Origin of the sequence: Luteococcus sp. H91, assembly GCF_038433135.1 — a bacterium.
GTDB lineage: Bacteria > Actinomycetota > Actinomycetes > Propionibacteriales > Propionibacteriaceae > Luteococcus.
The window spans coordinates 55,551-112,825 of the sequence record NZ_JBCDMV010000013.1; the positions used below are offsets into that span (position 1 = coordinate 55,551).

At 67.7% G+C, this 57,275-nt stretch carries 53 protein-coding genes (2 of these 53 cut by a window edge); 33 read left to right on the forward strand and 20 right to left on the reverse strand.

Going from position 1 to position 57,275, the window contains the following annotated elements:
• Positions 1-196: the 3' portion of a GntR family transcriptional regulator gene (locus tag AAEX57_RS07750; RefSeq protein WP_342091771.1), read on the forward strand. The gene continues 167 nt to the left of window position 1, outside the view; the window shows 196 of its 363 coding nt (coding positions 168-363); its start codon lies beyond the left edge, outside the window; it ends in the stop codon at positions 194-196.
• 128 nt (positions 197-324) lie between these two features.
• The gene (locus tag AAEX57_RS07755; RefSeq protein WP_342091772.1) at positions 325-1,212 is read left to right on the forward strand and encodes an EamA family transporter; all 888 of its coding nucleotides are present in this window, start codon (positions 325-327) and stop codon (positions 1,210-1,212) included.
• Positions 1,213-1,239: 27 nt separating this feature from the next.
• On the opposite strand, the gene AAEX57_RS07760 is transcribed toward AAEX57_RS07755, so the two are convergent.
• From AAEX57_RS07760 to AAEX57_RS07780, 5 genes are read right to left on the reverse strand one after another with little or no spacing between them, the layout of a single operon-like run.
• Entirely contained in the window at positions 1,240-2,256 is a 1,017-nt protein-coding gene (locus AAEX57_RS07760) for a hypothetical protein (protein ID WP_342091773.1), read from the reverse strand.
• Positions 2,256-3,854, reverse strand: coding sequence for a serine/threonine-protein kinase (locus tag AAEX57_RS07765; protein WP_342091774.1), 1,599 nt, complete (start codon positions 3,852-3,854; stop codon positions 2,256-2,258). Before AAEX57_RS07765 ends, AAEX57_RS07760 begins: the two co-directional genes overlap by 1 nt.
• Positions 3,855-3,894: 40 nt before the next feature.
• Entirely contained in the window at positions 3,895-4,470 is a 576-nt protein-coding gene (locus AAEX57_RS07770; protein WP_342091775.1) for a hypothetical protein, read from the reverse strand.
• A gap of 31 nt (positions 4,471-4,501) precedes the next feature.
• Positions 4,502-6,286 (reverse strand): serine/threonine-protein kinase, encoded by a 1,785-nt coding sequence (locus AAEX57_RS07775; RefSeq protein WP_342091776.1) that lies wholly within the window; start codon positions 6,284-6,286, stop codon positions 4,502-4,504.
• Between the two features lie 27 nt (positions 6,287-6,313).
• Positions 6,314-8,647, reverse strand: a complete 2,334-nt coding sequence (locus AAEX57_RS07780) for an ATP-binding cassette domain-containing protein (protein WP_342091777.1) — start codon at positions 8,645-8,647, stop codon at positions 6,314-6,316.
• A 212-nt stretch (positions 8,648-8,859) separates the two neighbouring features.
• On the opposite strand from AAEX57_RS07780, the gene AAEX57_RS07785 reads away from it, so the two are divergent.
• The 6 genes from AAEX57_RS07785 to AAEX57_RS07810 all read left to right on the forward strand — a co-directional run bounded on the left by AAEX57_RS07785 (position 8,860) and on the right by AAEX57_RS07810 (position 16,907).
• The gene (locus AAEX57_RS07785; RefSeq protein WP_342091778.1) at positions 8,860-10,191 is read left to right on the forward strand and encodes a sodium:proton antiporter; all 1,332 of its coding nucleotides are present in this window, start codon (positions 8,860-8,862) and stop codon (positions 10,189-10,191) included.
• A gap of 194 nt (positions 10,192-10,385) precedes the next feature.
• Positions 10,386-11,807 (forward strand): CCA tRNA nucleotidyltransferase, encoded by a 1,422-nt coding sequence (locus AAEX57_RS07790; RefSeq protein WP_342091833.1) that lies wholly within the window; start codon positions 10,386-10,388, stop codon positions 11,805-11,807.
• A 9-nt stretch (positions 11,808-11,816) separates the two neighbouring features.
• Positions 11,817-13,928: a DUF6049 family protein gene (locus AAEX57_RS07795; protein ID WP_342091779.1), complete on the forward strand. Its 2,112-nt coding sequence runs from the start codon at positions 11,817-11,819 to the stop codon at positions 13,926-13,928.
• Between the two features lie 20 nt (positions 13,929-13,948).
• On the forward strand, positions 13,949-15,910 hold the full coding sequence (locus AAEX57_RS07800) for a protein kinase family protein (protein ID WP_342097772.1): 1,962 nt from the start codon (positions 13,949-13,951) through the stop codon (positions 15,908-15,910).
• Positions 15,907-16,497, forward strand: a complete 591-nt coding sequence (gene sigM / locus AAEX57_RS07805) for an RNA polymerase sigma factor SigM (RefSeq protein ID WP_342091781.1) — start codon at positions 15,907-15,909, stop codon at positions 16,495-16,497. The genes AAEX57_RS07800 and sigM overlap by 4 nt, the downstream gene beginning before the upstream one ends.
• Positions 16,498-16,625: 128 nt before the next feature.
• Positions 16,626-16,907: a hypothetical protein gene (locus AAEX57_RS07810; protein WP_342091782.1), complete on the forward strand. Its 282-nt coding sequence runs from the start codon at positions 16,626-16,628 to the stop codon at positions 16,905-16,907.
• A gap of 65 nt (positions 16,908-16,972) precedes the next feature.
• Here the strand turns inward: AAEX57_RS07810 and AAEX57_RS07815 are convergent, their stop codons facing one another.
• A complete protein-coding gene (locus AAEX57_RS07815) occupies positions 16,973-17,527 on the reverse strand; it encodes a TetR/AcrR family transcriptional regulator (RefSeq protein ID WP_342091783.1) in 555 nt (184 codons plus the stop codon).
• Between the two features lie 357 nt (positions 17,528-17,884).
• The gene (gene glpK / locus AAEX57_RS07820; RefSeq protein WP_342091784.1) at positions 17,885-19,405 is read right to left on the reverse strand and encodes a glycerol kinase GlpK; all 1,521 of its coding nucleotides are present in this window, start codon (positions 19,403-19,405) and stop codon (positions 17,885-17,887) included.
• Positions 19,406-19,624: 219 nt separating this feature from the next.
• Between glpK and AAEX57_RS07825 the strand changes: the two genes are divergently transcribed.
• Positions 19,625-20,575 carry a sugar-binding transcriptional regulator gene (locus tag AAEX57_RS07825; protein ID WP_342091785.1) on the forward strand — a complete coding sequence of 317 codons (951 nt, stop codon included), beginning with the start codon at positions 19,625-19,627 and terminating at the stop codon, positions 20,573-20,575.
• A 110-nt stretch (positions 20,576-20,685) separates the two neighbouring features.
• Positions 20,686-21,426, forward strand: coding sequence for a CPBP family intramembrane glutamic endopeptidase (locus AAEX57_RS07830; protein ID WP_342091834.1), 741 nt, complete (start codon positions 20,686-20,688; stop codon positions 21,424-21,426).
• 99 nt (positions 21,427-21,525) lie between these two features.
• Here AAEX57_RS07830 and AAEX57_RS07835 read toward each other — a convergent pair whose 3' ends face one another.
• Positions 21,526-21,945, reverse strand: coding sequence for an arsenate-mycothiol transferase ArsC (locus AAEX57_RS07835; RefSeq protein ID WP_342091786.1), 420 nt, complete (start codon positions 21,943-21,945; stop codon positions 21,526-21,528).
• Between the two features lie 14 nt (positions 21,946-21,959).
• Positions 21,960-22,292, reverse strand: coding sequence for an ArsR/SmtB family transcription factor (locus tag AAEX57_RS07840; RefSeq protein ID WP_342091787.1), 333 nt, complete (start codon positions 22,290-22,292; stop codon positions 21,960-21,962).
• A gap of 124 nt (positions 22,293-22,416) precedes the next feature.
• On the opposite strand from AAEX57_RS07840, the gene arsD reads away from it, so the two are divergent.
• The 8 genes from arsD to AAEX57_RS07880 all read left to right on the forward strand — a co-directional run bounded on the left by arsD (position 22,417) and on the right by AAEX57_RS07880 (position 28,731).
• Entirely contained in the window at positions 22,417-22,809 is a 393-nt protein-coding gene (gene arsD, locus AAEX57_RS07845; RefSeq protein WP_342091788.1) for an arsenite efflux transporter metallochaperone ArsD, read from the forward strand.
• A gap of 27 nt (positions 22,810-22,836) precedes the next feature.
• Positions 22,837-24,600 (forward strand): arsenical pump-driving ATPase, encoded by a 1,764-nt coding sequence (arsA, locus tag AAEX57_RS07850; RefSeq protein WP_446721115.1) that lies wholly within the window; start codon positions 22,837-22,839, stop codon positions 24,598-24,600.
• Positions 24,601-24,700: 100 nt separating this feature from the next.
• Positions 24,701-25,006, forward strand: a complete 306-nt coding sequence (locus AAEX57_RS07855; RefSeq protein WP_342091789.1) for a hypothetical protein — start codon at positions 24,701-24,703, stop codon at positions 25,004-25,006.
• A 428-nt stretch (positions 25,007-25,434) separates the two neighbouring features.
• Positions 25,435-26,472: a thioredoxin-disulfide reductase gene (gene trxB, locus AAEX57_RS07860; protein WP_342091790.1), complete on the forward strand. Its 1,038-nt coding sequence runs from the start codon at positions 25,435-25,437 to the stop codon at positions 26,470-26,472.
• A gap of 79 nt (positions 26,473-26,551) precedes the next feature.
• A complete protein-coding gene (gene trxA, locus AAEX57_RS07865; RefSeq protein ID WP_342091791.1) occupies positions 26,552-26,875 on the forward strand; it encodes a thioredoxin in 324 nt (107 codons plus the stop codon).
• A 91-nt stretch (positions 26,876-26,966) separates the two neighbouring features.
• Positions 26,967-27,569 carry a hypothetical protein gene (locus AAEX57_RS07870; RefSeq protein ID WP_342091792.1) on the forward strand — a complete coding sequence of 201 codons (603 nt, stop codon included), beginning with the start codon at positions 26,967-26,969 and terminating at the stop codon, positions 27,567-27,569.
• On the forward strand, positions 27,566-28,003 hold the full coding sequence (locus AAEX57_RS07875) for an OsmC family protein (protein ID WP_342091793.1): 438 nt from the start codon (positions 27,566-27,568) through the stop codon (positions 28,001-28,003). The genes AAEX57_RS07870 and AAEX57_RS07875 overlap by 4 nt, the downstream gene beginning before the upstream one ends.
• A gap of 128 nt (positions 28,004-28,131) precedes the next feature.
• Complete coding sequence (locus AAEX57_RS07880; protein ID WP_342091794.1) at positions 28,132-28,731, forward strand: transglycosylase family protein; 600 nt, start codon at positions 28,132-28,134, stop codon at positions 28,729-28,731.
• An 87-nt stretch (positions 28,732-28,818) separates the two neighbouring features.
• Here the strand turns inward: AAEX57_RS07880 and AAEX57_RS07885 are convergent, their stop codons facing one another.
• Entirely contained in the window at positions 28,819-29,442 is a 624-nt protein-coding gene (locus tag AAEX57_RS07885; protein WP_342091795.1) for a hypothetical protein, read from the reverse strand.
• 237 nt (positions 29,443-29,679) lie between these two features.
• Here AAEX57_RS07885 and AAEX57_RS07890 point away from each other — a divergent pair, with 237 nt between their 5' ends.
• The 4 genes from AAEX57_RS07890 (at position 29,680) to AAEX57_RS07905 (ending at position 33,228) form a co-directional block, all read left to right on the forward strand.
• Complete coding sequence (locus AAEX57_RS07890; RefSeq protein WP_446721116.1) at positions 29,680-31,029, forward strand: aminotransferase-like domain-containing protein; 1,350 nt, start codon at positions 29,680-29,682, stop codon at positions 31,027-31,029.
• Positions 31,030-31,083: 54 nt separating this feature from the next.
• A complete protein-coding gene (locus tag AAEX57_RS07895) occupies positions 31,084-32,061 on the forward strand; it encodes a D-alanine--D-alanine ligase family protein (RefSeq protein ID WP_342091797.1) in 978 nt (325 codons plus the stop codon).
• Entirely contained in the window at positions 32,058-32,747 is a 690-nt protein-coding gene (locus AAEX57_RS07900; protein ID WP_342091798.1) for an SURF1 family protein, read from the forward strand. Before AAEX57_RS07895 ends, AAEX57_RS07900 begins: the two co-directional genes overlap by 4 nt.
• 88 nt (positions 32,748-32,835) lie before the next feature.
• On the forward strand, positions 32,836-33,228 hold the full coding sequence (locus tag AAEX57_RS07905; RefSeq protein WP_446721117.1) for a DUF3817 domain-containing protein: 393 nt from the start codon (positions 32,836-32,838) through the stop codon (positions 33,226-33,228).
• A gap of 87 nt (positions 33,229-33,315) precedes the next feature.
• Here AAEX57_RS07905 and AAEX57_RS07910 read toward each other — a convergent pair whose 3' ends face one another.
• From AAEX57_RS07910 to rpmH, 9 genes are all read right to left on the reverse strand, one after another.
• The gene (locus AAEX57_RS07910; protein WP_342091799.1) at positions 33,316-34,248 is read right to left on the reverse strand and encodes a ParB/RepB/Spo0J family partition protein; all 933 of its coding nucleotides are present in this window, start codon (positions 34,246-34,248) and stop codon (positions 33,316-33,318) included.
• On the reverse strand, positions 34,248-35,015 hold the full coding sequence (locus tag AAEX57_RS07915) for a ParA family protein (RefSeq protein ID WP_342091836.1): 768 nt from the start codon (positions 35,013-35,015) through the stop codon (positions 34,248-34,250). The genes AAEX57_RS07910 and AAEX57_RS07915 overlap by 1 nt, the downstream gene beginning before the upstream one ends.
• A gap of 302 nt (positions 35,016-35,317) precedes the next feature.
• Positions 35,318-35,932 carry a 16S rRNA (guanine(527)-N(7))-methyltransferase RsmG gene (gene rsmG / locus AAEX57_RS07920; RefSeq protein WP_342091800.1) on the reverse strand — a complete coding sequence of 205 codons (615 nt, stop codon included), beginning with the start codon at positions 35,930-35,932 and terminating at the stop codon, positions 35,318-35,320.
• Positions 35,933-36,103: 171 nt separating this feature from the next.
• Positions 36,104-36,688, reverse strand: coding sequence for a GNAT family N-acetyltransferase (locus AAEX57_RS07925; protein WP_342091801.1), 585 nt, complete (start codon positions 36,686-36,688; stop codon positions 36,104-36,106).
• 401 nt (positions 36,689-37,089) lie between these two features.
• Positions 37,090-37,620: a Jag family protein gene (locus AAEX57_RS07930; RefSeq protein ID WP_342091837.1), complete on the reverse strand. Its 531-nt coding sequence runs from the start codon at positions 37,618-37,620 to the stop codon at positions 37,090-37,092.
• Positions 37,621-37,833: 213 nt separating this feature from the next.
• On the reverse strand, positions 37,834-38,937 hold the full coding sequence (yidC, locus tag AAEX57_RS07935) for a membrane protein insertase YidC (protein WP_446721119.1): 1,104 nt from the start codon (positions 38,935-38,937) through the stop codon (positions 37,834-37,836).
• Entirely contained in the window at positions 38,937-39,287 is a 351-nt protein-coding gene (gene yidD, locus AAEX57_RS16235; RefSeq protein ID WP_446721120.1) for a membrane protein insertion efficiency factor YidD, read from the reverse strand. Before yidD ends, yidC begins: the two co-directional genes overlap by 1 nt.
• Complete coding sequence (rnpA, locus tag AAEX57_RS07945) at positions 39,284-39,715, reverse strand: ribonuclease P protein component (RefSeq protein ID WP_342091802.1); 432 nt, start codon at positions 39,713-39,715, stop codon at positions 39,284-39,286. The genes yidD and rnpA overlap by 4 nt, the downstream gene beginning before the upstream one ends.
• 8 nt (positions 39,716-39,723) lie before the next feature.
• Complete coding sequence (rpmH, locus tag AAEX57_RS07950) at positions 39,724-39,861, reverse strand: 50S ribosomal protein L34 (protein WP_342091803.1); 138 nt, start codon at positions 39,859-39,861, stop codon at positions 39,724-39,726.
• Positions 39,862-40,316: 455 nt separating this feature from the next.
• Here rpmH and dnaA point away from each other — a divergent pair, with 455 nt between their 5' ends.
• Positions 40,317-41,762 (forward strand): chromosomal replication initiator protein DnaA, encoded by a 1,446-nt coding sequence (gene dnaA / locus AAEX57_RS07955; protein WP_342091804.1) that lies wholly within the window; start codon positions 40,317-40,319, stop codon positions 41,760-41,762.
• An 85-nt stretch (positions 41,763-41,847) separates the two neighbouring features.
• On the opposite strand, the gene AAEX57_RS07960 is transcribed toward dnaA, so the two are convergent.
• A complete protein-coding gene (locus AAEX57_RS07960) occupies positions 41,848-42,486 on the reverse strand; it encodes a TetR/AcrR family transcriptional regulator (RefSeq protein WP_342091805.1) in 639 nt (212 codons plus the stop codon).
• A gap of 506 nt (positions 42,487-42,992) precedes the next feature.
• Between AAEX57_RS07960 and AAEX57_RS07965 the strand changes: the two genes are divergently transcribed.
• The 10 genes from AAEX57_RS07965 to gyrA all read left to right on the forward strand — a co-directional run.
• Entirely contained in the window at positions 42,993-43,934 is a 942-nt protein-coding gene (locus tag AAEX57_RS07965; protein ID WP_342091806.1) for an ABC transporter ATP-binding protein, read from the forward strand.
• A gap of 3 nt (positions 43,935-43,937) precedes the next feature.
• Positions 43,938-46,499 (forward strand): ABC transporter permease, encoded by a 2,562-nt coding sequence (locus AAEX57_RS07970; protein WP_342091807.1) that lies wholly within the window; start codon positions 43,938-43,940, stop codon positions 46,497-46,499.
• Positions 46,500-46,696: 197 nt separating this feature from the next.
• On the forward strand, positions 46,697-47,857 hold the full coding sequence (dnaN, locus tag AAEX57_RS07975; RefSeq protein ID WP_342091808.1) for a DNA polymerase III subunit beta: 1,161 nt from the start codon (positions 46,697-46,699) through the stop codon (positions 47,855-47,857).
• A gap of 170 nt (positions 47,858-48,027) precedes the next feature.
• Entirely contained in the window at positions 48,028-49,551 is a 1,524-nt protein-coding gene (exaC, locus tag AAEX57_RS07980; protein WP_342091809.1) for an acetaldehyde dehydrogenase ExaC, read from the forward strand.
• Positions 49,552-49,561: 10 nt separating this feature from the next.
• A complete protein-coding gene (locus tag AAEX57_RS07985) occupies positions 49,562-50,068 on the forward strand; it encodes a DUF779 domain-containing protein (RefSeq protein WP_342091810.1) in 507 nt (168 codons plus the stop codon).
• A gap of 118 nt (positions 50,069-50,186) precedes the next feature.
• The gene (gene gnd, locus AAEX57_RS07990; RefSeq protein ID WP_342091811.1) at positions 50,187-51,155 is read left to right on the forward strand and encodes a phosphogluconate dehydrogenase (NAD(+)-dependent, decarboxylating); all 969 of its coding nucleotides are present in this window, start codon (positions 50,187-50,189) and stop codon (positions 51,153-51,155) included.
• Positions 51,156-51,303: 148 nt separating this feature from the next.
• The gene (gene recF, locus AAEX57_RS07995) at positions 51,304-52,635 is read left to right on the forward strand and encodes a DNA replication/repair protein RecF (RefSeq protein ID WP_446721121.1); all 1,332 of its coding nucleotides are present in this window, start codon (positions 51,304-51,306) and stop codon (positions 52,633-52,635) included.
• Positions 52,632-53,219, forward strand: coding sequence for a DUF721 domain-containing protein (locus AAEX57_RS08000; RefSeq protein WP_342091812.1), 588 nt, complete (start codon positions 52,632-52,634; stop codon positions 53,217-53,219). The genes recF and AAEX57_RS08000 overlap by 4 nt, the downstream gene beginning before the upstream one ends.
• A gap of 534 nt (positions 53,220-53,753) precedes the next feature.
• The gene (gene gyrB / locus AAEX57_RS08005; protein ID WP_446721122.1) at positions 53,754-55,793 is read left to right on the forward strand and encodes a DNA topoisomerase (ATP-hydrolyzing) subunit B; all 2,040 of its coding nucleotides are present in this window, start codon (positions 53,754-53,756) and stop codon (positions 55,791-55,793) included.
• Between the two features lie 273 nt (positions 55,794-56,066).
• On the forward strand, positions 56,067-57,275 hold the start of the coding sequence (gene gyrA / locus AAEX57_RS08010) for a DNA gyrase subunit A (RefSeq protein WP_342091839.1). The gene runs 1,500 nt beyond the window's last position; only the first 1,209 of its 2,709 coding nucleotides appear in the window; the start codon lies at positions 56,067-56,069; the stop codon falls past the right edge of the window.

The following is a 57,275-nucleotide window of genomic DNA, read 5'->3' on the forward strand; positions in this document are numbered from 1 at the left end:
CCGCGCCTACAAGGAGCTGGAGCAGGCCGGTCTGGTGGCCACTGGCCGGGGCGCCGGCACTCGGGTCACCGGCAGCGCGTCGGCCCCCACCCCGGATCCCTTGCCCGCGTTGGCCCGGGATTTCGTAGCCCGCGCCCGGGCGCTGGGAGTGGATGACGCGACGATCCGTCTGGCCGTGGAGGAGCATCTGGCCTGAGCCATCCGTCACGCTGCCACGAATGGAAGCCCAGACCAAGATCAACTCATCTGATGCACTGTGTGCCCTTACAGCTTCCACTTGTGGCAGTCCCAACCGCTCCTGCGCCCTGTGAGAAGGTGGGCGGCGTGACTTCCCCGACCACTCGACCGACCTCGGGCGCCATCTGGATGGTGCTGGCCGCCATCGCGTCCGTTCAGGTGGGGGCCGCGGTGGCCAAGAACCTCTTTGGGGTGGTGCCGCCGGTGACCATGGCCTGGCTGCGGATTGCCGCGGCCGCCGTCGCCCTGCTGCTGCTCACGGCGCTGGGCCGGGGCCGCACCCGTCGCGAGGCTCGACGCCATCCGGATCAGCAGGCCAAGCCGCTCTCGGCGCGGTCCTGGCCGGCCGGGTTGGCCTATGCCACCTGTCTGGTGGGGATGAATGTCAGCATCTACGAGGCCTTCGCCCGCCTGCCTCTGGGCCTGGCCGTGACACTGGAATTCCTTGGTCCCTTGGGATTGTCGGTGGTGGGCAGCCGTCGGGCACTCGACGTGATGTGGGCGCTACTGGCTCTGGCCGGGGTGGCGCTGCTGGGTTTCACCCCCACCGGGATGGACCCGTGGGGCGTCTTCTTCGCCCTGCTGGCCGGGGCATGCTGGGCGGGATACATCGTCACCGCGGCGCGCGCTGGCAAGACCTGGCCGGGGATGGATGCGCTGACCCTGGCCTGCACCATCGGCGCCGTCGTCCTGGCCGTCCCCGCGATTCACCAGGGCGGCGCCCAGATCGTCCGCCCCGACGTGCTGCTGGCCGGCGCCGGCGTCGGTCTGCTCAGCTCCGTGGTGCCCTACTCGCTGGAGATGGTGGCGCTGAAGTCCATCCCGCCGAGGGTCTTCGGCATCCTGATGAGCATCGAACCCGCCGCCGCGGCCCTGGCGGCGCTGATCCTGCTGGGCGAACGGCTCAGCCCGACGGACCTGCTGGCGATGGCCTGTGTGATCGTCGCCTCGATCGGCGCCACCCGCTCCACCTGATCCTGCGTGGCGCCAAGCCGGAGCAGGTCAGCAGTTGCCGCCCGCCGGGAGCGCCGCCCGATTGGCCTGCAGCCAATCGGTTATCACATTGAGATCCCGCACGCCGGATTCGAATCCTCCGGGCGAGTCCACCATGATCGCGACGCCGAGCTGCCCGCCCTCCACCGGGAGCACGCCCAGCTGGCGCACCAGGTAGCCGGAACCCGACGACGGCCCCCAACCACCCTTGATCGCGGCACCCCCCAGCCGGTACAGCCCCCATTGCTGACCGCCATCCACCTGGCGCATCAATCCCAGCACCTGCGTCCCCGACGCCATGCACGGCAGGTGCGCCGCAAAGCTGGCCTGGTTGGTCAGCGCCCACGACGTCTGCCCGAAGGCGCTGTAGGGCGGGCGCACCACGGCGGGTTGGGTCAGGGTCACGGCATCCCCACCGGCACGAAGCACCTTGTCAACAGCGGAAGCTGCCTGCTGGCCACCCCCGATCCGGTGCCACAACCGGTCGGCCGCCTCGTTGTCGGAGGCGATGATCGCCCGACGCACGTCTCCGCTGCTTGCCGACGCCGCAGAGCCCAACGCGGCAATCGCCAGCGGCACCTTGGCCGTGGACCAGGCCGCCCCGGTCTGCAGCTTCCCCAGAACCACCGGCTTCCCCGCGCCGCCGACGGGAACGATCGCCACCCCCGCCGGCCCGCTCAGCCTTGCCTGCAGAGATGGGAAGGAGCTGACCAGGGCAGCCGGATGATTGCCCGAGGCGGATCCCCTCGGTGCTGACGAGCCGCTGTCACCGGAACCGGATGCGGTGGCGCTGGCACTCGTGGCCGAGGGAATGACCACCACCGGGGTCCCGGAACCCGTCGGCGTCGCAGCCGAAGGCGAGACACCGGTGGTCTGCACCACCGGCGGGGGTGCGCTCGTCGGGGCAGGCGGGCCGCCCGGCTCACCCGGCAGAGCGGTGGAGCCGCCGCACGCGGTCAGGGTGAGCACCGCTGCCGCCAGGGCCAGCACCCCAACGACTCGCCGGATCTGGCTGGGATTCGACATCACCAGATCAACACCACCGCACCGTTGCCACCCGTGCAGGTGACCACGTCGCCGCCGGTGCAGGTCATGGGATAGCGCTGGTCGGTAACAGGGCTGTATGACACGAAGGAAGCGGAACCGCCCTTGCCGCCATTGCTGCGGTAGTCAGTGAGCACCTGAACGGCAAAGGGGCAGGTGGTCCTCGCATTTCCCGACGCCACATTGGTGTACGGCTCGGCGGTGCCGGATTGCTGGCACGTGGTGGCACCGGCCGGCAGCTGGATGACCCGTTGGGTCGTGACCGGGGCGGCCGCAGTCGTGGTGTTCTGCTGCGCGGCCTGCGTCTGGCTGGTGGCCTGGGTGGTGGCCCCCTGCGGGGTCTGGGCGGCGGCCGGCGCGGTGCTCACTGGGGACTTCGCGGCCTCGTCGGAGCCCAGTACCCGGGTGGCACCGAAGGCAGCCAGCGCAATGGCCACCAGCCCCGCCAGGATCAGGGGCAGCGACGACTTCTTCTGGGGCGGGGCGGGCGGCAGGGCGCCCCCAGCACCGGCCCCATTCCAGCGCTGCTGCCCACCGGGCATTGCGGTGGTCCGCTGCACGCCGGGGTCACCGACGTAGGCCGTGGCCGGCGGCACATTGGGTGCCTGACCCGTCGGCGCCCGACCGACGGGCGGGATGGAGGATCCGGGGCTGGCCAGCACCGTGTCGCTGCGTGGTGGCGTGGCCGCTCCCAGGAAGGTGGTGCCCTGGCGCGCTTGCGGCACCCCGGGCGGCGGCGAACTCAAGGCCGGGGCCGGCGGGCGACCCACCAGCTGCGGGGAAACCCCGTCGAGGGCCGCGGCCACCTGCCCGGCACCCTGCGGCCGACCGGTGGGATCCCTGCGCAGCAGCCAGGCAATCACGTCCCACAACTCGTCAGGGAGGCCGGCCGGCCGGCCCGGGACGAGCGTCGCGTGCGCCTGCATCACCGCCAGCGGGTTGCCCTGGAAGGGCGTCACCCCGCAGCACAGCTCGTAGAGCAGGATGCCCAGCGCATAGAGGTCGCTGTGCGGGCTGGGCGCGGCGCCGTCGGCCAGCTCCGGCGCCATGTAGTTGGGAGTTCCTACGAGGGCGGTGGCCTGGCGCGTCGACGCGTCGTTGATCCGGGCAATGCCGAAGTCGGTCAGCCTCGGCTCCCAGTCGCCGGATTCACCGGCCAGCAGGACATTCTCCGGTTTGATGTCGCGGTGCACCACGCTGTGGCCGTGCAGTTCGTGCAGGCCGCGGGCCACGTTGGCACCCAGCCGGGACACCTCCCGGGGCGCCATGCTTCCCACCCGTCCCAGGTGGGTGCGCAGGTCCGGCCCGTCGACGTAGTCCATCACGATCCCCATGGCGTCGCCCTCCACCACCATGTCCCGGATCTGCACCACATAGGGAGAACGGATCCCGGTCAGTACGGAGCGTTCCTGGACGAAGCGGGCGATCATCGCCGGGTCCTGAGACCACTGCGGCAGCAACAGTTTCACGGCCACCGTCGCCCCGTTCTGGTCGACGCCGCGCCACACCTCCCCCATGGCGCCCCGGCCGACCATCTCCTGCAAGCGGTAGCGACTGCCCAACCGGCGTTCCTCGGTCATGACGTCGTCCCTCGCTCGATGGTGGTTGTGCTGAAGATGGTCAGCATGCGTGGGTCACCTCGGTCTGGCTCAACCCGTCGGCCTCCAGGAAGATGTTGGCCACATAGGCGCCCTCCAGGGTGCGGGTCCAGACATTGCTGCTGCCGTAGACCGACGACTTCACGGTGCTGCCGTAGACCTGGCAGACGATGGAGACGTGCCCACCCTCAGGCACCCGGCCCAGCTCTGCGCTGGTGCTGCTTGGCTGGGCGCGCAGCGAGATGTAGCAGTCGCCCTTGCCGTTGGCGCCGCAGGTGCCACGCACCCCCGCCCGCCCAACATGGTTGGGGATCTGGGTGGTCTGCGGGGCCTGCGCCGTGACGGTCACGACGCTGGGCGCCGGAGCCGCGGCAGAGACGGTGGTGACGACCGTCGCGGGGGCCGCAGCCTGGGTCGGCTGGTTCCCTGTTGGTGCCGTGGTTCCGACGGTGGTTGCCGGGCTGGCAGCCACCGGATCGTCCGCCTTCCCGAACAGCTCGCGAATCTGCGTGGGGAAGGCGACCATCACCGCACCCGCCGCCATCACCACCAGCAGCAGACCCAGCAGCAGATTGCGCGACCCGTTGTTCTGGTTCATCGTTGAAGCCTCTCCCCTGTCCGTTGGTCCACTACCCCACAAGTCGCGGGTAACACCGGTCGCCCACCGGACGGCCCACCTGCTCGCACATCGCCACCGCCTGGTCCCGAGTGTCGAAGGACTGCACGGTCAGGGCCCAGTACCCGCCGTGCAGCCCGGGCGTCGAGTCGCTGTCCGTGACGTGCACCGTGGCGCCCGACGAGGACAGGGCCCCGGCCTTGGCCACGGCGTCGCCGTAGGAGTACTTCTCCTTCTCCAAAGACTCCAGCACCAGCAGCCACCTGCCGACGGGTGCCGGCTGGGTGATTGGCACCTGCTCCTGAGTGGTCTGCTGCACGGTGACGGTGGACTGCGCCGTGACGGTGGACTGGGCAGTCACCGTCGCGGCTGGTTGGGTCTGGGCGTTGGCGGTCTGGGTGGGCGCCGCGGCCTGCGTGGTGGCCTGGGTGGTGGGACTGGGTGCCGCTGGCGTGGCCGCCTTCTCCTGGCCCGCGGTCAGGTACCAGATCCCGCCCGCGGCGAGGGCCACCAGGGGCAGCAGCGCCAACGCCACCAGCCCGCCACGCTTCTTCTCCGGGGCCGGGGCCGCCGTGGCACCCGTCGGGCCATAGTTCCAGCCAATGCCGGACCCACCCGGTCCCTGCGGATAGCCGGTCTGGGGCCCCATCGGGAAGCCGGACTGCCCGGACATTCCCGGCTGCGACATGCCCGGCTGACCCGTCTGGTAACCGAACTGTCCGCCGCTCATGGCGGGATTGCTCTGGAAGCCGGGCAACGGGGTGCCCAGCGGTGCGCCGGATGATGCGGGATTCCAGCCGGGTGGGGTGAGCACCGTGTCGGTGTGGGGCAGCGGGGCCAGTCGGGTGTCCCCGGCTGCTGCCGCGGCACCAACCGCTGCGGCTGCGGCGGCCGCCGGCAGCACCGTCGTGCCGGTGTGTTCGACGCGGCTTCCCGCGGGCGGTTCGGTGAGCCGCGGTGCGGTCGGCAGCCCGTCGAACGAACCGACCATCGGGGCCAGCAGGCCCACCACCTCGGCGTCACTCACCGGACGCTCGGCGGGATCCTTGGCCAGCAGCCGGGAGATCACCTCCCACAACTCGTCGGGAACCCCCTCGGGACGTCCCGGCAGCAACGTCGCATGTGCCTGCATCACCGCCAGCGGAGACCGACCCTGGAAGGGCGTCACCCCACAACACAGCTCGTAGAGCATCGCACCCAACGCATACAGGTCGCTGTGCACGGTGGGCAGGGAACCGTCGGCCAGTTCGGGCGCCATGTAATAGGGCGTGCCCACCACCATCGTCGACGACTGCACCGCCGATTCCGGGGCCAGCCGGGAGATCCCGAAGTCGGTCAGCTTCGGCACCATCGCCAGACCCTCCCCCCCGGCCAGCAGCACATTTTCCGGCTTCACGTCGCGGTGGAAGATACGGTGCCGGTGGATCACACCCAGCCCCTGCGCCACCGCCTGACCGACGTGGGCAACCAGGGCCGGGGCAAGATTGCCCTGGGCCCGCAGCAGCGCCCGCAGGTCAGAGCCCGGCACGTACTCCATCACGATGCCGAGCTGGCCGCCCTCCACCACCAAGTCCTTCACCTCAACCACATTGCGGTGATGCACGTCGGTCAGCACCGAACGTTCCGCGACGAAGCGCTGCACCATCGCCGGATCCTTGGCCAAATGCGGCAGCAAGAGCTTGATCGCCACCGGCTCGCCAGTCAGGTCGACGCCGCGCCAGACCTCACCCATGGCACCCTGGCCGATCCGCTCGAGCATCCGGTAGCTGCTGCCCAAGGGGCGGGAGTCCTGCGTCATGTTGTCTCCTTCATGGGATGACGTGGTTCAGATGTTGGCGCTCTGCTTCTTCAGCCGGTGGATGGCGCCCAGGATGCCCAGCACGGCAATGGTCACCAGGGCGCCCACCGAGGTCAGCCAGGGCTTGGTGGCATGGTTGAAGAACCAGTCGTGGTCGACGGTGGGGTTCAGGTGCTGCAGGTCGATCGTCGACGCCCCCATCGCAAAGCCCCAGCGCGCCGGGGCGATGGCGGAGATGATCTCCATCCCGGTGCGGCCGCTGACCTGGATCAGGCCACCGCACATCACCAACTGGAACATCACGCCGATCACCAGCGCCGGCATTGCCTGTTCGTTCGTCCCCACCAAGGAGGAGAGGAAGAGCCCCAGAATGGCCGAGGCGAGGGCGGTGAGGAAGACCGCCAGCATGATCTCGACGCTGCCGGATCCCAGCAGCACCGCGCCGTTCGGCGCCGGTTTGCCCAGCCGCACCAGCCCCACCAGCAAGGCGCTCTGCACCAGCGTCATCCCCACCAGGACCCACACCTTGGAGAACAGGTAGATCCGGGGCGAGAGCCCGACTGCTCGTTCTCGCAAGAAGATCGCCCGCTCCCCGACGAGTTCGCGGATGCTGGCGCTCATTCCCATGAAGGCGGCGCCGACGATGGTGATCACCAACAGTTGCGACGGTTCGCCCGGGTCCTTCACCGGGGGTGTCCCGAAGCCCGTCGAGCCCGGGATCAGCAGCGCCATCGCGGCCAGGAAGAGCGGCAGCAGGGCGGTGGCGACGGCGTAGGAGCGGTCGGCCAGCATGATCCGCAGCTGACGGCGCACGCAGGTGCTCCACTGCCGGTTCGCACTCTGCGCGGGGGCCGCGCCGCCGGTCAGTTCGGGCGTCGGGGGCAGCACGACGGGCACCTGGCTGAGGTTGGAGGTGGCAAAGCGCTGGGAGACGTGGTCGGGGGCGGCTGCAACCTGGGCGAAGACGTCGGCGTAGTCGCGCACCCCGAAGTGGTTCAACACGCCGGCGGGGGGGCCGTAGTAGGCCACCTTGCCGCCGGGTGCCAGGATCAGCACCGCGTCGCACATCTCAAGGTTGGCGACGCTGTGGGTGATCACCAGTACGGTGCGGCCGCCGTCGGCCTGCTGACGCAGCAGGTGCATCACACTGCGGTCCAGGTTGGGGTCCAGCCCGGAGGTGGGTTCGTCCAGCAGCAGCAGGTTGGGCTGGGTGAGCAGCTCCAGTGCGACGGAGACCCGCTTGCGCTGGCCACCGGAGAGTTGGGAGATCCGGGTCTGCTGGTGGCTGACCAGATCCAGGTCAGCCATCACCCGTTTGACCTCGATCCCGCGGGCCTGGGAGGTGTAGTCGCCTGGCAGCCGCAGCTCGGCGGCATAGTCCAGTGCCTGCTTGACGGTGAGCTGGCGGTGCACGACGTCGTCCTGCGGCACGACGCCGATCCGCTGCCGCAGGTTGGCGTAGTTGGCGTACAGGTCGGCACCGTCGTAGAGCACCTGGCCGGCGGTCGCAGGCTGGCTGCCGGTGAGCGCCTTCAACAGGGTGGACTTTCCGGCGCCCGACGGGCCGATCACGGCAACCAGGCTGGAACCGCCGGCCGCGAAGGAGACCCGGTCCAGCAGGGCGCGGCCGCCGGGCAGGGTGAAGCTGATCTCGTTGGCCACCAGGCTGGCGGTGCGCTGCACCTTGCGGACCAGCTGGCCGTCCTGCACCTCGAAGGATGAGTGGCCAATGGTCAACACGTCACCGGGGCCCAGATGGGCGCTCCTGACCGGCATGCCGTTCAGCTGGATGCCATTCAGGCTGTCCAGATCCGTGATGTCGAAGCCGTCGCCGACGCGAACCGCGCGAGCGTGCCGGTGGGAGACCAGCGGATCATCCAGCACCAGGCTGTTGGCGGCGTCGCGGCCAATGGTGAGGGCCTCGCTGGCCATCACGATGGTCTCCAGCCGGGGCGCCTCGTCGGTCCCGATCACCATGGTCCGGCCAGCACCCAGCACGCACGTCCCGCCGGCCGATGATGCGGAGTCCTGCGCGACCGCGGGCATGATCTGCACCGCCAGCCCGTCCGGGTCGCCCAGCTTGACGGTGGTCCTGCTGTCCAGCTCGACCGTCTCCAACCGGGAGCCGTCCCGGAAACTGCCATTGGAACTGCCCAGGTCCCGCACCTGCACCCGGCCATCCGGTTCAACCAGCAGGCGCAGATGCTGCCAGGAGACCCGGGCGTTGGAGACGGGCAGGTCGCAGTCGGGGTCACGACCGATCACGAAATCCTGCCCGAAGGGCAGCTGCACCCGTCGGGGACCCACCTGGACCGTGGGAGGGTGGCCGCCGCCCGCTGCGGACTCATGCGGGACAGTCACGGGCTCACCTCATGTCTTCTGGCGGATCGGGCCAGCGCTCGTTGCCACCATCGGTCATGATGGGGCTCGCTCATCCTGTCACCTGACCTGGCTGAGCGCTTCCGTTGGATCGAGGGCTGGACGATCGTCTCAGTTTCGTCACCAAATTCGTCGTGGCTGCCGCACAACACGCCACCACCCAGTGCCCTGTGGTGAGACCACCATTTGAGAGCATGTCCCCCATGCAGGTTTCCTGGTGGGCCATCCTTCCCTTCGTCGCGATGCTGTTGTGCATCGCCATCGCCCCGCTGGTGCCGGCGCTCGCCCACCACTGGGAGAAGACGCGCACCCAGCTGGGCGTCGCGCTGCTGCTCGGCGCGCCAGTGGCCGCCTGGGTGTGGCTGAGCGGCCATCACCACCTGGTGACGCACGCGCTGCACGAATATGTCAGTTTCATCTGCCTGCTGGGTTCGCTGTTCATCATCTCCGGCGGCATCCACCTGGCCGGCGACATCCGCGCCACCCCGCGCAACAACACCGCCTTCATGGCCGTTGGCGGGCTGCTCGCGTCGGTGATCGGCACGACGGGTGCGGCGATGCTGCTGATCCGGCCCATCCTGAACACCAACCGGGAGCGCGAACACGCCGCGCACACCGTGATCTACACCATCTTCGTGGTGGCCAACTGCGGCGGTCTGCTGACCCCGCTGGGCGATCCGCCGCTCTTCCTGGGGATGCTGCGCGGCGTGCCCTTCACCTGGACCTTCACCCTCTTTCCCGAGTGGCTGTTCGTGAACACCCTGCTGCTGATCAGCTACTTCGCGCTGGACCGGGCGATGATCGCGCGGGAGGACACGACGCACCTGACCCGGGATGCGTCGGAGATCACCCCGCTGAAGCTGATGGGCAGCATCAATTTCCTGTGGCTGGCGGGCGTGGTGGCCTCGGTGGCCTTCCTGCCGACGCCCTGGCGCGAGGTGGCGATGATCGGCTGTGCGGTGGCTTCTTGGCTCACCTCCAGCAAGGACGTCCGCTTCACCCGCAATGAGTTCACCTGGGCGCCGATCCTGGAGGTCGCGGCAATCTTCCTGGGCATCTTCACCACCATGATCACCGCGCTGCAGTACCTGGACTCGATGGCCCCGAAGCTGCCGTTGAACGAGATCACCTTCTTCCTGTTCTCCGGCGGCCTGTCCTCCATGCTGGACAACGCGCCCACCTACGCCACCTTCTTCGAGCTGGCCAGCCAGCTGCCCGGTGATCCGCGGATCGCCGGCGTGCCGGAGGTCTACCTGATCGCGATCAGCCTGGGTTCGGTCTGCTGCGGCGCCCTGACCTACATCGGCAACGGCCCCAACTTCATGGTGCGTTCGGTTGCCGAATCCCAGGGCCGGGCGATGCCCAGCTTCGGCGGCTATGTGGTGTGGAGCGTCAAGGAGTTGGCGCCGGTGCTGGCCGCGATGGTGTTGCTCTTCATCGCCGACCCGCTGTGGGCCAAGGCCCTGGGCGGCGTGGTGGTGTTGGCAATCCTGGCCAATGCGGCCCGACGGGCCAAGGCCAGTTGAGCACGCTCGTTCAATCATCTGTCTGTCCTCAGTCAACTGGACTGAGGACAGACAGATGAGACAGAAAGGTTGACTGACGGGACAGGCTGCTGGAGAAATGCGAGGGGCGGCGCCAGACCCGCCTCCCGTACACTTTTCCGGTGCCCCAGAACCAGCCCGCCCCGAATGCGTTGAACCAGACCCAGACCGAGCAGATGGCCCGGCTGCTGGCCAGCACGCCCGTCGTCGGTGAGCTGGGCCGGCTCTTCGCCGACGCCGGCCACGAGCTCTACCTGGTGGGTGGCCCGGTGCGCGACGCCCTGCTGGGCGTGCTGCAGCATGACCTGGACTTCACCACCAGCGCCCGCCCCGACGACATCGAGAAGCTGCTGCGGGGCTGGACCAAGGCGGTCTGGGACATCGGCAAGGACTTCGGCACCATCGGCGCCAAGAAGACCAGCCAGGGCGTCGACTGGCAGATCGAGATCACCACCTTCCGCGCCGACATCTACCGCAGCGATTCCCGCAAGCCGGAGGTGAACTTCGGCGACAACATTGCCGACGACCTGGTCCGCCGAGATTTCAGCGTCAACGCGATGGCCTACGACGTCGCCAACAATCGCTTCGTGGATCCCTATGGCGGCCTCAAGGACCTGGCCACCCGGGTGCTGCGCACCCCCTTCACCGCGGAGCAGTCCTTCAGCGATGATCCGCTGCGAATGATGCGCGCCGCGCGCTTCGCCAGCCAGCTGCAGTTCACCGTCGCCCTCGACGTGCAGCAGGCGATGACGGACATGGCCGACCGGATCCAGATCATCAGCGCCGAGCGCGTCCACGACGAGTTGTGCAAGCTGCTGCTGACCGACCATCCGCGCCCGGGGTTGAACCTGCTGGTCGCCACCGGGCTGGCGGACCGAGTGCTGCCGGAGCTCTCCGCGTTGCGTCAGACCCAGGACGAGCACAAGCGCCACAAGGACGTCTACCAGCACAGCCTGATCGTGTTGGACCAGGCGATCGAACTGGAGAAGGCCCGCGGCCACCAGCCGGATCTGGTGCTGCGACTGGCCGCGTTGCTGCACGACATCGGCAAGCCGGCCACCCGGGTCTTCGAGGACGACGGCACGGTCAGCTTCCACCACCACGACCTGGTGGGCGCCAAGCTGGCCAAGAAGCGGATGAAGGCGCTCAAGTTCAGCACCGACGACATCAAGGCCGTGTGCCAGCTGGTGGAGCAGCACCTGCGCTTCCACGGTTACGGCGAGGCGCAGTGGAGCGATTCGGCGGTGCGCCGCTATGTGCGCGACGCCGGTGACCAGCTGGAACGCCTGCACATCCTCACCCGCAGCGACTGCACCACGCGCAACCAGCGCAAGGCTGCCCGGTTGCGCGCCGCCTATGACGACCTGGAGAAGCGGATCGAGGTGTTGGCCGAGCAGGAGGAGCTGGACGCGATGCGGCCGGATCTGGACGGCGAGCAGATCATGGCATTGCTGGGGCTGAAGCCGTCGCGGGAGGTGGGCGAGGCCTACAAGTACCTGCTGAACCTGCGGATCGACGAGGGCCCGCTCGGCGAACAGCGCGCCACCCAGGCTCTTCTGGAGTGGTGGCAAGCCCGCGGTGGACAGCCGGGCAACTAGGCTGGATGGGTGACAGCCCCCGCCGCGCGAGCCCTCGCCCATCGTGCCCTCGCCGGCGCGCTGGCGATGCTGCTTGCGGTGCTGGGGATCGGCGTCGTCGTCGCCACCCCGGCCAGCGCCGACGAGCCGGCCGCCTTGAGCGTCGCGATCAGCGAACTCACCCCCACCTCGGGCACCGCGGCGGACACGCTGACCATCCGCGGCACGGTGACCAACACCACCAACCTGCCAATGAGCGCGGTGCAGGTGCACCTGTGGCGATCCGCGGAGCAGATCGGTGACCAGGACGTGCTGACCGAGGTGCTGGAATCCGCTCCGGACAACCCGCTGGGCCGCCGGATGCTGTCCTTCGAGGCCGGCAACATCTTCAACATCACCGACGTCGGCTCCCAACGCAGCCAGGCCTTCCCGAGCACCGCGAAGGCCCCCAAGACCAGCTTCGCGCCCGGTGAGAGCGCCCAGTTCACGGTGACCAGCAAGATCTCCGACCTGGGGCTGACCAATCCGGGCGCCTACCTGGCCGGAGTCCAGGTGCGCGGCGTCCCCCAGGGCGGGCAGAATCGGACGGTTGGCCGGGCGCGCAACCTGTTCGTGCTCTCCCCACCCGCCAGCAAGGGAACCACTGCCTCGCTCGGCGCCCCCGCCAGCACCGTCGTCCTGCTGAACTCCCGCCCGTCGATGGTCTCCGACGGGGTCTTCGCCGACGACCACCTGGCCGTCGAGTTGCGCGACCGACTGGCCCGGCTGCTCTCCCTGGCCCGGACCGAGGGCGTCACCACCATGGTTGATCCGGCGCTGGTGGATTCCCTGACCGCCATGGCCAAGGGCTACCGGGTGAAAGCCGGCGCGAACACCCGGCCGGGCAGTGCCCAGGGGCAGCAGGCCGCCAAGGAATTCCTGGCTGCCCTGGAGCCGGTCATCCGCGGTGGCAAGGCCTATCGCACCCTCTACGGCAGCCCCGACGTGGTGCAGGCCGTCGCCATCAGCCGTGCCGACGTGATCTCCTTGGCGGCCCGCGAACTCGACGCGGCCCATCCGCTGGCCGCGCTGCCGTTGGCCGTGGTGCCCGCCCGCACGTCGCTGGATGCGCAGACCGCCGCGGAGCTGGCCGCGGTCAAGCCCAGCCTGGTGCTGGCCGGCAATGGCGCCACGCCGTCCGGTGCCACGCCGGCTGTGCAGCGACTGGCCGACGACTCCACCGTGCCGGTGGTTCCCGTGCGCGCCGACGCCTTCGACGGGGGCCCGGGGCCTGATCCGAGCATCACCCCGGCGCAGGTCACCGGGCGGTTGCAGGCCACCCAGTTGCTCACCCCAGCAGGGGCGGTCACCCTGGTCACCACCCGCGCGCAGGCCGACGCGGAATTGGCCGCGGCACCCTGGCGACGGCGCAGCACCCTGACCGACCGGATTGCCAAGGCCACCGCGAACACCACCTTCGCACCGGCCGATGTCGAGCAGGCGCCGGCAGGGCTGGCCCCGGTGTGGGCCGATCAGTTGCAGGAGGCCGAGGCCGATCTGCAGGCCTGGAGCGAACTGGTGGACCGCACCCCCGATGCCACCACCCTCACCCAGGTGGTGCTGCCGCAGGCACTGAGCACCACCTGGGAGCAGAACTCACGGGCAGCCCTGCGCTGGCTGGGGGCGGCCCGGGGCCAGGTGGGCGCGGTCCGCACCAGCAACAAGGTGAGCCTGCACGTGGTGGGCAGCTTTGTCACCAGCTCGGCCGACCAGGAGGTGCCGGTGACCATTCGCAACGGGCTGGACGTGCCGGTGCGGGTCCGGATCTTCTTCACCAGCGAGAATCCCCAGCGAATCCGGGTGGCGGACACCCCGGTATTCAGCGTCGGGGCGGGGGATTCGGAAACGGTGAAGGTGAAGGTCTCCTCGTCGGCGAATGGCCAGGTTGGGGTGCAGGCCCGGCTGGCGACACCCACTGGCCGGGCGATCGGAACACCCCGGCAGCTCACCATCACCGCCACCCAGGCGGGCCGGGTGGGCTGGATCATCATCATCGCCTCCGGTGTGGTCTTCCTGACCGGCACGGCGATCCGGATCAGGCAGGTGCAGCGGGAGCGGCGGGGATCGGCTAACGTCGCTGGAGACAAGGGGTCGGGAGTGTGACGACAGGTGATGGGGACTCAATGAACCAGAATCCGCAGGGAAGTCCGGGGTCGATGCATCCCGATGCGCCCACGCAGCTGTTCACCTCCGTCGACGACGACGGTGAGACGACCGCGATGATCTCCCGCGACGACGCGCAGGACCCGACCCCGATGGCCGAGCCGGCAGAGGACCCCACCACGACGACCGAACCCGCCGACGCTCCGGATCCCCTGGAGGACACCCTCTCGCCCGCGATGGCCACCGGCGTCCCGGAGGGCCAGTCCAGCAACCAGCCCACCGCCGAGGTGAAGGCCGGCGACGTGCACGCCGGGCGCTACCGGCTGGAGCAGCAGCTGGCGCAGCGCGGCGGAACCCTGACTTGGCGCGCCTTTGACCAGAAGCTCTCCCGCTCCGTCCTGGTGCACATCCTGGCTCAGCACGATCCGCGCACCACCGACGTTCTGGATGCGGCGCGCAAGGCCGCCTTCGCCACCGACTCCCGCTTCCTGCGGGTGCTGGATGCCGTCGTCGGGGACGAGCCCGGGGAACCGTCGCTGGTGGTGTGCGAGTTCGCCCCCGGCGAGAGCCTGGAGAAGCTGCTGAAGCAGGGCCCGCTGAGCGCCCTGGAGGCCGCCTGGGTGGCCCGGGAGCTGGCCGACGCAATGCAGTCCATGCACTCGGAGGGGCTCTTCCACCAGCGGATCAACCCGGACACGGTGATCATCACCTCCACCGGCAATGTGAAGATCGTCGGCTTCCTGATCGAGGCCGCGATGTACCCGGATGCCGACGAGAATGCCCTGGCCTGGTCGGAGCGGGAGCAGGCCGACGTGACCGCGATCGGCAAGGTGCTCTACGCCAGCCTGGTCACCCGGTGGCCCGGCGCCCGCGATCAGGTGCTGGACGAAACCGGTCAGCCGCGCCGCACCTGGGGCATGGCCGCCGCGCCGATGGATGCCCGCGGGTGGCTCACCCCGCGTCAGGTGCGCTCGGGGGTCTCGCCGGCACTGGACATCATCTGTGACCAGATCCTGTCCCCCGCGCCCCGGCACAACGAGCTGCCGCTGCGCACCGCCAACCAGGTGATGCTGGCGCTGAGCAAGGTGCTGGGCACCGCCGATGGCTCCGCCGATCTGGAACGACGGATGCGCTACCCCGTCGTGCCCCATGACGGCGACGGTGACGCGGCGATGCTTGAGACCACCGGCGGGCTGTCGGCCATCGGCCACACCGACGAGGGGTCGGCCACCGGGCCCTTCACCGCCGTCCCGCCGCCCGGCCGGTCGGCGACCAGTCCTTCCGGGGATGACGGTTTCGACGCGGGCAGCCCGGCAACCCCCTCCGCACCGTCGACGACGGGGGCCAGCCCGGCCCGGCGCCGCCCTCCCATCCGGCATTCCCGCCCGCCGCGTCGGCGCTGGCTGGCGATCCTGGTGGGCCTGTTGGCCCTGGTCCTGCTGATCTCGCTGGTGCGGGTCGCCATGCGCAAGGACGGCGGCACCGGCGTGCTCGGTGGCGGCGAGGAAGGCGGCAAGATCCAGATCAGCGCCGTCGACGACTTCGATCCCACCGGCGACGGGGGCAATGGCGAGGAGAATCCCAACCAGGTGAAGGCGGCCTGGGATGGCGATCCGAAGACCGCCTGGCAGAGTCTCGTCTACCTGGGCGACGCCAAGCTGGGTCGGTTGAAGCCCGGCGTCGGTCTGGTGGTTGACCTGGGCCAGCGGCAGAAGGTGGGCAGCGTGAAGATCACCCTGCAGGGCAAGCCCACCGTGGTTCAGCTGCGGGTGCCCGCCGACACGGCCGCCGACGCGGCGCCGACCACTTCGCAGAAGCAGTGGACCACCATCGCGAATGCCACGGCCAGCGACGCCAGCGTCGAGCTGAAGCCAGAACAGGCAGTCGAGACCCGCTACCTGCTGGTCTACCTCACCAGCCTGCCCAAGGTCTCGGGCAACAAGTACCGCGCCGGAATCGCCGAGATCGAGGTTGCCCAGTGAACATCCTGGCCGAGGGGATGGACGTCGACTCCCTCAGCGACCACCAGCTGCTGGCGGCCCACGTCGCCGGTGATCCGCAGGCCTTCAGCCAGCTCTTCCACCGGCATCGCGACCGGCTGTGGGCGGTGGCGTTGCGCACCATGCGCAATCCCGATGACGCCGCCGACGCCCTGCAGGATGCGATGATCTCCGCCTTCCGCCGGGCCGGCAGTTTCCGCGGCGACTCCCAGGTGACCACCTGGCTGCACCGGATCGTGGTGAACGCCTGTTTGGACCGGATCCGGCACAACAAGTCGCGGCGTGCCGAGGCGCTGCCCGAGGACGTCGACCGGGAGCTCCAACTGGCCGACCCGACGGATCTGACCAGCGGCGCCGAACAGCGCGAGGCCCGGCAGGACATCCTGGACGCGCTGGCCCGGATCAATGCCGACCAGCGGGCCGCGATCGTACTGGTGGACATGGAGGGCTACTCCGTGGAGGAGGCGGCCATGATGCTGGGTTGCGCAACGGGAACGGTGAAGTCCCGATGTTCCCGCGGCCGGGCAAAGCTTGCCCCGCTGCTGGAACACCTGCACGACGTCCCCTGATCCCTGAGTGGTTGTTGCATCTTGACGATCAGCTGACACGATGGGAACCAGATCCTTCGACTGTCCGTCCAACCCCACACGGGAGCCCCTGACCGGCCGGCTCCCTCCCCTCACTCCAGGAGCATCCGATGGATTCGACGAACCAGCACGGCACCAGCGAACAGGCCCCGGCCTGGGTCGCCACCCTGTTGGGTTCCGAGCCGACGCCCACGATGCCACCCGAGGTGCTGGCCCGGCTGGACGAGGCGATCGCGCAGGAGCAGGAGATCCGCGAGGCCGGGGACTTCCCGGAGGTCAGCTGCGCCACCGAGCTGATCCAGCTGGAGGAGCGCACCGCGCTGGGCAGCTTCGGCCCCAATGCACCGACGCGCTACTCCCCCGACGGCCTGGGGCTCACCCCACTGGGTTGAGGCGACCAGCTCGGGGAGCGTGGCGTGGCCGCTGCCACGATGGCCGGGCCGTCGAGGCCCCCGGTTCAGCTCAGCGTCTTCAGCACCGACGGCAGCAGGGCGACGGCCCTGTCATAGGACTCCAGCGAACGCCTGGCCCGGGCCACCACCACGGCACCTTCGACGGTGGCCAGCGTGAGCGCGGCGAACTTCTCGGCATTCGACTTGGTGAGCCCGGCGGCCGTCAGCTGCTCCGCGATCGACTCGTGCCAGGTCTGGTAGACCTCCGAGGCGGCCGTGAGCAGCTCGTCGGTGTCGGTGGCGACGGTGACCGCAACCGCGGCCGATCCGGTGCTGGCCTGCGACGAGGAGAGCAGGCGGCGCCAGGCGGTGGTGACGGCCTTCAGCACGGCACCCGCGTCGGGATGGCCCTCGCCCACCTCGCCCAGCATCCTGGAGCGGAATTCCGCCAGGGCGGCGAGCACCAGCTCGTCCTTACCCCCGGGAAAGTGGTGGTAGATGGAGCCCCTCGGTGTGTTTGTCAGCTCAATCACCTCACTGAAGGAGGTGGCCTGCAGCCCCTTGGTTGCCAGCAGTGTGGTGGCCCCCGCCACCATGCGCTCGCGCACGTCCTTTGCCATGTCTGTTGTCCCCCCGAACAATCTGATGGAATGCACTCCCCCGATGGAAATGTGCGTTTCCATCATGCACCACCCTGAGTAGGTTGTCAGTCATAGTCGGGGGTGATCGGGACGCTGGAGCATCACCCTTGGCCCTTCCAGGCACACCCCGCGACACTCGCCCATCCCGCCCGATCCCTGTCAGACAAGACGTTCACCCGCTCACAGGAAAAGCGTGATGCTTTGATCACAAATCACCCCGACACGCTCCATCCGCGGCTCGTCACCCCCAGCGGGGCACCGCCGACATCGCCCGGGAGAGGCGAGACGGGGCGCAGCCCGCAGGCCGCGCCCCGTCCCTGGTCAGCCAGCGGGGATTCACTCCTTGACGTCGTCGTCCACCCAGTCGAAGGTCTTGGTCACAGCCTTCTTCCAGTTGCGGAACAGGCGCTCCCGCTCCTCCTGCTCGTCGCTGGGCTCCCAGCGCTTGTCCTCGGCCCAGTTGTCGATCACGTCCTGCTCGCCATTCCAGTAGCCAACCGCGATTCCGGCGGCGTAGGCGGCGCCCAGTGCGGTGGTCTCGGCCACCTTGGGCCGCACCACCGGCACTCCCACCTGGTCGGCCTGGAACTGCATCAGGGTTTCATTGGCGGTCATGCCGCCGTCCACCTTCAGCTCGGCCAGCGGGGCGCCGGAATCGGCCTCCATCGCGTCCAGCACCTCACGGGTCTGGTAGGCGGTGGATTCCAGCACGGCACGGGCGATGTGGCCGCGGTTGACGTAGCGGGTCAGGCCCACCAGCGCACCGCGCGCATCGGATCGCCAGTAGGGGGCGAACAGGCCGCTGAAGGCCGGGACGAAGTAGGCGCCGCCATTGTCCTCGACGGTGGCCGCCAGCTGTTCCACCTCGGGGGCGCTGTCGAACATCTTGAGGTTGTCGCGCAGCCACTGCACCAGGGAGCCGGCCACCGCGATCGAGCCCTCCAAGGCGTAGACGGCGGGCTGCTGGCCGATCTTGTAGCAGACGGTGGTCAGCAGGCCGTTCTTGCTGGGGACGATCTCGGTGCCGGTGTTCATCAGCATGAAGCAGCCGGTGCCGTAGGTGTTCTTGGCCATGCCCTTATCGAAGCAGGCCTGGCCGAAGGTGGCGGCCTGCTGGTCACCGAGGATGCCGGCGATCGGGATGTCCATCAGGAAGCCGCCCTTGCGTCCGACACCGTACTGCTCGGCGGAGCTGCGGATCTCCGGCAGCATGCTCATCGGGATCGTCATGTCCTTGGCGATCTCCTCGTCCCAGTCAAGGGTCTTGAGATCCATCAGCATGGTGCGCGACGCATTGGTGACGTCGGTGACGTGCACGCCACCATCGACGCCGCCGGTCATGTTCCACAGCACCCAGGTGTCCATGGTGCCCATCAGCAGCTTGCCGGCCTCGGCCTCTTCGCGGGCGCCCTCGACGTTGTCCAGGATCCACTTCACCTTCGGGCCACAGAAGTAGGTGGCCAGCGGCAGGCCCACCTTGTCCTTGTAGCGGTCATTGTCGCCCTGGGCCAGGGCGTCGCAAATCTTCTGCGTCCGGGTGTCCTGCCAGACGATGGCGTTGTAGACCGGCTTGCCGGTCTCCTTGCTCCACACGACGGTGGTCTCGCGCTGGTTGGTGATGCCGACCGCGGCAATGTCGTGCCGGTTCATGTTGCCCTTGCTCAGGGCCTCGGCGACGACCTCGCGGACATTGCCCCAGACCTCCTCCGGGTCGTGCTCCACCCAGCCGGCCTTCGGGAAGATCTGCTCGTGCTCCTTCTGGCCCACGCTGACGATCTGCCCGGCGTGGTCGAAGATGATCGCGCGGGAGCTGGTGGTGCCCTGGTCGATCGCGAGGATGTACTTGCTGTCGGTCATGTGAACGCTCCACTTCTTTGTGAATCTCCGGCGGTGCCGGGTGCCTTCCAGCCGGATCAGGGGTCGGTTCAGCAACCTCCGAAGGCCGGTTCCCTCCCCATCATGGGTCATCCTCCATCGGCTTGCCAGCCCCGATTGCACTGCTCCCGCCAGAAAAACCCTGCGCAGTGCACAATTGACCCATGGCAGTGAACAAACGTGCTCACGGGGTGGTTGGCGATGCACGAGCGCTCTGACGAGATGTACCTGGCGGCCTCGCTGTACTACGTGCAGGACGAGACGATGGAGTCCATCGCGCGGCAGCTGAACATCTCCCGCAGCACCGTCTCCCGACTGCTCAAGCAGGCTCGCGAGTCGGGGATGGTGAAGATCACCCTGGCCAATCCCGCAGGGCCACACACATCGCTGGGCGAGACGATCGGCCGGCACTTCGGGGTGCGGGCGCACGTCGTCCCGGTGCGCGACGGCGCCTCCGACGTGCACCGGCTGGAGCGCGTCGCCCGGGCGGCCGGCCAGCTGATCAGCGAGGCGGTCAAGGACAACATGGTGATCGGCACCGCCTGGGGCACCACCCTGGGAAGCGTGGTGCAGTACCTGCAGCCCAATGACGTCAAGGGCACCGTCGTGGTGCAGATGAATGGCGCCGCCAGCCCCACCAATTCGGGGATGCCCTATGTGGGCGGCATCATCAGCCAGTTCGCCCAGGCCTTCAACTCCCAGGTGGTGCCCTTCCCGGTACCCACCCTGTTCGATTTCGCGGAGACCAAGCAGGCAATGTGGCGCGAGCGCAGTGTGCGCAATGTGCTGGCCCTGCACCACAAGATCGATCTGGCGGTCTTCGGCGTCGGCGGGCTCTCGTCCGAGCTGCCGTCGCATGTCTACTCGGCCGGCTACCTGGACGAGCGGGACATGGAGCAGTTGCGCATTGAGCGGGTGGTGGGCGACGTGAACACGGTCTTCCTGCGCGAGGACGGCACCTGGACGGATGTGCCGATCAATGCCCGCGCCTCCGGGATGCTGCCCTCGCAGCTGCGCGCGGTTCCGCGCCGGATCTGCGTGGTGGCCGGGGTGGCCAAGGCCTCCCCACTGCTGGGGGCGCTGCGGGCCGGGGTCGCAACCGACGTCGTGCTGGACGAGGCCCTGGCCAAGACGCTGCTGACACGCCTCTAGCTAGGGTGGATGCCGTGAACGAGATCCAAGACCCTGTTCCCTTTCACCTGCTCGGAAGACTCTCGCCCCGGGCGTGATGGTGGCGCCCGCTCCTCGAATTCGTCGTGCTGATGGTGGTCTTCGCCGTCGCCTTCATCGCCCTCACGGAGGGTTTGCATGCCCTGATGGGCGACCGCGCCGATGACTTGCTGGGCCAGGCAGCCATGGCCGCGGCGCTTCCGGCAGTCTTGGCAGCCGTGGTGGTGGGGGGCCGCCGGCGTGCCACCGCTCTGCCCTCCTGGTACGGACGTGGACACGTCCGCCTGGCGGCGGCTGCCTTCGGGATCACCCTGGTCATCGCGGGGCTCGCCCGCGTGGCCGTGGGCTGGGCGACGGTAACCTTCCAGCCGCATGCAAGCGGCTTCCGGCCGGGGGCTCTGGCCCTGACCGTCGGCCTCATCACGCTGGCCGCCTTCGCCGAGGAGATCCTGTTCCGGGCCTGGCTGCCGCAGGCCATCGGCGTCTGGGTGCGCTCCCCCTGGGTGGCCTATGGCGTGACGGTCCCCCTGTTCGTCCTCATCCACGGCACCCGCGACGGATGGATCGGCGTGGTGAACCACGGCGTGACGGGCATCTGCCTTGCAGTCCTGGCCTGGCACTTCCACGGCATCGCTGCCCCGACGGGCGTGCATGCGGCCAGCAATGTCGTTCTGGCTCTGGCACCGGAGCTGCTGACCACCGGGGCGAACATGGATCACGCGGCCGCCGTGGTGATGGCGAAGGCTGCGGCCCTCGTCGCCATCACCGCCCTGCTCGTCAAGGCCTACATGGTGCCCCGGGTTGCGACCCCGGCACCCGCAGGGCGGGCGTAGACCTCGCCAGAGCTCCACCCCTGGGTCCTGGTGCTCCTGAGCCCCGATGTGTCGCAATGGAGTGCTCCCCTTGTCCGGGGCGAACGCGCAATGCCTCAGTTACTCACCCATCAACTCGAGCTCCGCCTGCAGGGCCCGTACCCGGGTGTCGATGTCGTCGCGCAGCAGCCGCATCCGCTGTTCACCCTCGATCCCGCGCAGCGACGGTTCGTCGGTGATCCAGGTCTCGATGCTGCCGCGCATCCCCTCGATCGGCTCCACGACGGCCTGGTCACCCAGGATCACGGTGCGATCCACCCGGCGCAGCAGGTCGGGATCGATCGGCTTGGGGTGTTCACCGTCGAAACTGCCACCGAGCTCCTCGATGCTGGCCAAGGACTCCTGGTTCATCTTCGTTCCGGGCCGGGTGCCGGCCGAGTGCACCTCGACGGCATCCCCGGCGCGCAGCCGCATCAGGGCCGCGGCCATCTGGCTCTTGCCGCCATTGCCGACGCAGACGAACAACACACTGGGCTTCATGGATTCTCCTTGACTCATGGCAGTTCCCCCAGGAGGGCTCGCAGCGCGGCGAGCCCCTCGGGGCGGGGGGTGTAGTGCGCCCAGCGGCCGCGCATCTCGCGGTTGACCAGCCCGGCCTCGGTGAGCTTCTTCAGGTGGTGGGAGAGCGTCGGCTGGCTGACCCCGAAGGTCTCGGGCAGGTGGCAGAAGCAGACGCTGCCCCCGCTGACCGCGACGTGGTGGAAGATCCGCAGGCGGACCGGATCGGCCAACGCCTTGACGCAGGGCATCAGCGCCTCGGCCTGGTCGACGGTCATCACCTTGGGCGATGGCGCACAACACTCATCCTGGAGGACGCTCAATTCCATGCCCAGATGATAGCCCCCAGCGACCATCGTCATATTGACAGTCATCGATCCATGGGGAGATGCTGAATCCATCGACATTGATCAATGCGTCGAGGGATCGGCGCACCAAGCACGGGAGACAGCCATGACCGCCGTCCGTATCTTCGAGCCCGCCCTGTGCTGCAACACCGGGGTCTGCGGCACCGACGTCGACCAGGCGCTGGTGGACATCACGGCCGACGTGAAGGCGCTCACCGCCGAGGGGGCCCAGATCGAGCGCACCAACCTGGGCACCGACCCGATCCGCTTTGCCGAGAACCAGACCGCCGTCGCGTTCCTGCACACCGCCGGTTCCGAGGCCCTGCCGCTGGTGCTGGTGGATGACGTCACCGTGCTCACCGGCCGCTACCCCAGCCGCGACGAGCTGCGCCGCTGGGCCGGGCTCGCGGCGCCCGAGGCCGAGGGACGCACCACTCTGGGCACCGTCACGGACAGCCCGAGCGAGGGCGGCTGCTGCGGCGGCACCGGTTGCTGCTGACCAGCCCGCCACCTTCCCAGGAGCATCATGTTCTTCCTGCAGAATCCTCCCCGCCACCTCTTCTTCACCGGCAAGGGCGGCGTGGGCAAGACCTCCGTCGCCTGCGCCAGTGCGCTGCAGCTGGCGCACAACGGCAACCGGGTGCTGCTGGTCAGCACCGATCCGGCCAGCAATGTGGGCCAGGTTTTCGGGGTGACGATCGGCAATCGGATCACGCCGATCCCCGACGTGCCGGGGCTCGACGCGCTGGAGATCGATCCGCAGCAGGCCGCCGACGCCTACCGGGCCAAGATCCTGGATCCGGTCAGGGCCCTCCTGCCCGCCAAGGAGATCGCGGAGATCACCGAACAGCTGTCTGGCTCCTGCACCACCGAGGTGGCCAGCTTCAACGAGTTCACCAGCCTGCTGGCCGATCCGGCGGCCACCGCCGGCTATGACCACGTGGTCTTCGACACCGCCCCGACAGGGCACACCATCCGGCTGCTCCAGTTGCCCGGCGAATGGACCGACTACCTGGACGCCGGCAAGGGCGATGCCTCCTGTCTGGGCCCGCTCTCCGGCCTGGAGAAGAGCCGCGCCACCTATCGCGACGCGGTGGCGGCCCTGGCCGACGCCAGCCGCACCCGACTGGTGCTGGTCAGCCGCGCCCAGCGCTCCACGCTGGCCGAAGTGGCCCGCACCCACCAGGAGTTGGCCGAGCTGGGCATCCACGCCACCCATCTGGTGATCAATGGCGTCCTGCCGGAGCTCGCGCCGGCCGAGGCCCCGGATCCCCTGCACCGGGCCATCCGGGAGCGCGAGCTGGCCGCCTTGTCACAGCTCACGGGTCCGCTCGCGTCGCTGCCTCGCGACCTGATCGAGCTGAAGCCGGTCAACATTGTGGGCACCGCCGCGCTGGACTCACTGCTCAGCACCGCAGCGCCCGAGTCCGCGGTACCGGAGCGGGCCCCCGCGGCAGAGCCCGTCGAGGCCCTCGGCCTGCGCGCCCTGGTGGACGAGCTGGCAGCCCAGGGGCACGGTCTGGTGATGGCGATGGGCAAGGGCGGCGTCGGCAAGACCACCGTCGCCGCGGCCATCGCCGTCGAACTGGCCCGACGCGGGCACGACGTGCTGCTGACCACCACCGATCCGGCGGCGCACCTGGGCAGCGCACTGCCCCAGGAGCTGCCCCACCTGGAGGTGAGCGCGATCGAGCCGCAGGCCGCGATCGCCGCCTACCGGCAGCAGGTGATGCGCACCAAGGGCGCCAGCCTGGACGACGCGGGCCGCACCGCGCTGGCCGAAGACCTGAAGAGCCCCTGCACCGAGGAGATCGCGGTCTTCCAGCAGTTCAGTCGAGCGGTCAACCAGGCCCGGCAACGCTTTGTGGTGATGGACACCGCACCCACTGGCCACACCCTCCTGCTGATGGATGCCACCGGCTCCTACCACCGCGAGATCACCCGTCATCTGGACGACGCCCAGGCGGCGCGGATGACCACGCCGTTGATGCGGCTGCAGGATCCGCAGCACACCAAGGTGATCGTGGTCACCCTGCCGGAGACGACGCCGGTGCTGGAGGCCGAGGGACTGGCCGACGAACTGGAACGGGCCGGGATCCGGCCGTGGGCCTGGGTGGTGAACAACTCGCTGGCGAAGGCGCAGCCGCACTCGCCCTTGTTGGCCCAGCGAGCGCGCAATGAGCGGGCCCTGCTGGCGGACGTGGCTCGCCGCGCGCCGCGGATGGCCGTCCTGGCCAGTCAGACTGCCGAACCGGTGGGTGGGGACGCCCTGGGCGCGCTGCTGGACTGAGATCTGGTGGGTCGGTTGAGGATTGCGGCCCCGGGGTGGGCAGTGGTCCGTCACCTGAATATGGTTCGACCCCCTGCCGACGCTGATCCAGGAGGATTCCATGACCGAACAGACCGAGGGTGGCTGCTGCGGCGGCCACAAGAACCAGACCGTCACCATCGAGGGTACCGAGGCCCCCGTCGCCAAGGGCACCGACGAGGTGCGCCTGTGCACCTGCGGCTGCGGCCGTCCCGCCGCCGAATGCGCCTGCGGCCCGGACTGCAGCTGCTCCTGCAACGAGCCCTGCACCTGTGGCTGCGACTGCACCGCCGGCAAGTGCACCTGTGGCCCCGAGTGTGAGTGCGGCTGCAATGACGCCAAGCCCGCCGAGACCGAGGCGAAGGGCTGCTGCTGCGGCGACAAGTGATCCTCTGGGCAGGACCCGCTTGACTGATCCGGGCCCGTCACCGCCGCTGCGTGACGGGCCCGGTGTCCAGTTCGGCTGTCAGGCGCGTCTCGTAGGTGCTGTCAGGTCCACATCGGGCAGCAGCCGCTTCGGGCTGGGGTGCTCCCTTGGGTGAGGGTTGCCGTTGGACCACGCTCAGGAAGACCACTGGTGATCCCCCTGCACAAAGTGGCAAGGATTTGGCGCTTTGAACGTGTCGTATCGATTTCTGTGTCCGCCTGATTGCCACTTTGAGTGACCCCGGCATCTGGGGGTGCCGTTCGCGGCGGGTGGGGAATACCAAATGACGCCCCGGAGTTGAGAGGTCGTATCGGTGCTGCACCACCGGCGCTCGGTAGAGTGCTTCCCGCAGCTTCACCACCCGCGGCCACCCCGCGCGAGAGGACATCATGACCACACCCGCCCTGAACACCACGAGCCTGATCTCGCTGGATGACATCACCCCCGAACAGGAGCCGGCCAGCGTCGAGCAGCCCTCGCAGGAGGTGCGCGAGGTGATCATCGTCGGCTCCGGACCGGCCGGGTACACCGCCGCCATCTACACCGCTCGCGCCGAGCTGAAGCCGCTGGTGATCGAGGGCGCCTTCGCCGCCGGCGGTGCGCTGATGAACACCACCGAGGTGGAGAACTACCCCGGTTACACCGACGGCATCATGGGCCCCGACCTGATGAAGAACATGCGCGCCCAGGCCGAGCGCTTCGGCGCCGAGCTGGTCACCGACGACGCCACCGAGCTGGATCTGACCGGCCCTGTCAAGACCGTCACCGACTCGGAGGGCCGGGTCTACCGCGCCAAGGCCGTGATCCTGGCCACCGGCTCCGGTTACAAGCGGCTGGGCCTGGCCGACGAGGACAAGTACTCCGGCCGCGGGGTGAGCTGGTGTGCCACCTGCGACGGCTTCTTCTTCAAGGACAAGCCGATCGTCGTGGTGGGTGGCGGCGACTCCGCAGTCGAGGAGGCCACCTTCCTGAGCCGTTTCGGCTCCACCGTCACCATGGTGGTGCGCCGCGACGAGCTGCGCGCCAGCAAGATCATGGCGGCCCGCGCGATGAACGACCCGAAGATCACCATCGAGTGGAATTCCAATGTCGTCGCGATGAGTGGTGAGCCCGCGCTGGAGTCGGTCACCATTGAGAACAACCAGACCGGTGAGAAGAAGGAACTGCCGGTCAACGGCCTGTTCGTCGCCATCGGCCACGACCCCCGCTCCGAGCTGGTCAAGGGCCAGGTGGAGCTGGACGCCGCCGGCTACGTGCTCACCGAGCCCGACGGTACGAAGACCAACCTCTCCGGCGTCTTCGCCTGCGGAGACCTGGTGGACCACACCTACCGTCAGGCGATCACCGCCGCGGGCTCCGGCTGCAAGGCCGCCCTGGACGCCGAGCGCTTCCTGGCGGATCTGGCCGACGAGAACGTCCAGGCCTGAACCCAAGAACCCACACCCGGCCACGATCCCCGATCCTGTCGAGGGGTCGAGGCCCCAACCACAGCCCCCAAGGAGAAGCATGAGCAATGTCAAGGACGTCACCGACAAGACCTTCGTCGACGAGGTGATCATGAACCCGAAGCCCACCCTGGTGGACTACTGGGCCGATTGGTGCAGCCCGTGCAAGCAGCTCAGCCCGATCATCGACGAGCTGGCCGCCGAGCTGGGTGACAAGGTGAACTTCGTCAAGATGGACACCAATGCCAACACCCAGATCCCCGTCGAGCAGGGCGTGCTGAGCCTGCCCACCCTGCAGATCTGGCAGGGCGGACGGGTGGTGAAGTCCTTCCAGGGCGCCAAGACCAAGGGCGCGCTGCTGAAGGCGCTGAACGAGTACCTCTGAGCGCTGGGATCGGGGTGCAAACCTCAACCATCACTGCACAACCGCGGGCCGCAGCTGCCCGCGGTTGTTGCTTTCCACTACGTTTGAGCACATGAGCAGCACTCCTGGTGGCAATTCGCCGATATATGGCACCCCTGCCAGTACCGGCCCTGACGAGCTCGAGGTCGGTCCGGCCATCAACCGCAACCGCTTTCCCCGCTGGGCGCTGGTTCTGCTCGGCCTTCTGACGACGCTGCTGGCCGTGGCCGGCGCCGGCTACGCCGCGTGGCGGGTCAATGCGGCCAAGCCCCAGGTGGTGGTCACCGCGAGCGGCCCCCGCACCCCGTGGCAGATGTACCCGCCGCTGCAGATGGACGAGTTCTCCCGCGACGCCAATGCGGCGGACACGCCGTCGGCCAATCCCACCACCAAGAAGTCGGTGATCTCGGCCACCTATGCCCGCAGCGGCCAGAACACCGTGGTGCTGCTGATGAGCCGGCCTGAGAAGGATCCCAAGAAGTTCATGGCGGACATGGGGATGAACACCGTGGTGGCCACCGACGACGGCTTCTGCGGCACCAGCGTCGATTCCAACCGCGACGGCTGCGCCATCATGCGCGACGACACCGCCGTGCTGATCGTCGACCTGGTGGGGCTGAGCCGGGCCGACCTGATCGTGCTGGCCCACAAGTTCGCGGACCAGATGTCCCAATGAGCGATCGTCGCAGCGTTCGACTGGAGCGCACCAGCACCGGCAACTACCTGGCCACCAATGCCGCGGGCGTGAACGTGCCGCTGGGGATGGGCGACGACGTCTTCTCCCCCGTCGAGCTGCTGCTGGCGGCCATCGGTGGGTGCAGCGCGATCGACGTCGACGTGGTCACCTCCCGTCGAGGTGAGCCCGATCACTTCGCGGTGGAGGTCAGCGCCGGCAAGGTGGTCGACGAGACCGGCGGCTCCCGGCTGCAGGACGTGGTGGCCGACTTCCGGGTGGCCTTTGGCAGTGACGAGCGCGCCCGAGAGGCGGCGGGCCTGGTGGAGCGGTTGATCCGGCTGTCCCATGACCGGGACTGCACCGTCTCCCGGACGGTGGAACTGCCCACACGGGTGCGGATGGACCTGGCTGGACGGCCCGTCGTGGGCGAGTGATTCTCAGCCTTCTCTCAACCGCATATTTCCTTCTGCATAGACCATCACGGCGACATTGCCAAGGTGACGGGCCGATGTTCACCCACAGCGATTTTGAGAATTACTCAGGTTGTTTTAGGTTTACTCCCATGAAGAAGACTTCCACCATCGTTTCCCTGGTCGCTGCGACCGCCATGAGCGCTGGCGTCGGCATCGGCGCTGCCGCCCCCGCCCAGGCCGCGGGCACCGTCTGGGACCGCGTGGCCCAGTGTGAGTCCGGCGGCAACTGGTCGATCAACACTGGCAATGGCTTCTACGGCGGCCTGCAGTTCACCCGGTCCACCTGGCTGGCCTACGGTGGCGGCAAGTACGCCCCCACCGCCAACAAGGCGAGCCGTGCCCAGCAGATCGCGATCGCCAAGAAGACCCTGCAGGGTCAGGGCCCCGGCGCCTGGCCCGTCTGCTCCCGTCGCGCTGGCCTGACCCGCGCCAACGGCCTGGCCGTGAGCACCGGCAGCGTCGCCAGCAGCGTGAAGACCGTCAAGGTCACCAAGAAGAAGGCCAGCAGCAAGTCGGCTCCGGCCAAGGCCGTCAAGGGCGCCAAGTACATCACCGTGCGTCCCGGCGACACCTTGGGCAAGATCGCCAAGCGCAATGGCACCTCGTGGAAGACCGTGTGGCAGATGAACAAGTCCACCGTCAAGAACCCGAACATGATCAAGATCGGCCAGAAGATCCGCGTGCGCTGATCCCAGTCGCATCCCGTTCTCCGAACGCCCCGGCCCTTGCGGCCGGGGCGTTCTGCCGTCCCGCCCACGTCGTGCGCGTCCGGCGCCTCAGCCGGCCCTTCGTCCCTGCCGACCGGTGGGTTCGGCCGGCGGTACCGGGCGGGGCACCAGGCCAGCCAGCAGGTTCCAGGCCCGCGACAATTCGGGGCGCCAGCGCACCGTGCCCGCCAGGTTCAGCCGCAACCGCTGGCAGCCGTCGGCCCGGAACTCATCCACCGGCTGGAAACCCGCATGGGTCAACCACCCGACGGGCGGTTCCAGACAGGTGGGCGCCGAGTGCCGCCCCACGGCCTCCAGGGTCTCCACCTGGCCATGCAGGTGACGGGCCAGGCCCTGCACCAGAAGCTTCACCCGGGCCGGGCCGGAGTCGTCGTCGGCCCCGCGTGTCACCAGGGCCAGCAGATAAGCGGCATCGGGCAGCTTCGACCACTGCACCAGCGGGTGGGTGGAAGGCAGGTTGAGCCCCGGGCAGATCAACGCCTGGGCCACCGGCAGCTCCTCCTCGTCGTAGACCGCGACGCCACAGACCCCCCAATGGGCCATCGACGCGCGCGCCCACGTGGCCGCCGGATCATGCAGTTCCCGTTCCAACCGGGGATGTTCCTGACAACCCGGCAACAGCCCGGTGAGGTCGGCCGGAACCACCGCGCGTACCCGCATTCCGCGTCCCATCGTCGCCCCCTGCCCACGCCCGGACGCCTTCGCCCGGCCCCCTGACATGCTACTTGGCGCCGGCTGCCGCCACCCGCTGAACAGGGGCGGTCCGGCGCCAATGGTTTGCGCCACAAACCACATCCTGATTCCGGCCCGGTGCCACGGGTGCATCGGGTGGCAACCTCGATGCGGTTTGTGGCACAGACCCCGTTGCCCGGCCGGCATACGTCGGCTCGAGCGCTCCGGGAGGTGAGCATGCGAACCCAACCCGGCCATGCGTGGCAGAGTGGGGGTGTGAGCCTGCCTGAAACCCAACGACGAGATACCCGGCTGGACCGTTACCACTCCAGCTATTCCGAACGCACCCACGGAATGCGTGCCTCAGCGGTACGTTCCCTGTTTGCGGTGGCCAATCGTCCGGAGGTGGTCTCGCTGGCTGGCGGCATGCCGAACATTGCCGACCTGCCGCTGGATGTGGTGGCCAACACGCTCTCCGATCTGGTGCTGAACCGCGGCCAGCAGGCCATGCAGTACGGCTCCGGCCAGGGGGAGGCCTTCCTGCGCGAGCAGATCTGCGAGGTGATGGCGCTGGAGGGGATCCATGCCCACGCCGATGACATCTCCATCACCTGCGGTTCCCAGCAGGCGCTCGATCTGGTCACCCGGATCTTCTGCGACCCCGGCGACGTGATCCTGACCGAGGCGCCGAGCTATGTCGGTGCCCTGAGCACCTTCGGCAGCTACCAGTGCGAGGTGGTGCACGTCGCGATGGACGACGAGGGCTTGCAGCCCGACGCCCTGCGCGCCGCCCACACCGCCTGCACCGCGGCCGGCAAGCGACCCAAGTTCCTGTACACCATCCCCAATTTCAACAATCCGTCGGGCATCACCCAGCCGCTGGAGCGACGGCGGGAGCTGCTCCAGGTCTGCCGCGAGCTGGACATCCTGATCGTCGAGGACAACCCGTACGGCCTGCTCACCCTGGATGCCGAGCCCGTTCCGGCCATCCGGTCTCTGGACGACGAGCAGGTGATCTACCTGGGCTCCTTCTCCAAGACCTTCGCTCCGGGCTTCCGGGTCGGCTGGGTCCTGGCCCCGCATGCCGTGCGGGAGAAGCTGGTGCTGGCCCAGGAGGCAGCGACGCTCTGCCCGCCGGTCTTCAGCCAGTACGCGGTCAGCTCCTACCTGGCCAATCACGACTGGAAGGCCCAGATCGTCACCTTCAAGGACATGTACCGGGCCCGGCGCGATGCCATGCTCGACGCCCTGGCGGAATACATGCCCGAAGGGACCACCTGGACCACGCCCAAGGGGGGCTTCTTCGTCTGGGTGACGCTCCCCGAGGGCCTGGACACCCAGGCGATGCTGCCGCGGGCCGTCACCGCCCGGGTGGCCTACACCCCCGGCACCGCCTTCTATGCCGACGGCCTGGGCAGCCGCAACATGCGCCTGAGCTACTGCTACCCGCCGCCCGACCGGATCCGTGAGGGCGTCCGCCGTCTGGCCGAGGTGATCAACCGTGAGGTGGACCTGCACCAGACCTTCGGTCTGGGAACCTCCCCGGTGCACCGCCGGATCGACGGCCCCGCCCCCGAAACCCTCTGAGCCCTGTCTCCCACCGCCCTCGATCAACCCGCTGAACACCGGAAGGCCCCGCACATGTCCGAGGAAACCCCGTCCACCCAGGCCCCCCAGGCCAAGGCACCCGTGGTGGTGCTCGCCGGTGGGCTGTCCCACGAACGCGACGTCTCGCTGCGCTCCGGGCGTCGCGTGGCGCAGGCCCTGCGCGAATCCGGGCACAGCGTGATCGAGTCCGACGTGAACTCGGAGCTGGTCCCGCTGCTGCGCAGCCTGGACAATCCCGTCGTCGTGCCCATGCTCCACGGTGGTCTGGGCGAGGACGGCGCCCTGCGGGAGGTGCTGGAACTGCTGAACGTTCCCTTCGTCGGCTGCAATGGCGCTGCCTGCCGCACGACCTTCGACAAGTCCGTGGCCGGCACCGTCGTGAGCCGCTTCGGCTGGAAGGCCCCGGAGCAGGTCGCCCTGCCGCACGACATCTTCCGGGAGCTGGGCGCCGACGCGCTGGTGGATGCCCTGGGTGAGCGGCTGGGCTTCCCGCTGATCGTCAAGCCCTCCCGCAGCGGATCCGCGCTGGGCACCACCAAGGTCAACTCGATGGACGAACTTCGCCAGGCATTGGTGGCCGCCTATGCCTACGGCCCCGTGGCCGTCGTGGAGGAGTTCATCGAGGGCACCGAGGTTGCCGTCACGATCCTGGTGGGTTCCGACACGACCCAGGTCCTGCCGGCGGTGGAGATTCGCCCCGAGTCCGGCATCTACGATTATGACGCTCGCTACACCGCGGGCTTCACCCGCTTCATCGTTCCCGCGGAGCTCGATGATGCGGTGGCGGCCGGCGTGGATGCCCTGGCCCGCGGCGTGGTCGAGGCGCTGCACCTGGACGGGGTGATCCGGGTCGACATGATCATCGACGACAAGGGCGAACCCTGGTTCCTGGAGGCGAATGTCGCGCCCGGCATGACCGAGACCTCGTTGGCACCGATCGCGATGCGCGCCGCCGGTCTTGATCTTGGAATCCTGTACAGCACCCTGGTCCAGGAGGCCGCCAAGGCATGACCACCAAGATCAAACAACTGGTGATCGCGCTCCTGGGGGGCGCACTGTGCCTGTTCATGGTCTTCCTGGGGCTCTGGCAGATGGAGGTCTTCCAGTCCCAGGCCGACGGCAGCGCCGCCCAGCGCGCCCAGGCACCAGCAGTTGATCTTGAGAGCAATCTTGTGGCCGGCAAGGTGGGCGATCTGTATGGCCGCCAGGTCAATGTCACCGGTAGCTACCTACCGGGCAAGCAAGTCCTGGTGGGCACGGACCACCCGCTGCAGGTGGTCAGCGCCTTCCGCACCAGCAAGGGGCACACCCTCACCGTGGTACGCGGCACGGTTCCCCAGGGAAGCCGGGCACCGGCCGCCCCGACCGGTCAACAGAGCATCACGGGCGTGATCCTGCCCAGCCAGTCACGCGGCACCGTCCCCGCCCCCAGCGACGCACCCAGCGGCACGCTGACCAGCGTCCGGCTGGAGCAACTGGCCCAGACCTGGCCGGAGCCGATGCTGGATGGCTTCGTGACCCAGAAGGGCGAGCTGGCCACCGCGCAGGGCCTGGGCGTCGCCGAACCCGCCATCCCCGACGTGGGGGGCGGCAAGACCCGCAATCGCGGCTATGCCCTGCAGTGGTGGGCCTTCGCCGCCTTCGGCGCCGTGGCAACCGCCGCCGGCGTCCGGTCGGTTGGCCGTAACGCCGCGTGACGCTGTCGTGAGCTTCACTGGGGCGTCAGCGCCACCAGGCACGGCACGGCGGTGACCCTGCCGTCGTGCGCTGGGTAGTCTTGGGCCCGTGACTGAGACTCCCGACGACTACTTCCTTGACGACCTGGACGAGACTGACCTGCGCGGGCTGCGTGGCGCGTTGGGCCGTTACCGCTTCTTTGCCTATCTCACCGGCATCCTGCTGGTGGTGCTGGTCTGCGTGGGAATGCCGCTGAAGTACTTCGGCCATGACGATCGGGTGGTGACCTGGACCGGCCTGCCGCACGGGTGGCTCTACATGGGTCTGTTGATCACCGCCTATGATCTTGGTCGTCGGGCCCGCTGGTCCTGGAAGCGACTCCTGCTGATCGCCCTGGCCGGCACGGTGCCCTTCCTCTCCTTCGTCGCCGAGCACTCTGCCCGCAAGGACGTGCAGGCCAAGCTCGCCAGCTGGGAAGCTCGACTCTCACACGCGATCTGATCCCGTGGCCTACCGCAGTCATTGAACAACTATTTGGGGCTTTGTCGAATTGTCGACAAAGCCCCAAATCTATCTAGTCACTCGGTGTCATTGACCGTTGACGATGTTCAAGATCCGCTCCAGGTCATCCTCGCTGGCGAATTCGATGGTGATCTTGCCGTGCTTGCGGCCGATGTCCACCTTCACCCGGGTGTCAAAGTGGTCTGACAAGGTATTGGACAGTTCCATCGCGCGCGGCGAGGGCTCCTTCGGGGAGCGCTTGCGACGGCTGGGGGCGCTGTCCGCATCACCCAGGGCGACGATCTCCTCCACGGCCCGGACGGAGAGGCCCTCAGCCACGATCCGTTGGGCCAGCTTCTCCTGCGCCACCGGATCCTCCACCATCAGCAACGCGCGAGCGTGTCCGGCCGAGAGCACACCTGCCGCCACCCGACGCTGCACCGGCGCCGGGAGCCGCAGTAGCCGGATGGTGTTGGAGATCTGCGGTCGAGACCTCTTGATCTTGCTGGCCAGTTCCTCCTGGGTGCAGCCGAAGTCACTCAACATCTGCTGGTAGGCGGCGGCCTCTTCCAGCGGATTGAGCTGTGCCCGATGCAGGTTCTCCAGCAGTGCGTCGCGCAAGAGGTCGCCGTCCTCGGTGCCTCGTACGATGGCGGGCACCTTCTCCAGCCCCGCCTCGATGGTGGCGCGCCACCGACGCTCACCCATGATCAACTCATATTGATCTTGGTCCACCTTGCGGACGACGATCGGCTGCAGGACGCCGACTTCCTTGATCGACTCCACCAGCTCCAGCAGGGCCTCCTCGTCGAAAACGGTGCGCGGCTGCTTCGGGTTGGGGCGAATCTGGTCGACCGGAATGAGCTGGAAGTATGATCCGTCCTCCAGGGGCGCCGAGGGATCGCTGGTGTGATCGACGTCGCTGAGCTGGCCCGCCGGGCGGCGCTCCTCATCCACGTCGGTGCGCTGGAAGAGTTCTCCCAGGCCACGGCCCAGACCGGACTGGTGTTTCGCGGGCATCAACGGGCCTTTCCACGGTTGGCGATCTCCTGCGCGGCACGCCAGTAGGCCTTGGCGCCGGCGGAGGTCGGGTCGAACTGGAGCAGTGTCTGGCCGTAGCTGGGTGCCTCGGCAATCCTGACACTACGTGGAATCTGGGCGTTCAGGGTCTGCTTCTCGAAGTAGCGGCGTACCTCGCGCGCCACCTGGGCGGAAAGCTTGGTCCGGGCATCGAACATGGTCAGCAGCACCGTGGAGAGCTCGAGGTCTGGATTCAACTCCCGCTGGACCACACCGATCGTGTTCATCAGCTGCGAGACACCCTCCAGGGCGTAGTACTCGGTCTGGATCGGGATGATGATCTCCCCGGCGGCAACCAAGGCGTTCAAGGTCAGCAGACCCAGCGACGGTGGGCAGTCGAACAGGATGTAGTCAACCGTGTGGTCCTTGAGGTAACCACGGATGGCTCGAGCCAGCCGCTGTTCCCGACCCACGAGTTGCACCAGCTGAAGCTCCGCCCCAGCAAGATCAACCGTCGCTGGTACCGCCTGCAGCCCGGGGGCCTCGGGCGAGTCCACGACGACGTCCGCCAGGGGAACCCCATCCATCAGCACCTCGTAGGTGCCGGGAGTGCCGGGCCCGTGCGGGATTCCCAGCGCGGTCGAGGCGTTGCCCTGCGGATCGAGGTCGAGGACGAGCACCTTGAGACCGCCATTTGCCAGCGAGGCCGCCAGGTTCACCGTCGTGGTCGTCTTGCCGACCCCGCCCTTCTGGTTCACCACCACCATCACGCGGGCTTTGGGTGGTTTGGGGAAGTCGCGCTTCTCGTCGCGGGGGATGATGCGCGGAGTTCCGGCGGGGCGCTGCGTGGAGGTGTTGCTGGACACTAGTGGTTCTCGCCCTTCATCTCGAGGAACACCGTGACCGTTCCACGTGAAACATCACGCAAAACACAAGCCTGTGATTCCAGCCGTCAGTTACGCGGATGAGTCTACTAGAAGGACACCGCATTGCCCGAAAGGGCATCTCCGCCTCGCACACGCCAATGGGTTGTTTCGGGCATTGATCAGTGTTTCACGTGAAACAGGGCTCAACGCAGGGGGGTGATCACCAGTGCCTTGGTAACCTCCGCCTCCGGGTGCGCCCGGACCTGAAAGACCTGGGCGTCCAACTTGCTCGCTTCCAGGCGCCGCGAGGCCTCCGCGACCTCCTGATCCACCAAATCGCCCTTCAGGGCCACCAGGCGTCCGTGAGGGTAGAACAGGGGAGTGCACCAACCGAGCAACTTCTGCACATTGGCCACGGCGCGACAGGTCACCACGTCAAAGGTCTCGTCACAGTCTTCAGCTCGGCCGCGGTGCACCACGACCCGATCGTCGAGAGCAAGGTCAGCGACCGTCTCGCCCAGGAAGTTGAAGCGGCGCAGGAGTGGCTCCAGCAGGGTCATCTGCAGATCCGGCCGGAGGATGGCCAGGGGGATGCCGGGCAGGCCGGCGCCGCTGCCCACGTCCACCACGGTGCTTCCCTGGGGAATCAGATCTGCCAGGGCGGCAGAATTGAGAATGTGTCGCTCCCACAGGCGGTCCTTCTCCCGTGGGCCCATCAGACCCCAGTCGATGCCCTTGGTCGACAGGATGTCGACGTACCGACGAATGGTTTCATAGGCGTCGCCGTAGACTGCTCTTGCTTGTTCATTGGGCTCCACGAGTCTCTCCTTGCAGGTCGGGATTCCAAGCGTAGTGGTCTCGCTCTACGTACGTTCCACGTGAAACAAGAGATTCAGCCGCGTCCAACCCGCCAAGAACTTGCCACAGCACGCGACGCCCCACCCAGCAATCGACTCCAGATGGCTTTATCGACATATTTATATATTGGTTCATTTGCGGAGTGACAGGCGTGTCAGCGTCGAGTCGAACAGTGGGGCCCGATGCACCACCGCGAAACCGAGCCGCTGGTAGAAACCGACATTTCGCGGGTTGGCCGACTCGGCCCACAGCGGGCCGGGTAGTTCCGCCATGCAGTACCGCATCAGTTCGGAGCCAACTCCCGCCGCCCTGTGTTCCGGCAGCACCCCCAGCTGGGCGAGGTAGAACCCCTCACACTCGGGGGCACCGTCCCGCGCACGCTCGAAGAGCTCACCATTGGCCAACAGCGCATCCTCCCCCAGGAGCAAGGTCATCAGGTCCAGTGGCCGGGGGAGCGAGGGCACTCGCTGCATGCCCGGTGGCATCCACAGCGCCGCGCCCACCACACGCCCGTCGCCCACCGCGACGAAGGACCGCCCCTGCAGGACGAAGCGCTCCACCGCCAGCAAGAAATACAGGGCGACGAGGCTCAACCGCTCCTGGGCCTTGTCCACCACGGGGAAATTCCACTGGACCAGGGGGTCATCGGCCAGCGCCCTGGCCAGGACGGTCCGGATCACAGGCATCTCGTCGGGTCGGGCCGCGCGGTACTCCATGACCACAGCCTGTCACGATTCCAAGATCAAGGAGGGTTGATCCTGGAACCCTCGTGGGGATCCACCCGACGAGGAGAATCGTGCTTGACCATCCAGTGACGGGAGACGGCACCGTGAAGACGTCGACAGATCGTCGCGGCCCGCTTGCCGGGCGGCTCACTTCCCCATCCGACGGGTCTGGCCCTGTCCCTGGCGGCCGAGCAGGCGGGCGTCGACTCCACCCCCGTACGCCGGCGGGCCCTCATGACGGCGGACGGCCAGGTCATTGAGCACAGCCTCACCCTCAAGGTCCTGTAACCGCGCCAGTCCGTCGCGGGCCAGGACCTCAGCCGTGCGCAGGACCCGGAATGCAGCGGTGCCCGTACGCCAACGCGTCCGGGCACCGTGCGGTTCAGCTGAGGTCACTCGGCGGGCAGGACCACCACGCGACGCTTGGGCTCGACGCCCTCGGACTCGCTGACCAGACCCGCCTCGGCCACCGCGTCGTGCACGATCTTGCGCTCGAAGGGATTCATCGGGGCCAGTCGCACGGCCTCTCCGGAGGTCTTGACCTCGGCGATCGCATCGTGCGCGAGCACCTGCAGTTCCTTGCGACGACGATCGCGATGCCCGGCGATGTCCAGCATCAGTCGGCTGCGGTGACCGGTCTCGGTCATCACGGCCAGCCGGGACAGCTCCTGCAGCGCGTCGAGGACCTCGCCGTTCTTGCCGACCAGGATCTCGGTGTCGGTGACGATGCTGACATGCGCCCGGCCACCTTCGCTGTAGGTGTCGATGTCGCCATCCAGATCGGCGATGTCGAGCAATTCCTCCAGGTAGTCGGCGGCAATGTCGCCCTCGGCGTCCAGCGGATCCTCCGACTCCTCGTCGTCATCATCGGAATCATCGTCGGAATCGTCATCCGAATCGTCGGCTTCCGTCGCGCCAGCCAGCGCCTGCTCGTCCTTGTCGGACTCCTCGGCAGTGACGTCCTCGGCGGTCTGGAGGGCCGGCGCAGCCTCCGGTTCGGGGGCAGCGGCGGCTTCGTCGCTGACCTCGATCGGCACCTCGGGGGTGCTGAGCTCTTCGCTCATGGTGTTCTCCTATGGAAGGGGTGGCGACGCGCAGGGCGTCACCGCGAAAACAGGGGAGAGGAGGGCCAGGCCCTACTTCTTCTTCTTGCGCGCCTGGCGGGGCTGCCGGGTGGGCTGCTGACGCTGCACCACCTGCTGGCCACCGTCGGCGGTCTTGCGCACGGTCTGCCGGGTGACTCCCTGACGCGCGACGGTCGGCCTGGCCCCCTCGGCACCCTCTGCGGCGGCCGGAGCCACCACGGTCGCGGCACGATTGCGCTGCCGCTTGGCGCGACGATCGGCCTCGATCTTGTCCGGGTCAAGACCCTTGGCGCGCATCCGCTCCTGCCAGTCGACATAGGCGGGGGTTCCCGGCGTCGGGTTGTTGTGGATGAGGATGTACTGCTGACCCAGCGTCCACAGGTTGGTGGTCATCCAGTAGACCAGCACACCGATCGGGATGTAGACGCCACCAAAGGCGTACATGATCGGGAACATGTAGAGCATCATCTTCTGCTGCTGCGCCATCGGCCCGACGAGGGCTTCCGGCGGCATGTTGCGCACCATCAGCTCCTTCTGCTGGATGAACAGCACGGCGGTCATCAGCACGATCAGGATCAGGGCCATGATCTGGTTGGGGCCAAAGCCCTGGTCCAGCGGCAGGAAGCGCCCGGCCAGCCCGGCCTTGAGGAAGGTGGCCTCTTGCAGGGACCTCATCAGCTCCGGATTCTCCCGGAAGAAGGTGCCGCGCGGGATGCCGCGCGAGGCACCGTCCAGCACGCGGAAGAGGGCCAGGAAGATTGGCATCTGCAGCAGGGCCGGCAGGCAGGAGGCGGCGGGGTTCACGCCCTCCTCCCGGTACAGCTTCATGGTCTCCTGACCAAGCCGCTCACGGTCACTGCCGTACTTCTCCTGCAGGGCCCGCACCTTGGGCTGGATCAGCTGCATGTCCCGCGCCGAGTTGATCTGCTTGACGAACAGCGGGATCAGCAGCGTGCGGATCACGATCACCAGCGAGACGATCGAGAGCACCCAGGTCAGGCCGGAGTCGGCGCCGAAGAGCGGTGCCCACAGCTTGTGGGCAAGGACGATCAGGCCGGATACGGCCCAGTAGATGGGCTGCATGATCGCGTGGGCAAAGCCCATGAACGCGCTCTTCAGCCCGAAGAACAGCAGCACTTCGTGGAGTGGAGCCATCAGTTTTCACCTCGGGTGTAGTGGGAAACATCCGGCGCCGCAGCGTCGGACAAGTTCATGGGGGAGTGCTCCGGGCAGCGGTGGTCATCACACTCGACGCCGGCGGCCTGCTCGGCCAGCCAGGCGGCATGCTCGGGAGTTCCGGGAACGGGGTCGCAGCCCCCCAGGGACCATGGATTGCAGCGCAGGATGCGCCAGATGGTCAGCAGGCTGCCGATCACCGCGCCCCTGCTCTGCAGGGCGCGCAGTCCGTAGGCGGAACAGGAGGGGTGATACTTGCAGACATTGCCATAGAGGGGGGAGATCAGGGCACGCCAGAGCCGCACGAAGGCGATCAGTGGGTACTTCACGGGGTGCCCTTCGGTTCGGCGTCCTGGCCATTCTCCCCGCTCGACGCGTCACAACCAATGGCGGCCGACCGCCCGGCACCCTTGCCGGAGGTCACATCCAGCCGGTTGAGGCACTTGGCCCAGGCCTGGGCAAGATCCTCGGCCAGGCGATCCGGGCTGGTGGCGGCGGCCGGCAGTGCTCGCACGACGACGAAAACGCCGGGGGAGTCCGCCAGCAGGGGAAGCACAAGATGCCGTAGGCGACGCTTCACCCGATTACGGGTGACGGCATTGCCTACGGCTTTGGACACAACAAAGCCCACCCGAGACGGGGGGCTGTTGGTCGTTGTTGCGTGCACGACGAGGGTGGGTCTCGCCGCCCGGGCCCCTCCGCGCATGGTGGCGCGGAAGTCGGATGCATGACGCATCCGGGCCTGGGCGGGGAGCACCCGACTCGTCAGGCAGACAGCTCGGCGCGACCCTTGCGGCGGCGAGCCGCCAGGATGGCGCGACCGGCGCGGGTGCTCATGCGGGCGCGGAAGCCGTGGGTACGGCTACGGCGACGGTTGCTCGGCTGGAAAGTACGCTTGCTCACGGGGATTACTCCCTTTTGTCTTCGATGGCGGAACCCGGAACCGACGTCGACCTTGCGAGGTCCATTCCGGCACGGGGAAGTGCATCGCCGACGGCCGGCGACTGGTCAACGATACGGGTTTTGCCACTCTCGGGGCAAACCGAGCTCCCCTTCGGCAAGGACTGCCGGCAAATTACATCGATGTAGTCCAGTCGACACGCCGTGAGATCCCAAACATTTGCCGGGCCCCGGCTTGCTCACCGCGTCGGCCCGCAAGTATCGTCTACGGTCTGAACCAAAGAGTTATCCACAGGCCCGCGTGGGCCGGCCGTGTTCGCGGGGAACCCCCGCCCACAACCTGTGGAAAACTATGTGGATACTTGTCAGCACAGCATTCCCAGCAAGGGAAAGCACGGGCACCTCGCACCCGCCACGAGGATGACTGCCCGATCGCCGGTGGAGTGATGGGTGTCACAGTGAGCGATTCGTCAGAGCACAGGGCTCCCGTCGACCCTGCCGCCCAGCTGACGAAGGCCTGGAAGCACATCCTCGCCAGCGCCCAGGGCCCCAACAAGGCCTGGCTGCGCAATACCCGGCCGCTGACCATGCACGAATCCACCGTGATGATCGCGGTGCCCAATGAGTTCACCCGGGAACGGATCGAGACCCGGATGCGGGTGCAGATCGAAGAGGCACTCTCCGACTTCTTCCACCGGCAGATCCGGCTGGCGGTCACCGTCGAGCCCGACCTGGAGCTCAGCCTCGAGGTGCCCGAACGCGACGAGGATCCCGAGGAGCTGGATCCGGAGCCGGCGCAGTTCATCCCCAAGCCCGACGCGGAACGCCCCCGCCCCGGCGCGGCACCCCTCGCCAGCAGCCCCTCGGCGGACCTGGACCGGCTGAACCCGAAGTACACCTTCGAGACCTTCGTGATCGGCTCCTCCAACCGCTTCGCGCACGCCGCCGCGGCAGCCGTCGCCGAAGCCCCCGGCAAGAGCTACAACCCGCTGATGATCTATGGCGAATCCGGGCTGGGCAAGACCCACCTGCTGCACGCCATCGGCCACTACGTGCACAACTACTACGACCGCGTCCGGGTGAAGTACGTCAGCACCGAGGAGCTGACCAATGACTTCATCAATGCGATCAGTGACAACCGGACGGCGCAGTTCCGGCGCACCTATCGCGACGTCGACGTCCTGCTGATCGATGACATCCAGTTCCTGGAGTCGAAAATCCAGACGCAGGAGGAGTTCTTCCACACCTTCAACACGTTGCACAATGCCCAGAAGCAGATCGTGATGACCTCCGACCGGCCGCCGAAGCTGCTGGAGGCGCTGGAACCCCGGCTGCGCAGTCGCTTCGAATGGGGCCTGATCACCGACATCCAGCCGCCGGACCTGGAGACGCGCATCGCCATCCTGAAGCGGATGGCCGCGACGCAGAACCTCACCGCCGGTCCCGAGGTGCTGGAATTCATCGCATCGAAGATCCAGACCAACATCCGTGAGCTGGAGGGTGCACTGATCCGGGTCACCGCCTTCGCGAGCCTGCAGCGCCAGGAGGTTGACCTGGATCTGGCGCAGATCGTGCTGAAGGACCTCATCCCGGAGGGCACCGAGGCCGAGGTGACGCCGCAGCTGATCATGAACGAGACCGCCGCCTACTTCGGCATCACCCTGGAGGAGCTGACAGGAGCCTCGCGCACCCACGTGCTGGTGACCGCACGGCAGATCGCGATGTACCTCTGCCGGGAACTGACCGACATGAGCCTGCCCAAGATCGGGCAGCTGTTCGGCGGCAAGGATCACACGACGGTGATGCACGCGGACCGCAAGATTCGCGAGCTGCTCCGGGAGCGCCGCAGCGTCTTCAACCAGGTGACCGAGCTGACCAACCGGATCAAGCAACAGGGTCAGTAGCACACCGACTCGTTACGGCCCCGCCAACGAAACCACGATCCCCTGGCTTGTCGAGGGGCCTCGACAGGCTCGGCCGTCGATGGATTCAGACCCAGTCGGCCTCGGCCTCCAGCTCGGCGAGCGGCTTGACCAGGATGGCGTCCAGGAAGGCCTGCACATCGACCACCATGTCCACCCCCCGCTCGTCGTAGAGCCACTGCACCTGCAGCCCGTCCATCAAGGCCACCAGGCTGCGGGCCGCGCTGACGGGGCGTACCTCGGGGCGCAACAGGCCCTCGTCGGCCAGGGACTGGAACATCCGGGTATTGCTGTCGGCCAACATCTCGTAGCGCAAGGTGAAATAGGTGTGCGCCGGGTGCGCTGGATCGGTGGCCTCGGCGGAAAGAGTACTGAACAGCTCGACGATCCCGTGCCGCGACGAGTTGTGTCGGACGATGTTCACCACGGCCCGCAGCTGCTGCAAGGGCGTGGTGCCCTCATCACGGGTGTGGAAGCGGGCGCCGTCGTCCTCGTCGCGTCGGGCCAGCACCTCCAACAGCAGGTCCTCCTTGGAGTGGAAGTGGTACAGCAGTCCGGGGTGGGTGATGCCCACCTTGGCGGCGATGTCGCGCAGCGAGGTTCCTCGGTAACCCACCTCCCCGAAGAGCTGGATGGCCGTCTCGATGATCTGCGCGCGGCGCCGATCCCCCTTGGGGCTGGGCTCGTGCTGATCCGTTCCGCTCACCTGTCCAACTCTCCTGTTCGTCGGCGACGACGTGTGTTCGTCCAGTATCGACGCTCGACAAGCCCCGGTTCAATCGCGGTGTGCAGTGGCACGATCCGCGGGGAAGGGCTTGTGCACAATCCACAGTTTGCCTGTGGACAACTGTGGACAACACCCCGACTGGTGTGAACGGGTGGTGGATGGCGTCGGGCGGCGGTGAGGACGATCCACATCCCCACCGGTCCCACCCCCACGTCATGCACAGCCTCGAAGGACAAGAGTCAGGGGGATGACAAGGGCAAGGACCGGTTTTCCACAGCTTCCACAGAAGTGATGACGATGATGAAGTTATAGATCTCTCCAAGCTCTTCAAAGTCAGCGCTCCCCAGAATGTGCACAACTCCCGGAGAACCGGGGGTGAACCCTTGGCAAGCAGTCCCGGAGGCAACCCGGATCTGTCCCGGAGTGGAGCAAAAACTGTCGGACCCCCTCAATAGGGTGGTGGCGGACGACAGGAGCAGCACACCATGACCAGCACCCCTTCCCAGCCAACCCACCTCGCGTCGCCGGCGATCGCCGCAAGTGCCCGGGGCCTGACCAAGCACTATGGCCAGGGCGATGCCCAGGTGATCGCCCTTGATGGGGTGAACGTCGACTTTCGTCGCGGTGAGTTCACCGCCGTGATGGGCCCCTCCGGCTCCGGCAAGTCGACGCTGATGCATTGCGCCGCCGGGCTGGACGTGCCGACATCCGGTGAGGTGATGGTGGGTGAGACCGCCATCGGCAAGCTCAAGGACAAGGAGCTCACCCAACTCCGCCGGGATCGGGTCGGCTTCATCTTCCAGGCCTTCAACCTGGTCCCGACGCTGACCGCCGAGGAGAACATCCTGCTGCCGATGAGGATCGCCGGCCGAGAGCCCGACCAGGAGTGGTACCGGCGAATCATCGACACCGTCGGGCTGGCCAACCGGCTCGGCCACAAGCCGTCGGAACTCTCCGGCGGCCAGCAGCAGCGGGTCGCCTGCGCTCGCGCCCTGGTGGGCAAGCCGGAGATCATCTTCGCCGACGAGCCCACCGGCAACCTGGATTCACGCAGCGCGGCCGAGGTGCTGAACTTCCTGCGGCAGAGCGTCGACGACTTCGGGCAGACCATCGTGATGGTCACTCATGACCCGGTCTCGGCCAGTTATGCGGATCGGGCGCTCTTCCTGGCCGACGGACGGATCGTCGGCGACGTGCCGAATCCGACGCGGGAATCGGTGCTGGCACAGATGGCCCTCCTGGATCCGCGTTTCCTGGACGAGGACCAAGCCGCGGACGAGGCCGCCAGCCGGCGCTCCGCCAACTCCCCCAGCTCTCCCGCCAGCCCGTCGGCACCGGAACGTCCCGCCCGGGGCATCAGCACCCAGGATCCGGTGCTTGCCGGACCCGACCTGCCGGCCCGCCCGCGGCACGCGTCGGAGGACTGAGCAATGTACAAGGCGGCCCTCAAGTCGCTGCTGGCGCGCAAACTGAGACTGCTGATGAGCGCCGTGGCGATCATGCTCGGCGTGGCCTTCGTCGCGGGCACCCTGATCTTCACCGGGATGCTGAAATCCACCTTCGACGACATCATGCGTGGCACCGTCGCCGACGTGAACGTGGTGGTCAAGGGCACCTATGATCCGCAGACCATGGACCAATCGCAGATGTCCAGCACCGCCATGACCCTTACCCCGAAGGACCTGGCGAAGCTGCGCACCGTGCCCGGGGTTGAGCGGGCCGAGGGTGTGATCTCCATGACGGAGGTCTTCCCGATCGGCTCCGACGGGAAGGTGCTGGCCGTTGGCGGTGCCCCCGGGATCGCGTCCAACTGGCTGACCGCACCCGCCCTGGGCAATACCCCCGGCGTGACGCTGAAGGAGGGGCGGGAACCGCGCACCGCCGACGAGGTGGTGGTTGACCCCAAGACCTTGGAGCGTTCCGGCCACCAGATCGGCGACCGGATCAAGTTCGTCAGCTCGGCGGCCGGCAGCTTCAGCAAGACCATCGTCGGCACCGCCTCCTGGGGCAGTGGCGGCAGCGCAGGCGCGATGTACTCCTTCTACACCACACAGGAGGCGCAGAAGCTCTTCCTGGGCGGCAAGGACGTCTACCAGACCGGCTGGGTGAGCCTGCAGCCCGGCGAGGATCCGGTCGCGATGAGCACCGAGGTCGGCAAGGTGCTGCCGCAGGGCTATGAGGCGGTCGACGGGCAGCAGGCAGCCGATGCGACGGCCTCGGTGATCAACCAGGGGCTCAGCTTCATCGACACCTTCCTGCTGGTCTTCGCCGCCATCTCATTGCTGGTGGCCAGCTTCCTGATCGTGAACACCTTCTCCATCCTGGTGGCTCAGCGCAGCCGGGAACTGGCGCTCTTCCGGGCGATGGGAGCCAGCCGTGGCCAGGTGCGCAACACCGTGCTCTTCGAGGCGCTGGTGATCGGCCTGATCGGCGCCACCATCGGGCTCTTCCTGGGCTGGCTGCTGGCGATCGGCATCGTCCAGCTCTTCGGCCAGATGGGGATGGACTTCGGTGGCAAGGTTCCCCGGCCCGGTTGGAATGCCATCCTGGCCTCCTACCTGATCGGCACCCTGGTCACGCTGGTGGCTGCCTGGCTGCCCGCCCGCACCGCCAGCAAGGTGCCGCCTGTGGCGGCGATGACCGGGGCCCTGAGCAATACCGACAAGGGGCTCGGCCGACGAATCGTCGTCGGCCTGGTGCTCACAGTGGCGGGCGCACTGGCCATGATTGCCGGGCTGTGGTGGTTTGACGATGATCGGGCGCTGACCGTCGGGATCGGTGCTGCCGCGGTGCTGCTGGGCGTCGCGGCCGCCAGCCCGTGGATGGGCCGGCCGGTCACCTGGCTGCTGGGCAAGGCCTACCGGGCGGCCTTCGGCGAAGTGGGCAAACTCGCCGAGCTCAATGCCACCCGCCAGCCACGGCGCACCGCGGCGACCGCGTCGGCCCTGATGCTCTCCCTCGCCCTGGTCAGCGCCCTGTCCGTCCTGGGCTCCTCGGCCTCCAGCTCGTTGCGCACCCAGATCAGCGAGGGACTGCGCGGAGACCTGATGGTGGAATCGGCCACCTTCGGCAACTTCCCGCACAGCATCGCGGAGCAGACAACGAAGATCGACGGCGTCGAACAGGTCAACATCCTGCGCGGCGGAATGGCGATTCGTGACGGGGAGCGCACCTGGATTGCGGTGCAGGAGCCGTCCAGCTTCAACCGGATGCTGGCCCAGGAACTCGTCGACGGGCGCCAGGCCACCGGCAAGAATGAGGCGCTGCTGAACCAGGATGCGGCCGAGGAGTGGGGCAAGAAGCTGGGCGACGTGATCACCGTCGTCGGGGGCGACCGCAAGCCGGTGGCGCTCAAGGTGGTCGGCATCTTCACCAATGCCGAGGGCGGCGGCATGGGCAACCTGGTGGTCAACCAGCAGACCGGCGCCCAGTTCGTCCCGGCGAACCAGGACCAGCTGCTCACCGTCGACCTCAAGCCCGGTGCCGACGCCCAGGCCGTGCACGATCGGATGGACGAGATCACCAAGGACCTGCCCACCGTGCGGGTGATGGATTCAGCCGAGCTGATCGAGAACCGCTCCGGCAATGTGAACCAGCTGCTCAACCTGATCTACGGGCTGCTGGGGCTGGCGGTGGTGATCTCCATCCTGGGGATCGTCAACACCCTCGGCCTGGCCGTGGTGGAGCGCACCCGGGAGATCGGCCTGCTGCGTGCCATCGCCCTGACCCGGGGCCAGTTGCGCGGCATGATCACCCTGGAGTCGGTGGTGATCGCGCTGCTCGGCTCGGTACTCGGCATCACCCTGGGGGTGGTCTTCGGTGCGGCGCTGCAACGGGTGCTGGCCGACAGTGGACTGAGTTCGCTCGCGATTCCGTGGGGTCGACTGTTGCTCTTCCTGGCGATCGCCGCACTGGTGGGCGTGCTGGCTGCCGTCTGGCCTGCGCGTCGGGCGGCGCGGCTCAATGTGCTCGACGCCATCGCGCAGGAGTGATCGCCAGCCGACGCGACGACCGCTGGGGTGACCCTCAGGTTGGGCTGGAGGGTTGCTCTCAGCGGGAGTAGGCAGCGATGCGCCGCAGGCCGGGCTTGGATATGATGCCAGCGCCGCAGTGCACCCGTTGCGTTGGCGCCAAAGGGGCCAGCCACACGGTGTTTGCGGGCACCTGAACCAGAACCGAAGGGGACGCCGTGAAGATTCGCCTGGAACGCGATGTGATGGCCGAGGCCGTTGCCTGGGCAGCCCGCAGCCTGCCGAGTCGCCCGAGCGTCCCGATCCTGGCGGGTCTGCTGGTCAGGACCACCGCCGAGGGCGTCACCATGTCCAGCTTCGACTATGAGACCTCGGCGCAGATCAACATCGCCGCCGACGTCCTCGAGCCGGGCGAGGCGCTGGTCTCCGGCCGTCTGCTTGCCGACATCGCCCGCAGCCTGCCCAACAAGCCCGTCGAGCTCACCAGCGACGAGGGCCGGATGGAGCTGGTCTGTGGCTCTGCCCGGTTCACGCTGCAGACGCTGCCCGTCGTCGACTACCCGAACCTGCCGGAGATGCCGGCCGCCACCGGCACCGTGGAGAGCGACGACTTTGCCAAGGCCGTCGGCCAGGTGGTCGTCGCCGCTGGCCGCGACGAGCTGCTGCCCGTCTTCACCGGCGTCCGGGTGGAGATCGAGGGAGAGACCCTCAGCCTGCTGGCCACCGACCGTTACCGGATGGCGCTCAAGGAGCTCGCCTGGCGCCCAAGCGACTCGCAGGCCTCCGGCGCCGCGCTGGTGCCGGCCAAGGTGCTCAGCGAGACCGCCAAGAGCATGGTCGCCGGTGAGAACGTCACCATGAGCCTGTCCAATGCCTCGGCCGGCGATGGCCTGATCGGCTTTGAGGGTGAGGGCTCCGGCGGTACCCGCCAGATCACCACCCGTCTGCTGGACGGCGAGTTCCCCAAGGTGCGGCACCTGATGAATGTGCAGGCGGCGCTGTCGGTCCGGGTGAACACCGCCGAGCTGATCAGCTCCGTGAAGCGCGTCGCTCTGGTGGCCGAGCGCAACACTCCCCTGCGGATGATGATCGGCGACGGCCAGGTGGCCCTGGAGGCCGCGACTGGCGACCAGGCACAGGCCTCCGAGGCGATCGAGGCCGTGGTGGAGAACCATGTCGGCGGAGAGAACCCGATCACCGCGGCCGGTTTCAACCCGCACTACCTGCAGGACGCCCTGAACGCGCTGGACACCCCGTACGTGCACTTCGCCTTCACCGCGCCGGGCAAGCCGTGCTTGGTCACCGGGCTGGCGGATCTGGACTCCGATCCGCTGCCCGACTACAAGCACGTGATCATGCTGATGCGCCTGCCCAACTGACCGGCAGTCGACTCACCCTTTTTGAGGGGCACCCCGAGCTTCGGGGTGCCCCTCGCTCTTGCCCCTGCGAAGTGCTTGACCGAATCCGACGGAGGGGGTTCCCCCGGCGTGCGTCGTGCCATATGGTGTGTGACAAAGATCACAAACCCACCACCGTCGATGGGAGTCTGATGAGCGTCTACGCGCAGCCCGGATCCAGCGAGTCCAAGATCACCGTGGCCGAGAAGTACGGCCACTGGATCAACAATGAATGGGTCGACCCGGTCAAGGGTGAGTACTTCGAGAACGTCACGCCGGTCACCGGCCAGGTCTTCACCCGGGTGGCCCGGGGCACCGCCGAGGACATCGAGAAGGCGCTCGACGCTGCCCACGCCGCCGCCCCCGCCTGGGGCAGGACGTCGACCACCGAGCGCGCCAACATCCTGCTCAAGATCGCCGACCGGATGGAGCAACACCTCGAGGACATCGCCGTCGTCGAGACCTGGGACAACGGCAAGGCCGTGCGCGAGACGCTGAATGCGGACATTCCGTTGGCCGTCGACCACTTCCGCTACTTCGCCGGCTGCCTGCGGGCCCAGGAGGGCTCGATCAGCCAGATCGACGACCAGACCGTCGCCTACCACTTCCACGAGCCGCTGGGCGTCGTCGGCCAGATCATCCCGTGGAACTTCCCGATCCTGATGGCCGTCTGGAAGCTCGCCCCGGCCCTGGCCGCCGGCAATGCCGTCGTGCTCAAGCCCGCCGAGCAGACCCCGTGGAGCATCTTGAAGCTCTTCGAGATCATCGGTGACCTGCTGCCCCCGGGCGTGGTGAACATCGTCAACGGTTTCGGCGTCGAGGCCGGCAAGCCGCTGGCCAGCAATCCGCGGATCGCCAAGATCGTCTTCACCGGCGAGACCACCACCGGCCGGCTGATCATGCAGTACGCCAGCCAGAACATCATCCCGGTGACGCTGGAGCTGGGCGGCAAGAGCCCCAACATCTTCTTCTCCGACGTCGCGGAGGAGCAGGACGCCTTCTACGACAAGGCGCTCGAGGGTTTCGCCATGTTCGCTCTCAACCAGGGCGAGGTGTGCACCTGCCCCAGCCGCGCGCTGGTGCAGAAGAGCATGTACGAGTCCTTCGTCGCCGACGGGATCAAGCGCGTCGAGGCGATCACCCAGGGCAATCCGCTGGACACCGACACGATGATGGGTGCCCAGGCCAGCAATGACCAGTTCGAGAAGATCATGAGCTACCTCAAGATCGGCCGCGACGAGGGCGCCAAGATCCTCACCGGTGGCGACAAGGCTGATCTTGGTGGAGACCTGGCCGGCGGCTTCTACGTGCAGCCGACCATCTTCGAGGGAAACAACTCGATGCGGATCTTCCAGGAGGAGATCTTTGGCCCGGTCGTCGCGCTGACCAGCTTCGAGGACGAGGCCGAGGCGATGCAGATTGCCAACGACACCATCTACGGCCTGGGCGCCGGCCTGTGGACCCGGCACATGCACAAGGCCTACCACATCGGGCGCGCCATCCAGGCCGGCCGGGTGTGGACCAACTGCTACCACCACTACCCCGCGCACGCGGCCTTCGGTGGCTACAAGCAGTCGGGCATCGGCCGGGAGAACCACAAGATGATGCTCGACCACTATCAACAGACCAAGAACCTCCTGGTCAGCTACAGCCCGGACAAGCTGGGCTTCTTCTGAGCGAGCGACGATGACCCACGAGACCCCGGAGGCAATGACGATGGCCGAGCCCGTCGAGGCCCCGTCAGCCGATCAGGCCACGTCCCCCGGGGACTCGTGTTCGGCCACCTCGCAGGCGTGGTGGCAGGAGCTGCCACAACCCACAACGTCCCGGGTGGGGCTCACCCGGGCGGCCGCAGAAGTGCTCGCCCGACTGGTGGAAAAACATGGTCCGGTCATGTTCCACCAGTCGGGCGGGTGCTGTGACGGCTCCGCGCCGATGTGTTACCCACAGGGCGACTTCCTCACTGGGGACAGCGACGTCCTGCTGGGCAGGCTGGCGGTCCCCGGCCTGGAGGATGGCATCGAAGTGTGGATCTCTCGGGCGCAGTTCCGGGCCTGGCAGCACACCCACCTCACCATCGACGCGGTGAAGGGCCGCGGCGCCGGTTTCAGTCTGGAGAGCCCGGAGGGTGTCCGCTTCCTCACCCGCTCACGCCTGCTGACCGACGAGGAGCGAGCCGTTCCGGTGGACTGAGGCACCGGCCATGACGCTCTGAGCGGACGCGGGCTGCCCGTCGTCCACAATGGCGCCGGCTTTCCCTACGCTGGTGATCGACCGGTTCACACCGAGCACTTCTTCGAGAGGAATCACCATGCAGATCGGACTCGTCGGCCTGGGCAAGATGGGCGGCAACATGCGCGAGCGCATCCGCAAGGGCGGCCACACCGTCATCGGTTATGACCGCAACCAGGAGATCAGCGATTCGGCGGACCTGCAGGACATGGTCAACCAGCTCACCGAAGGGCCCAAGGTGGTCTGGGTGATGCTCCCGATCCAGTTCGTCGATGAGACCATCACCCAGCTGGCCGAGATGCTCGACGAGGGTGACGTGATCATCGACGGCGGCAATTCCAAGTGGACCAATGACAAGCGCCATGCTGACCAGCTCAAGGAGAAGGGCATCGGCTTCCTGGACTGTGGCGTCTCCGGCGGCATCTGGGGCCTGGAGCTGGGCTATGCGCTGATGGTCGGTGGCCAGGCCGCCGATGTCGCCAAGGTGCAGCCGGTCTTCGACGCGCTGAAGCCGGAGGGGCCCTATGGCTTCGTGCACGCCGGTGACCACGGCGCCGGGCACTTCGCCAAGATGGTGCACAACGGCATCGAGTACGCCCTGATGCAGGCCTATGCCGAGGGTTGGGAACTGCTGGAGAAGGCCGGCGAGGTGACCGACGTGCCCGCCATCTTCGAGAGCTGGAAGGAGGGCACGGTGATCCGCTCCTGGCTGCTGGATCTCACCGTCGACGCCCTCAACAAGGACCCGCACCTGGACAAGATCGACGACATCGCCGAGGACTCCGGCGAGGGCCGCTGGACCGTCAACGCCGCTGTTGATCTTGGTGTCCCGGTGCCGACCATCGCCGCCAGCCTGTTCGCCCGCTTCGTCAGCCAGCAGGATGACAAGCCGGCGATGAAGATGATCGCCGCCATGCGCAATGAGTTCGGGGGCCACGCCGTCGTCGCGGCTCCGCAGCCCGGCGAGGTTCCCGCCACCCCGCCGCTGCCCGCCGGCGAGAGCGGCAATCCAAAGGGCTCGCTGAACCCGATCAAGCCCGGGAACTGACAGCTGGCCACACCGCGAGAAGTCTGTGGATGGTCACCACCGACGACGGTGGTGACCATCCACATTCTGTTGCCCGGTGTTGCGGCGTTCCACGTGGAACGATCTTGGTCGGTCCGCGTCCCCGGTTCCGCCGAGTAGATTGGAGCCCATGTTCGTCCACCACCTGAACCTGATCGACTGGCGCTGCTATGGCACCGCCGACGTCGAGCTCGGGCCTGGGGTGACGATCTTCGTCGGGCAGAACGGGCAGGGCAAGACCAACCTCGTCGAGGCCGTCGAATACCTGTCCAGCATGGGATCCCACCGTGTCAGCTCCGAGGCGCCCCTGGTGAAGGCGGGCCAGCCGCAGGCCATCCTCCGCGGCCGGGTGCAGGCCGCCAGTGACGACCCGCGCCAGCTGTTGCTGGAGATCGAGGTGAACCCGGGCAAGGCCAACCGCGCCCGGATCAACCGCAATGCCCTGCCGCGCGCCCGGGAGATCTGCGGGGTGCTGCGCACCGTCGTCTTCTCCCCCGAAGACCTGGCGATCGTCAAGGGCGACCCCAGTGATCGCCGCGGCTTCCTGGACCAACTGGTGATCACCCGCTGGCCGCGGATGGCCGGTGTGAAGGCCGACTATGACAAGGCCCTCAAGCAGCGCAACACCCTGCTCAAGTCCTTGGCCGGGCGGGGCGGTCGGGTAGACGAGTACGCCGAATCCACCTTGGAGGTCTGGGACGAACAACTGGCCCGGATCGGCAGCGAACTGCTGCACGCCCGGCTGGACACCCTGACCGACCTGATGCCCTTTGTCAGTGAGGCCTACGAGTCCATCGCCCCCACCAACAATGTGGCGCGGGCGGTCTACAAGACCACACTTGATCTTGTTCCCGGCGTCGCCGAGGAGCCCGGCCGGGAGCTGCTGGAGCGTCGCCTGCTGCAGGCCATGCAGGACCGTCGCCGGGAAGAGATGGCCCGCGGGGTCAGCCTGGTGGGACCGCACCGCGACGACCTCACCTTGTTCATCGGTGAGCTGCCGGCCAAGGGCTATGCCAGCCACGGCGAGTGCTGGAGCCTGGCGCTGGCGCTGCGGCTGGGCGGTTTCCAGCTGTTGCGCTCCGATGGGATCGAGCCGGTGCTGGTGCTGGACGACGTCTTCGCGGAGCTGGACTCCACCCGTCGGCTCCGGCTGGCCGAACACGTCCGCGACGCCGAGCAGGTGCTGGTCACTGCCGCCGTCCCCACCGACGTGCCGGAGCTGCTCACCCAGGACGACCGGGGTGAGCCCACCGGGCGTCGTTACCGGGTGTTGGCAGGCACCGTCGTGCCCGCCGGTGTGGACGGCGAGCCGTTGTCCACAGCTGAGACGCCGCTTGTCCACACTCTGGAAAGTGCATCTGACAAGGGCTTTGACGATGTGAAAGAGCTCACTCCACAGCCTGTGGACAACTCTGTGGATGGACCGGTGGATGACGAGGACCGGCTTGGGGAGAACTCGTGAGCGAACCCGCCAATCCCGACTGGGAACAGGATTCCCCGTCCACAGCCAGCGACGAGGATCGGGAGATCCTGGCCCGGCACGACCCGCTCGGCGTCGACCTCGCCACCCAGATTGCCCAGGGCACCAAGAGCCTGCTGCCGCCCCCACGCGGCGTGCGCAAGACCATGCGGCAGAGCAGGCGACGCTGGGTGGAGCCCGGCACCCGCTCCGGCTCCGGCCCCGATGCCCGTGACCCGCAACCCCTGGGCGCCGCACTGGGCCGGGTGATCGAGGAGCGCGGCTGGCAGCGCGAGGTGAACCTGCGCCACCTGCTGGACCGCTGGGAGGCGCTGGTGGGCCAGACCAATGCCGCCCACTCCCACCCCGAGGGCTACACCGACACCGTGCTGACGGTGCGCTGCGACTCCACCGTCTGGGCCACCAGCCTGCGCTCCCTGGCTCCCAGCCTGGTGGCGCAGCTCAACCGGCAGCTGGGCCAGGGCACCGTCACCCGCATCACCGTGCTGGGCCCCACCGCCCCCAGCTGGAAGCACGGCCCGCGCAGCGTCCGCGACGGCCGCGGCCCCCGCGACACCTACGGCTGAGCCGACCCTGGCGCCGGGATGGGCTCACGGCGTGATGCGAGCGTTACGCACCGGGGTCTTGGTGTTGCGTTCAGCGACGGTGGGTTGCGCGTAGGTCGCGAGCAACGTCACGCCGCCAGCGCGAGCCGATGACGTTGGTGACGCAGGGTGCCCAGGAGGTCACGTCGCGCCGACCATGGTTGGGTGCGCCGGCTGGGGCTCCTGGCGCCGGGATTGTCGGGCGCGGGGTGCCTCCGTCCGCGCAGCCTACGGGAAGTGGCGCGGGGTGCCGGAGCCGGCGCGCGGCGTACGATTTTCGCGGCACAGGAGCATCTGCGGGCCTCCGGGGCGCTGGGGGCCTAGGCGGACCTGCCGCCAGTGCCTGCAAGGTGGCGCCTAGAGCCGCTCAGCGGCACTCCCGGGCCGTGTTGGGCTCCCCAAATGTGGTATATCGACGGATTCGGCTAGAATTTCGGAGTTGGATCCGTACCGTCGCGCCGGAACCCTACCGGGCGGTCGGTGGAGGTCGCCCCCTTGGGAACAGGAGCATGCCCGGTGAGTGAAAGCACCAGTCAGGACGTTACCGTCGATGACAATGATGCAGGACGTCTGGAAGGTCTGATCGACGCCGGTGACACCTCGGTGGCCGCTGGCAGCTACGACGCCGGGCAGATCCAGGTGCTGGAGGGGCTTGAGGCCGTCCGCAAGCGCCCCGGCATGTACATCGGTTCCACCGGTGAGCGCGGCCTGCACCACCTGGTCTATGAGATCGTCGACAACTCCGTCGACGAGGCGCTGGCCGGCTACGGCGACAAGATCGAGGTCTGCATCCTGCCCGACGGCGGGATCTCGGTGGCCGACCACGGCCGTGGCTTCCCGGTCAAGATGCATCCCACGCACGGCCTGCCCGCGGTCACCGTCGCGTTGACCGTGCTGCACGCCGGCGGCAAGTTCGGCGACGGCGGCTACAAGGTCTCCGGCGGTCTGCACGGCGTCGGCTCGTCGGTGGTGAACGCCCTGTCCAGCAAGTTCACCGTCGAGGTCTGGCGCGACGGCTACCGCTGGGAGCAGACCTTCACCCTGGGCGATCCGGACTTTGACCTGCGCCAGTGTGAGGAGACCGAGGAGACCGGCACCAAGGTCACCTTCTACGCCAGCAAGGACATCTTCGAGACCACCAACTACTCCTACGAGACCCTGGCCACCCGCTTCCGGGAGATGGCCTTCCTGAACAAGGGCCTGGAGATCTCCATCACCGACGAGCGGCCCGACCACGTCGACGACGAGGGCAAGCCCAACACGGATTCCTTCCGCTACGACGACGGTCTGGTGGACTATGTGAAATTCATCAACGGCACCCGCGAGCCCATCCACCCCAGCGTGATCAATGTCGAGGCCCACATGCCCGATGCCGGGATGGGCGTGGAGGTGGCGCTGCAGTGGAACACCTCCTACACCTCCAGCGTCCACACCTTCGCCAACACCATCAACACCATCGAGGGTGGCACCCACGAGGAGGGCTTCCGCGCCGCGCTGACCAACACGGTCAACAAGTGGGGCGAGGCCTGGGGCATGATCAAGAAGCGCGAGGACCGCGTCTCCGGCGACGACATCCGCGAGGGCCTGACCGCGATCATCTCGATCATGCTCTCCGAGCCGCAGTTCGAGGGCCAGACAAAGACCAAGCTGGGCAATACCGAGGCCCGCAGCTTCGTGCAGCGTGTTGTCAACGACAAGCTGGGCGACTGGTTCGAGCGCAATCCCGCCGAGGGCAAGGACATCGTCCGCAAGTCCCAGGCCGCGGCCCAGGCCCGGATCGCTGCCCGCAAGGCCCGCGACATGGCCCGCAACCGCAAGGGCCTGCTGGGCGGCGGCGGCCTGCCCGGCAAGCTGGCCGACTGCTCCAGCAACAAGCCGGAGGAGTGCGAGGTCTTCATCGTCGAGGGTGACTCCGCCGGTGGCTCCGCCAAGGGTGGCCGTGACCCGCGCACCCAGGCCATCCTCCCGATCCGCGGCAAGATCCTGAACGTGGAGAAGGCCCGGCTGGACAAGATCCTGCAGAACAAGGAGGTCGAGGCCATCATCAACGCCCTGGGCACCGGCGTTCACGAGGACTTCGACATCGACAAGTTGCGCTACCACAAGATCGTGCTGATGGCCGACGCCGACGTTGACGGCGCCCACATCCGCACCCTGCTGCTCACCCTGCTCTTCCGCTTCATGCCGAAGCTGATCGAACAGGGCAAGGTCTACCTGGCCCAGCCGCCCCTGTTCCGCCTGCGCTGGACCAATGCCCCGCACGAGCTGGCCTACAACGACGCCGAGCGCGATGCCCTGCGCGACGAGGGCATCAAGTCCGGCAAGAAGCTGCCGAACGTCAACCCGATCCAGCGCTACAAGGGCTTGGGCGAGATGAATGCGCAGGACCTGTGGGACACCACGATGGACCCCGACGGGCGGATCCTGCTGCAGGTCACCCTGGCCGATGCCGCGATGGCCGACCAGATGTTCTCTGTCCTGATGGGTGAGGACGTGGAACAGCGCCGCACCTTCATCCAGCGCAATGCCAAGGACGTGAGGTTCTTGGACATCTAGGTCGGCAAGGGGAGGTCAGCTGCCGGGCTACCCGCCCGGGCCAACCGCCCCTCGCTCGTTCCTCGCTCGGGGGGCCAGGCCCATCCACGGCCCGGGCGGGTACCCGGACACCTGACCTCCTACCGCGGCGATGATCCAAGGATTGTGGCCGGCACATGAACTTCACGCAGTACACGATGACAAGGGAAAACACAGATGAGTGAGACCCCGCAGGGCCCCCAGGGCAGCGACGAGCAGGCCAACTCCGAGGATCTTTCCCCGGTGGAGGAGATCATGGCCGACGATGACTCGTCGCAGCCCAAGGAGACCGTCTCCACCGTCGACGAGATCGACGCGCCGGAGCACGGCCGCACCGAGCCGATCGACCTGAACGACGAGATCCAGAAGTCCTATCTGGACTATGCGATGAGTGTGATCGTCGGTCGCGCCCTGCCGGACGTGCGCGATGGGCTCAAGCCGGTGCATCGTCGCGTCCTCTACGCCATGTACGACGGCGGCTACCGCCCCGACCGTGGTTGGAACAAGTGCTCCCGCATCGTCGGCGAGGTGATGGGCAAGTACCACCCGCACGGCGACTCCGCCATCTACGACACCATGGTGCGCCTGGCCCAGCCGTGGGTGATGCGCGCGCCGCTGATCAACGGCCAGGGCAACTTCGGTTCCCCGGGCAATGACCCCGCCGCCGCCATGCGGTACACCGAGTGCAAGATGGCACCGATGGCGATGGAGATGGTCCGCGAGATCGACCAGGACACCGTCGACTTCCGGCCCAACTACGACAACCGGGAGATGGAGCCGTCGGTGCTGCCGGCCCGCTTCCCGAACCTCTTGGTCAACGGCTCCACGGGTATCGCCGTCGGCATGGCCACCAACATCCCCACCCACAACCTGCGCGAGGTCACCGAGGCCGTGCAGTGGAGCCTGGAGCACCCGGAGGCCAGTGACGAGGAGCTGCTCGAGGCGGCGATGGGCTTCGTCAAGGGCCCCGACTTCCCGTTGGGCGCCACCATCGTCGGCCGCGACGGGATCGAGCAGGCCTACCGCACGGGCCGCGGCTCGGTCACGATGCGCGCCGTGGTGGACATCGAGGAGGACAAGAACGGCCGCACCATGCTGGTGGCCAAGGAATTGCCGTACATGTGCAATCCCGACAACCTGGCCTCCAAGATCGCCGAGCTGGTAAACGCCGGCAAGGTCAACGGCATCGCCGACATGCGCGACGAGACCTCCTCACGCGCCGGCCAGCGCCTGGTGATCATCCTCAAGCGCGACGCCCAGCCCCGCGTCGTGCTGAACAACCTGTACAAGCACACCCAGCTGCAGGACACCTTCGGCTGCAACATGCTTGCCCTGGTGGATGACGTGCCGCGCACCCTGCGGCTGGATCAGTTCATCAGCTACTGGGTGAAGCACCAGATCGAGGTCATCCGACGTCGGACCGCCTTCCAGCTCAATGAGGCCGAGGAGCGGGCACACATCCTG

Excerpts from the sequence above, each read along its gene's own strand:
- AAEX57_RS07810 (WP_342091782.1), top strand. The coding sequence starts at position 16,626 with ATGGATTCGACGAACCAGCACGGCACCAGCGAACAGGCCCCGGCCTGG.
- AAEX57_RS07785 (WP_342091778.1), top strand. The coding sequence starts at position 8,860 with ATGTCCCCCATGCAGGTTTCCTGGTGGGCCATCCTTCCCTTCGTCGCG.
- AAEX57_RS07965 (WP_342091806.1), top strand. The coding sequence starts at position 42,993 with ATGACCAGCACCCCTTCCCAGCCAACCCACCTCGCGTCGCCGGCGATC.
- AAEX57_RS07870 (WP_342091792.1), top strand. The coding sequence starts at position 26,967 with ATGAGCAGCACTCCTGGTGGCAATTCGCCGATATATGGCACCCCTGCC.
- arsD (WP_342091788.1), top strand. The coding sequence starts at position 22,417 with ATGACCGCCGTCCGTATCTTCGAGCCCGCCCTGTGCTGCAACACCGGG.
- trxA (WP_342091791.1), top strand. The coding sequence starts at position 26,552 with ATGAGCAATGTCAAGGACGTCACCGACAAGACCTTCGTCGACGAGGTG.
- AAEX57_RS07790 (WP_342091833.1), top strand. The coding sequence starts at position 10,386 with ATGGCCCGGCTGCTGGCCAGCACGCCCGTCGTCGGTGAGCTGGGCCGG.
- AAEX57_RS07815 (WP_342091783.1), bottom strand. The coding sequence starts at position 17,527 with ATGGCAAAGGACGTGCGCGAGCGCATGGTGGCGGGGGCCACCACACTG.
- arsA (WP_446721115.1), top strand. The coding sequence starts at position 22,837 with ATGTTCTTCCTGCAGAATCCTCCCCGCCACCTCTTCTTCACCGGCAAG.
- glpK (WP_342091784.1), bottom strand. The coding sequence starts at position 19,405 with ATGACCGACAGCAAGTACATCCTCGCGATCGACCAGGGCACCACCAGC.
- trxB (WP_342091790.1), top strand. The coding sequence starts at position 25,435 with ATGACCACACCCGCCCTGAACACCACGAGCCTGATCTCGCTGGATGAC.
- AAEX57_RS07800 (WP_342097772.1), top strand. The coding sequence starts at position 13,949 with ATGAACCAGAATCCGCAGGGAAGTCCGGGGTCGATGCATCCCGATGCG.
- AAEX57_RS07840 (WP_342091787.1), bottom strand. The coding sequence starts at position 22,292 with ATGGAATTGAGCGTCCTCCAGGATGAGTGTTGTGCGCCATCGCCCAAG.
- AAEX57_RS07825 (WP_342091785.1), top strand. The coding sequence starts at position 19,625 with ATGCACGAGCGCTCTGACGAGATGTACCTGGCGGCCTCGCTGTACTAC.
- yidC (WP_446721119.1), bottom strand. The coding sequence starts at position 38,937 with ATGGCTCCACTCCACGAAGTGCTGCTGTTCTTCGGGCTGAAGAGCGCG.
- AAEX57_RS07985 (WP_342091810.1), top strand. The coding sequence starts at position 49,562 with ATGACCCACGAGACCCCGGAGGCAATGACGATGGCCGAGCCCGTCGAG.
- AAEX57_RS07895 (WP_342091797.1), top strand. The coding sequence starts at position 31,084 with ATGTCCGAGGAAACCCCGTCCACCCAGGCCCCCCAGGCCAAGGCACCC.
- recF (WP_446721121.1), top strand. The coding sequence starts at position 51,304 with ATGTTCGTCCACCACCTGAACCTGATCGACTGGCGCTGCTATGGCACC.
- AAEX57_RS07770 (WP_342091775.1), bottom strand. The coding sequence starts at position 4,470 with ATGAACCAGAACAACGGGTCGCGCAATCTGCTGCTGGGTCTGCTGCTG.
- AAEX57_RS07835 (WP_342091786.1), bottom strand. The coding sequence starts at position 21,945 with ATGAAGCCCAGTGTGTTGTTCGTCTGCGTCGGCAATGGCGGCAAGAGC.
- AAEX57_RS07885 (WP_342091795.1), bottom strand. The coding sequence starts at position 29,442 with ATGGGACGCGGAATGCGGGTACGCGCGGTGGTTCCGGCCGACCTCACC.
- AAEX57_RS07915 (WP_342091836.1), bottom strand. The coding sequence starts at position 35,015 with ATGGTGGTGGTGAACCAGAAGGGCGGGGTCGGCAAGACGACCACGACG.
- AAEX57_RS07760 (WP_342091773.1), bottom strand. The coding sequence starts at position 2,256 with ATGTCGAATCCCAGCCAGATCCGGCGAGTCGTTGGGGTGCTGGCCCTG.
- AAEX57_RS07765 (WP_342091774.1), bottom strand. The coding sequence starts at position 3,854 with ATGACCGAGGAACGCCGGTTGGGCAGTCGCTACCGCTTGCAGGAGATG.
- AAEX57_RS07970 (WP_342091807.1), top strand. The coding sequence starts at position 43,938 with ATGTACAAGGCGGCCCTCAAGTCGCTGCTGGCGCGCAAACTGAGACTG.
- AAEX57_RS07875 (WP_342091793.1), top strand. The coding sequence starts at position 27,566 with ATGAGCGATCGTCGCAGCGTTCGACTGGAGCGCACCAGCACCGGCAAC.
- AAEX57_RS07910 (WP_342091799.1), bottom strand. The coding sequence starts at position 34,248 with ATGCCCGCGAAACACCAGTCCGGTCTGGGCCGTGGCCTGGGAGAACTC.
- AAEX57_RS07890 (WP_446721116.1), top strand. The coding sequence starts at position 29,680 with ATGCGAACCCAACCCGGCCATGCGTGGCAGAGTGGGGGTGTGAGCCTG.
- AAEX57_RS07925 (WP_342091801.1), bottom strand. The coding sequence starts at position 36,688 with ATGGAGTACCGCGCGGCCCGACCCGACGAGATGCCTGTGATCCGGACC.
- AAEX57_RS07855 (WP_342091789.1), top strand. The coding sequence starts at position 24,701 with ATGACCGAACAGACCGAGGGTGGCTGCTGCGGCGGCCACAAGAACCAG.
- AAEX57_RS07900 (WP_342091798.1), top strand. The coding sequence starts at position 32,058 with ATGACCACCAAGATCAAACAACTGGTGATCGCGCTCCTGGGGGGCGCA.
- AAEX57_RS07775 (WP_342091776.1), bottom strand. The coding sequence starts at position 6,286 with ATGACGCAGGACTCCCGCCCCTTGGGCAGCAGCTACCGGATGCTCGAG.
- gnd (WP_342091811.1), top strand. The coding sequence starts at position 50,187 with ATGCAGATCGGACTCGTCGGCCTGGGCAAGATGGGCGGCAACATGCGC.
- AAEX57_RS07830 (WP_342091834.1), top strand. The coding sequence starts at position 20,686 with ATGGTGGTCTTCGCCGTCGCCTTCATCGCCCTCACGGAGGGTTTGCAT.
- exaC (WP_342091809.1), top strand. The coding sequence starts at position 48,028 with ATGAGCGTCTACGCGCAGCCCGGATCCAGCGAGTCCAAGATCACCGTG.
- AAEX57_RS07880 (WP_342091794.1), top strand. The coding sequence starts at position 28,132 with ATGAAGAAGACTTCCACCATCGTTTCCCTGGTCGCTGCGACCGCCATG.